Annotated in this window: 47 protein-coding genes and 1 pseudogene; 14 read left to right on the top strand and 34 right to left on the bottom strand. The window is 69.8% G+C overall.

Annotated features, from left to right (window positions below; all coding sequences use genetic code 11):
* Positions 1-668: 668 nt before the first annotated feature.
* The gene (locus QSG27_RS07345; RefSeq protein WP_306704687.1) at positions 669-1,001 is read left to right on the top strand and encodes a hypothetical protein; all 333 of its coding nucleotides are present in this window, start codon (positions 669-671) and stop codon (positions 999-1,001) included.
* A gap of 13 nt (positions 1,002-1,014) precedes the next feature.
* On the opposite strand, the gene QSG27_RS07340 is transcribed toward QSG27_RS07345, so the two are convergent.
* Positions 1,015-1,341 (bottom strand): YgaP family membrane protein, encoded by a 327-nt coding sequence (locus tag QSG27_RS07340; protein ID WP_306704685.1) that lies wholly within the window; start codon positions 1,339-1,341, stop codon positions 1,015-1,017.
* Positions 1,342-1,527: 186 nt separating this feature from the next.
* On the opposite strand from QSG27_RS07340, the gene QSG27_RS07335 reads away from it, so the two are divergent.
* Positions 1,528-2,922, top strand: a complete 1,395-nt coding sequence (locus QSG27_RS07335) for an aminotransferase-like domain-containing protein (RefSeq protein ID WP_306704683.1) — start codon at positions 1,528-1,530, stop codon at positions 2,920-2,922.
* Positions 2,923-2,961: 39 nt separating this feature from the next.
* Here QSG27_RS07335 and thiD read toward each other — a convergent pair whose 3' ends face one another.
* The 3 genes from thiD to folP all read right to left on the bottom strand — a co-directional run bounded on the left by thiD (position 2,962) and on the right by folP (position 6,634).
* Complete coding sequence (gene thiD, locus QSG27_RS07330; protein ID WP_306704681.1) at positions 2,962-3,777, bottom strand: bifunctional hydroxymethylpyrimidine kinase/phosphomethylpyrimidine kinase; 816 nt, start codon at positions 3,775-3,777, stop codon at positions 2,962-2,964.
* A gap of 212 nt (positions 3,778-3,989) precedes the next feature.
* Complete coding sequence (glmM, locus tag QSG27_RS07325) at positions 3,990-5,357, bottom strand: phosphoglucosamine mutase (RefSeq protein ID WP_306704679.1); 1,368 nt, start codon at positions 5,355-5,357, stop codon at positions 3,990-3,992.
* 131 nt (positions 5,358-5,488) lie between these two features.
* The gene (gene folP, locus QSG27_RS07320; RefSeq protein ID WP_306704678.1) at positions 5,489-6,634 is read right to left on the bottom strand and encodes a dihydropteroate synthase; all 1,146 of its coding nucleotides are present in this window, start codon (positions 6,632-6,634) and stop codon (positions 5,489-5,491) included.
* Positions 6,635-6,655: 21 nt separating this feature from the next.
* Here folP and QSG27_RS07315 point away from each other — a divergent pair, with 21 nt between their 5' ends.
* Positions 6,656-6,904 (top strand): hypothetical protein, encoded by a 249-nt coding sequence (locus tag QSG27_RS07315; RefSeq protein WP_306704676.1) that lies wholly within the window; start codon positions 6,656-6,658, stop codon positions 6,902-6,904.
* A 99-nt stretch (positions 6,905-7,003) separates the two neighbouring features.
* On the opposite strand, the gene QSG27_RS07310 is transcribed toward QSG27_RS07315, so the two are convergent.
* The 3 genes from QSG27_RS07310 to egtB all read right to left on the bottom strand — a co-directional run bounded on the left by QSG27_RS07310 (position 7,004) and on the right by egtB (position 9,777).
* Positions 7,004-7,462, bottom strand: coding sequence for a hemerythrin domain-containing protein (locus QSG27_RS07310; RefSeq protein WP_306704674.1), 459 nt, complete (start codon positions 7,460-7,462; stop codon positions 7,004-7,006).
* Between the two features lie 78 nt (positions 7,463-7,540).
* Positions 7,541-8,503: an L-histidine N(alpha)-methyltransferase gene (egtD, locus tag QSG27_RS07305; RefSeq protein WP_306704673.1), complete on the bottom strand. Its 963-nt coding sequence runs from the start codon at positions 8,501-8,503 to the stop codon at positions 7,541-7,543.
* Positions 8,500-9,777: an ergothioneine biosynthesis protein EgtB gene (gene egtB, locus QSG27_RS07300; protein WP_306704672.1), complete on the bottom strand. Its 1,278-nt coding sequence runs from the start codon at positions 9,775-9,777 to the stop codon at positions 8,500-8,502. The genes egtD and egtB overlap by 4 nt, the downstream gene beginning before the upstream one ends.
* 179 nt (positions 9,778-9,956) lie before the next feature.
* Between egtB and QSG27_RS07295 the strand changes: the two genes are divergently transcribed.
* Positions 9,957-11,108, top strand: a complete 1,152-nt coding sequence (locus tag QSG27_RS07295; protein WP_306704671.1) for an SDR family oxidoreductase — start codon at positions 9,957-9,959, stop codon at positions 11,106-11,108.
* A 17-nt stretch (positions 11,109-11,125) separates the two neighbouring features.
* Here the strand turns inward: QSG27_RS07295 and QSG27_RS07290 are convergent, their stop codons facing one another.
* The 4 genes from QSG27_RS07290 to prs form a co-directional block, all read right to left on the bottom strand.
* Entirely contained in the window at positions 11,126-13,930 is a 2,805-nt protein-coding gene (locus QSG27_RS07290; RefSeq protein WP_306704670.1) for a bifunctional diguanylate cyclase/phosphodiesterase, read from the bottom strand.
* A gap of 156 nt (positions 13,931-14,086) precedes the next feature.
* A complete protein-coding gene (locus tag QSG27_RS07285) occupies positions 14,087-14,593 on the bottom strand; it encodes a hypothetical protein (protein WP_306704669.1) in 507 nt (168 codons plus the stop codon).
* Positions 14,594-14,683: 90 nt separating this feature from the next.
* Positions 14,684-16,294, bottom strand: coding sequence for an MBL fold metallo-hydrolase (locus tag QSG27_RS07280; RefSeq protein WP_306704667.1), 1,611 nt, complete (start codon positions 16,292-16,294; stop codon positions 14,684-14,686).
* Between the two features lie 61 nt (positions 16,295-16,355).
* Positions 16,356-17,249: a ribose-phosphate diphosphokinase gene (gene prs, locus QSG27_RS07275; RefSeq protein ID WP_306704665.1), complete on the bottom strand. Its 894-nt coding sequence runs from the start codon at positions 17,247-17,249 to the stop codon at positions 16,356-16,358.
* A 205-nt stretch (positions 17,250-17,454) separates the two neighbouring features.
* On the opposite strand from prs, the gene QSG27_RS07270 reads away from it, so the two are divergent.
* Together QSG27_RS07270 and QSG27_RS07265 are read left to right on the top strand one after the other, a co-directional pair.
* A complete protein-coding gene (locus QSG27_RS07270; protein WP_306704663.1) occupies positions 17,455-18,351 on the top strand; it encodes a diguanylate cyclase in 897 nt (298 codons plus the stop codon).
* Between the two features lie 67 nt (positions 18,352-18,418).
* Positions 18,419-18,970 carry an NUDIX domain-containing protein gene (locus QSG27_RS07265; protein WP_306704661.1) on the top strand — a complete coding sequence of 184 codons (552 nt, stop codon included), beginning with the start codon at positions 18,419-18,421 and terminating at the stop codon, positions 18,968-18,970.
* Positions 18,971-19,027: 57 nt separating this feature from the next.
* Here the strand turns inward: QSG27_RS07265 and QSG27_RS07260 are convergent, their stop codons facing one another.
* From QSG27_RS07260 to QSG27_RS07250, 3 genes are all read right to left on the bottom strand, one after another.
* On the bottom strand, positions 19,028-19,594 hold the full coding sequence (locus tag QSG27_RS07260; protein WP_306704659.1) for a cupin domain-containing protein: 567 nt from the start codon (positions 19,592-19,594) through the stop codon (positions 19,028-19,030).
* A 176-nt stretch (positions 19,595-19,770) separates the two neighbouring features.
* Positions 19,771-20,382 carry a hypothetical protein gene (locus tag QSG27_RS07255; RefSeq protein ID WP_306704657.1) on the bottom strand — a complete coding sequence of 204 codons (612 nt, stop codon included), beginning with the start codon at positions 20,380-20,382 and terminating at the stop codon, positions 19,771-19,773.
* Positions 20,383-20,440: 58 nt separating this feature from the next.
* Entirely contained in the window at positions 20,441-20,920 is a 480-nt protein-coding gene (locus tag QSG27_RS07250; protein ID WP_306704655.1) for a hypothetical protein, read from the bottom strand.
* A gap of 309 nt (positions 20,921-21,229) precedes the next feature.
* Here QSG27_RS07250 and QSG27_RS07245 point away from each other — a divergent pair, with 309 nt between their 5' ends.
* Positions 21,230-21,640 carry a hypothetical protein gene (locus QSG27_RS07245; RefSeq protein WP_306704653.1) on the top strand — a complete coding sequence of 137 codons (411 nt, stop codon included), beginning with the start codon at positions 21,230-21,232 and terminating at the stop codon, positions 21,638-21,640.
* A gap of 77 nt (positions 21,641-21,717) precedes the next feature.
* Here the strand turns inward: QSG27_RS07245 and QSG27_RS07240 are convergent, their stop codons facing one another.
* The 4 genes from QSG27_RS07240 to QSG27_RS07225 form a co-directional block, all read right to left on the bottom strand.
* A complete protein-coding gene (locus tag QSG27_RS07240; protein ID WP_306704691.1) occupies positions 21,718-22,794 on the bottom strand; it encodes a BMP family ABC transporter substrate-binding protein in 1,077 nt (358 codons plus the stop codon).
* Between the two features lie 79 nt (positions 22,795-22,873).
* Positions 22,874-23,806 (bottom strand): ABC transporter permease, encoded by a 933-nt coding sequence (locus tag QSG27_RS07235; RefSeq protein WP_306704651.1) that lies wholly within the window; start codon positions 23,804-23,806, stop codon positions 22,874-22,876.
* Positions 23,803-24,891 carry an ABC transporter permease gene (locus QSG27_RS07230; protein ID WP_306704649.1) on the bottom strand — a complete coding sequence of 363 codons (1,089 nt, stop codon included), beginning with the start codon at positions 24,889-24,891 and terminating at the stop codon, positions 23,803-23,805. Before QSG27_RS07230 ends, QSG27_RS07235 begins: the two co-directional genes overlap by 4 nt.
* Before the next feature lie 177 nt (positions 24,892-25,068).
* The gene (locus tag QSG27_RS07225) at positions 25,069-26,616 is read right to left on the bottom strand and encodes an ABC transporter ATP-binding protein (RefSeq protein WP_306704647.1); all 1,548 of its coding nucleotides are present in this window, start codon (positions 26,614-26,616) and stop codon (positions 25,069-25,071) included.
* A gap of 318 nt (positions 26,617-26,934) precedes the next feature.
* Between QSG27_RS07225 and QSG27_RS07220 the strand changes: the two genes are divergently transcribed.
* The 3 genes from QSG27_RS07220 to QSG27_RS07210 all read left to right on the top strand — a co-directional run bounded on the left by QSG27_RS07220 (position 26,935) and on the right by QSG27_RS07210 (position 29,137).
* Complete coding sequence (locus QSG27_RS07220) at positions 26,935-27,342, top strand: GreA/GreB family elongation factor (protein ID WP_306704645.1); 408 nt, start codon at positions 26,935-26,937, stop codon at positions 27,340-27,342.
* 145 nt (positions 27,343-27,487) lie between these two features.
* Complete coding sequence (gene ygfZ / locus QSG27_RS07215) at positions 27,488-28,393, top strand: CAF17-like 4Fe-4S cluster assembly/insertion protein YgfZ (protein WP_306704643.1); 906 nt, start codon at positions 27,488-27,490, stop codon at positions 28,391-28,393.
* Positions 28,394-28,543: 150 nt separating this feature from the next.
* The gene (locus QSG27_RS07210; RefSeq protein ID WP_306704641.1) at positions 28,544-29,137 is read left to right on the top strand and encodes a PRC-barrel domain-containing protein; all 594 of its coding nucleotides are present in this window, start codon (positions 28,544-28,546) and stop codon (positions 29,135-29,137) included.
* A 93-nt stretch (positions 29,138-29,230) separates the two neighbouring features.
* On the opposite strand, the gene QSG27_RS07205 is transcribed toward QSG27_RS07210, so the two are convergent.
* From QSG27_RS07205 to QSG27_RS07185, 5 genes are all read right to left on the bottom strand, one after another.
* Complete coding sequence (locus QSG27_RS07205) at positions 29,231-29,629, bottom strand: COG4315 family predicted lipoprotein (protein WP_306704639.1); 399 nt, start codon at positions 29,627-29,629, stop codon at positions 29,231-29,233.
* Positions 29,630-29,739: 110 nt separating this feature from the next.
* Complete coding sequence (locus QSG27_RS07200) at positions 29,740-31,416, bottom strand: tetratricopeptide repeat protein (RefSeq protein WP_306704638.1); 1,677 nt, start codon at positions 31,414-31,416, stop codon at positions 29,740-29,742.
* A 67-nt stretch (positions 31,417-31,483) separates the two neighbouring features.
* Positions 31,484-32,182, bottom strand: a complete 699-nt coding sequence (locus tag QSG27_RS07195; protein ID WP_306704636.1) for an ATP12 family chaperone protein — start codon at positions 32,180-32,182, stop codon at positions 31,484-31,486.
* Between the two features lie 36 nt (positions 32,183-32,218).
* Positions 32,219-32,908: an HAD-IA family hydrolase gene (locus QSG27_RS07190; RefSeq protein WP_306704634.1), complete on the bottom strand. Its 690-nt coding sequence runs from the start codon at positions 32,906-32,908 to the stop codon at positions 32,219-32,221.
* A 160-nt stretch (positions 32,909-33,068) separates the two neighbouring features.
* Positions 33,069-34,280, bottom strand: a complete 1,212-nt coding sequence (locus tag QSG27_RS07185; RefSeq protein ID WP_306704632.1) for a benzoate/H(+) symporter BenE family transporter — start codon at positions 34,278-34,280, stop codon at positions 33,069-33,071.
* A gap of 83 nt (positions 34,281-34,363) precedes the next feature.
* Between QSG27_RS07185 and QSG27_RS07180 the strand changes: the two genes are divergently transcribed.
* Positions 34,364-35,053 carry a GntR family transcriptional regulator gene (locus tag QSG27_RS07180; protein WP_306704630.1) on the top strand — a complete coding sequence of 230 codons (690 nt, stop codon included), beginning with the start codon at positions 34,364-34,366 and terminating at the stop codon, positions 35,051-35,053.
* A 153-nt stretch (positions 35,054-35,206) separates the two neighbouring features.
* Here QSG27_RS07180 and QSG27_RS07175 read toward each other — a convergent pair whose 3' ends face one another.
* The 5 genes from QSG27_RS07175 to QSG27_RS07155 form a co-directional block, all read right to left on the bottom strand.
* Complete coding sequence (locus QSG27_RS07175; RefSeq protein ID WP_306704628.1) at positions 35,207-36,226, bottom strand: RluA family pseudouridine synthase; 1,020 nt, start codon at positions 36,224-36,226, stop codon at positions 35,207-35,209.
* On the bottom strand, positions 36,226-36,627 hold the full coding sequence (gene crcB, locus QSG27_RS07170) for a fluoride efflux transporter CrcB (RefSeq protein ID WP_306704626.1): 402 nt from the start codon (positions 36,625-36,627) through the stop codon (positions 36,226-36,228). The genes QSG27_RS07175 and crcB overlap by 1 nt, the downstream gene beginning before the upstream one ends.
* 67 nt (positions 36,628-36,694) lie before the next feature.
* Positions 36,695-37,606 carry a hypothetical protein gene (locus QSG27_RS07165; RefSeq protein WP_306704625.1) on the bottom strand — a complete coding sequence of 304 codons (912 nt, stop codon included), beginning with the start codon at positions 37,604-37,606 and terminating at the stop codon, positions 36,695-36,697.
* Positions 37,603-38,952, bottom strand: a complete 1,350-nt coding sequence (locus QSG27_RS07160; RefSeq protein WP_306704624.1) for a replication-associated recombination protein A — start codon at positions 38,950-38,952, stop codon at positions 37,603-37,605. Before QSG27_RS07160 ends, QSG27_RS07165 begins: the two co-directional genes overlap by 4 nt.
* A gap of 28 nt (positions 38,953-38,980) precedes the next feature.
* Positions 38,981-39,373: a hypothetical protein gene (locus QSG27_RS07155; RefSeq protein ID WP_306704623.1), complete on the bottom strand. Its 393-nt coding sequence runs from the start codon at positions 39,371-39,373 to the stop codon at positions 38,981-38,983.
* Between the two features lie 124 nt (positions 39,374-39,497).
* Between QSG27_RS07155 and QSG27_RS07150 the strand changes: the two genes are divergently transcribed.
* A complete protein-coding gene (locus QSG27_RS07150; RefSeq protein WP_306704622.1) occupies positions 39,498-39,761 on the top strand; it encodes a hypothetical protein in 264 nt (87 codons plus the stop codon).
* 45 nt (positions 39,762-39,806) lie between these two features.
* On the opposite strand, the gene QSG27_RS07145 is transcribed toward QSG27_RS07150, so the two are convergent.
* From QSG27_RS07145 to rpsM, 5 genes are all read right to left on the bottom strand, one after another.
* The gene (locus tag QSG27_RS07145) at positions 39,807-40,385 is read right to left on the bottom strand and encodes a YqaA family protein (RefSeq protein ID WP_306704621.1); all 579 of its coding nucleotides are present in this window, start codon (positions 40,383-40,385) and stop codon (positions 39,807-39,809) included.
* 161 nt (positions 40,386-40,546) lie between these two features.
* The gene (gene rplQ, locus QSG27_RS07140; RefSeq protein WP_094304321.1) at positions 40,547-40,969 is read right to left on the bottom strand and encodes a 50S ribosomal protein L17; all 423 of its coding nucleotides are present in this window, start codon (positions 40,967-40,969) and stop codon (positions 40,547-40,549) included.
* A gap of 183 nt (positions 40,970-41,152) precedes the next feature.
* Complete coding sequence (locus tag QSG27_RS07135; protein WP_306704619.1) at positions 41,153-42,172, bottom strand: DNA-directed RNA polymerase subunit alpha; 1,020 nt, start codon at positions 42,170-42,172, stop codon at positions 41,153-41,155.
* A gap of 131 nt (positions 42,173-42,303) precedes the next feature.
* On the bottom strand, positions 42,304-42,702 hold the full coding sequence (gene rpsK / locus QSG27_RS07130) for a 30S ribosomal protein S11 (RefSeq protein WP_012974490.1): 399 nt from the start codon (positions 42,700-42,702) through the stop codon (positions 42,304-42,306).
* 15 nt (positions 42,703-42,717) lie between these two features.
* The gene (rpsM, locus tag QSG27_RS07125) at positions 42,718-43,086 is read right to left on the bottom strand and encodes a 30S ribosomal protein S13 (protein WP_306704599.1); all 369 of its coding nucleotides are present in this window, start codon (positions 43,084-43,086) and stop codon (positions 42,718-42,720) included.
* A 310-nt stretch (positions 43,087-43,396) separates the two neighbouring features.
* On the opposite strand from rpsM, the gene pyk reads away from it, so the two are divergent.
* A complete protein-coding gene (gene pyk, locus QSG27_RS07120) occupies positions 43,397-44,839 on the top strand; it encodes a pyruvate kinase (RefSeq protein WP_306704598.1) in 1,443 nt (480 codons plus the stop codon).
* A 22-nt stretch (positions 44,840-44,861) separates the two neighbouring features.
* Here pyk and QSG27_RS07115 read toward each other — a convergent pair whose 3' ends face one another.
* Complete coding sequence (locus QSG27_RS07115) at positions 44,862-46,319, bottom strand: ATP-binding protein (protein WP_306704689.1); 1,458 nt, start codon at positions 46,317-46,319, stop codon at positions 44,862-44,864.
* 86 nt (positions 46,320-46,405) lie between these two features.
* Between QSG27_RS07115 and QSG27_RS07110 the strand changes: the two are divergent.
* Positions 46,406-46,612 (top strand): annotated as a pseudogene (locus tag QSG27_RS07110) (IS5/IS1182 family transposase); the annotation flags it as partial.

The raw sequence follows: 46,612 nt of genomic DNA, 5'->3' as shown, positions 1-46,612 counted from the left end.
AGGCCGGTCACCCCCAGCCCAAGCATCATGAAATTGTAGACCCGCAGCATGTGCTTGCGCAGGCCCTCGTCGAACGCCGCACGGTCCACGCCCGCGGCGCCGGCGCCCCAACGGCTCTGGTTGGGATACTGGTCGAACATTGTGAAAACTCCCTCGTTCAAGCCTCTGGCGTTCTAGCCTTTGGGGCGTTCAAGCCTCTGGCCGGCCCTTCGTTGGCCCGATGTTTCCGGCAAGTCCTACCCCGGCACGCCGGCGGCACGCACGCGCGAATCGCCCATTTGGCGGAAGGCGTTCAGCGGCGGATCGGCCGCGGCAAGGCGGCTGCGGGATTGGAACGGCTGCGGTGTCCATCGAAACGCCCTCCAGATGCGGTCACGCCCGTCGGCGCAAAAGCAGATGAAGAGATCCGACATCGCAACCGACGACTCGGCTGCCAGAGGGGCCCGGACCCTGAATGCCCTAATACTTGGCCGTATGGCCGGCGCCTTTCAAGATGCCCGGCATCCCGGCCAAGCGTCCTGCCCAGCATCCCGCCAAGCATCTCGAATGTTCCCGCACAAAGAGGAGCTTGGAACGGGCGCGCCTGTTCCCATATGGCGGCTTGGGCGCCCGGTCCGGCGGATCGGGGCGCCGCGTGACTGTCAACCACCGTCAGAGCCGGATACAATATGGAGAGTGCCGCGTTGGGCGACCAGCACCACAGACGCCTCGAACGGCGGGTGGACCGCATCCAGGAGAAGCTCCCAGATGCCATGGCGCGGGTGCTGCGCTGGCTCCGCGAGCCGCGGGCGACCTGGGTGCGTGTTCCCGCCGGGCTGCTGCTGATGCTGGGCGGCCTGTTCAGCTTCCTGCCGGTGCTGGGCATCTGGATGCTGCCCCTCGGCCTCGTGCTGCTCGCCTACGACGTTCCGTTCCTGCGCCCGCCGATCAACCGCGCCCTTGTGCAGGGCGAACGGCGCTGGAAGGAATGGAAGCGGCGGCGCCGCGCCGCTTCCTCGTGATCGGCCCGATCCGTCAGGAATAGGAGCCCGTGCGGGCCGGGGTGCGCTCCTGCATCCCTTCGCCGGGGCTGTAGCGTTCCGCGCCAGGGCCGGACAGGCGTTCATGCTCCTCGTCCGTCATCATCGCCTTCAGCGGGCAATGGCCGCTCATGCCGCGCGCCACCAGGGCGGCGCCGGCCAGCCCCATGATGGCGCCGCGCAGGTCGGCCCCGCGTCGGACGCCGCCAGCGGCCATAACGAGGCCGAGACCGGTGGACACGGCGCGCTCCAGCGGCCCGAGATTTTGCGCGCCCCCGAAGAAGCGGTCGTAGGTGTGTCGGATGGCGTTTTCGGCGCTCATGCCTGTCGATCTCCCGGCTGTGCCCGACGCGAGGGGGATGAATACCGAAGGAGCGCCGGGTCGGTGCTGAGTGCAACGCCCGCCCCGCCGTCCGGGTTCCCGCGCCCGCGACTCGGCAGGAGCCGGACAATAGCGACAATGCGGTGACACTTGCCGAAGGACCGGCACAATGTCATCATTGTCCCCATGACAAATTGGGTACCCGATCTCTCGGGCCGTCAAGGCCCCCGTTACCGCGCCATTGCCGAGGCCCTGTCCGACGACATCGCCGCCGGGCGGCTCCCCCCCGGCACGCGGCTTCCCACCCACCGCGACCTCGCCTACCGCCTCGGCGTCACCGTGGGGACGATCACCCGCGCCTACACGGAGGCGGAGAAGCGCGGACTGATCGGCGGCGAGGTCGGGCGCGGCACCTTCGTGCAGGGGCAGCGGCACATGCCCCCCTCCGACCCATTCACCTGGGCGCCCCGCCCCGAGCCCTCGCTCATCAACATGACGGTCGTGACGCCGGAGCACCCGATGTCGGCGACGATGATGGGCGCCACCCTGGCCGCCATCGGCGCGTCGGGAAGCCTCGGCGCGCTTCTGGAATACGCGCCGCACGCCGGCCTGCCCGCCCACCGCGCCGCCGGGGCGCAATGGCTGGCGCGGCAGCACCGCGTGGCCGCCTCCGCCGACACGGTCCTGCTGACCATCGGGGCGCAGAACGCCATGGCGGTCGCCCTGGCCGCCGTCGCCCGCCCCGGCGACGTGGTGCTGACGGAGCGGCTGACCAACTACGGCATCAAGACGCTGAGCGCGGTCGAGGGCTACCACCTGGAGGGCATCGCCATCGACGAGCATGGCGTGGTGCCGGACAGCTTCGACAGCGCCTGCCGCCGGCTGGCGCCCAAGGCGCTGTATCTGGTGCCGACCATGCACAACCCCACCGCCTCGGTCATGCCGCAGGCGCGGCGCATCGAGATCGCGGCCATCGCCCGCCGTCACGGCGTGATGCTGGTGGAGGACGACGTGTTCGGCTTCCTGGTCCACGACGCGAAGCCCATCCAGGCCATCGCCCCGGACGTGACGCTTTACGTGAACAGCCTGTCCAAGAGCGTGTCCGCCGGTCTGCGGGTCGGCTATGTGGTCGCGCCACCGCCCCTGGTGCCGCGGGTCGAGGCGGTCATCCGCGCCCTGCAATACTCCTCCCCGCCCCTGCCGCCGGAAATCGCGACGCGCTGGATCACCGAGGGCAGCGCCGACCGCGTTGCCGAGGCCCAGCGGGGAGAGGCCATGGCGCGCCAGCAGATCGCCCGCTCCATCCTGCCCGCCGGCGCCGTCTGCGGCCACCCGTCGGCGCAGCATCTCTGGCTGGTGCTGCCGGAGCCCTGGCGGCGCGACGATTTCATCGCGGAGGCGCTGCGGCGTGGCGTGAAAGTGACCGGCGGCGACGTGTTCGCCGTGGGCCGGGCCGCCGCCCCCCACGCCGTGCGGCTCGGCCTGTGCCACCCGCACAGCCGGGACGAGCTGGCGCGCGGCCTGCGCACCCTGGCCGAGTTGCTGGACAACCCGCAAACGGCAATGCTGTCGATTGTTTGAGGAAGCGGACGCCTGGAAAAAAGCGGAAAGGCCGTGCCCTTACGGGAACGGCCTGACCGTGTGCAGGTGGTTCAGCGGTCCGTGGCCATGGCCGAAGCCGGGGGCCGAGCGGATCGCCTCGTCCACATAGGCGCGGGCGCGGGCCACCGAATCGCGCACGTTCAGCCCCTGGGCGATGCCGGCGGCGATGGCCGACGCCAGGGTGCAGCCGGTGCCGTGGGTGTGCGGCGTGTGGATGCGCCGCCCCTCGAACACTTCCTCTCCGTCCTCGGTGAGCAGCAGGTCGCACAGCCGCTCGTCCTCCAGATGGCCGCCCTTCAGCAGCACGGCCTTCGGCCCGAAGGTGCGGATCATCTCGGCGGCGCGGCGCATGTCGTCCAGGTTGCGCACCGGGATGTCGGTCAGCGCCTCCGCCTCCGGCAGGTTGGGGGTGACCACCTCCGCATGGGGCAGCAGGCGCTTGCGCAGGGTCTGCACGGCGTCCGGCTCCAGCAGGAAATGGCCGCTCTTCGCGACCATCACCGGATCGACGACCAGGGGCACGTTGATCGCCCGCTCCTCATACTCGCCGGCCACCGCCTCGATGACGGCGGCGTTGGCGAGCATGCCGATCTTGATGCTGTCGGCCCCGATGTCCTCCAGCACCACCTTCATCTGAAGCGCGACGAACGCCGGGTCCACGGGCAGGACACCATAGACCCCCGTCGTGTTCTGCGCGGTCAGGGCCGCGATGGCCGTCATGGCGAAGGCATTCAGCGCGCTGACCGCCTTGATGTCCGCCTGGATGCCGGCGCCGCCGCCGGAATCGGAACCGGCGACGATGAGAACACGGCCGTTGATCGGGTTGGCCTGCATCGGGATTGCTTTCGTCCTTGGTCGTCTGGTTGGTCGATGCGCCTCAAGCGAACGTCCGTCCGCTTCAGGCGCATATCGCCTCGTTCGCCGGCTCTCAGCGGATGCCGCGGGCATCCGCCTGCCGCCAGCGGGAACCGTGTTCCCGCTGGCGGGCTTCGGCCGCATGGGCGGCCGGGACCGCCGTCGCGGTCCAAAGCGGACCGCAATCCGCTTTAGGAGGCGGTCTCCAGCCGGGCGGCGTCCGTGATGGCGCCGGCAATGTCCGCCACCACCCCGTGCACCAGCCCTTCGTCGTCGCCTTCGGCCATGACGCGGATCACCGGCTCGGTCCCCGACTTGCGGATCAGGATGCGTCCCGACCCGTTCAGCCGCGCCTCGCCGTCGCGGATCGCCGCCTGGACGGAGGCGATCTCCAGCGGCTTCGAACCGGCGGCGAAGCGGACGTTGGTCAGCTTCTGCGGCACCGGAGCGAAGACCTGGCAGACCTCGCTGGCCGCCCGGCCGCCGGACTGGATCAGCACCGCCAGAACCTGGAGTGCGGCGATCAGCCCGTCGCCGGTGGTGGAATAGTCGGAGAGCACGACGTGCCCCGATTGTTCACCACCCACGTTGTAGCCGTGCTCGCGCATATGTTCCACCACATAGCGGTCGCCGACCGGCGTGCGGACCAGCGCGATGCCCAGCCCCCGGAGATGCCGTTCCATGCCCAGGTTGGACATGACGGTGGCGACCACGCCGCCGCCCCTCAGCGTCTGCGCCTGCGCCCAGGAGGAGGCGATCAGCGCCATGAGCTGGTCGCCGTCCACGACGCGCCCGGCCTCGTCCACCATGATCAGGCGGTCGGCGTCGCCGTCCAGCGCGATGCCCAGATGGGCGCCGTGGGCCACCACCTGCTCCTGCAGGGTCCGGGTGGCGGTGGCGCCGCAGGCCTTGTTGATGTTCAGACCGTCCGGGTTGACCCCGACCGGGATCACGTCGGCCCCCAGCTCGTACAGCACCTTCGGGGCAACGCGGTAGGCGGCGCCGTTGGCGCAGTCCACGACGATCTTCAGCCCGTCCAGCCGCAGGCCGCGCGGGAAGGTGTTCTTCACATACTCGATGTAGCGGCCCGTCGCGTCCTCCAGGCGGGAGGCGCGGCCGAGGTCGGGGGAGCCGGCCAGATCCGGGGCGAAGGGCTGGCCCATGCGCGTCTCGATGGCGATCTCCACCGCGTCCGACAGCTTGTAGCCGTCCGGCCCGAACAGCTTGATGCCGTTGTCCTGGAACGGGTTGTGGGAGGCGGAGATCATCACCCCCAGGTCGGCGCGCAAGCTGCGCGTCAGCATGGCGACGGCGGGGGTCGGCAGCGGGCCGAGCAGCACCACATCCATGCCCATCGAAATGAAGCCGGCGGTCAAGGCGGGCTCCAGCAGATAGCCGGACAGGCGGGTGTCCTTGCCGATCACCACCCGGTGCCGGTGGTCGCCCCGGCGGAACTGCAAAGCGGACGCCATGGCGACGCGCAGGGCGGTTTCTGCCGTCATCGGCTCGATGTTGGCGGTACCGCGGATGCCGTCGGTGCCGAACAGGTGTCGCGTCATGGAAAAAACCTCGGGAATGGCCCAGTCACTATACCGCAATTGCGGGTGTGGTGAGAATGTCATCGCTTGCCGCGGGGGCAGGGTCAAGAACCCTTCCGCGCAGACGCCAAAGAGTTACACGCCGAACGCGATCACGGCACCCGCGCGGGGTGCAATCCCTCCCAGACGGCGCAGGCCTGAACCGTCTGGGGCACGTCGTGCACGCGCAGGATGTGCGCGCCCTGGTTCAGCGTCTCCAGCCCCCCGGCCAGCGACCCGGCCAATCGCTCCTTGGGCGGCTCGTTCCGCGACAGCTTGCCGATGAGGGTCTTGCGCGACAGGCCGATCAGCAGGGCGCAACCGAGCCCATGGTACAGGGCCGTGTGGCGCAGGATGTCCAGATTGTGCTCCACCGTCTTGCCGAAGCCGATGCCGGGATCGACGGCGATGCGGTCCAGCGGCACCCCGGCGGCCAGACAGGCGCCCACCCGCTCCTCCAGCCAGTCGAAGACGTCCAGCGCGGCGTCCTCATAGGCCGGGTTCCGCTGCATGGTGCCGGGTTCGCCCTGCATGTGCATCACCACCACCGGAGCCGCCTTCTCCGCCACCAGCGGCAGCGCGCCGGGATCGCGCAGGCCGGCCACGTCGTTGATGAGGGCCGCCCCGGCGTCGAGCGCCGCGCGCATGACCCGCGCGTGGCGCGTGTCCACCGACACCACGGCGCCCTTGGCCGCGAAATGGCGGACGACCGGCAGGACGCGGGCCTCCTCCTCCTCCGGCGACACGGCGGCGGAGCCGGGGCGGGTGGATTCGCCGCCGATGTCCAGCAGGTCGGCCCCGGCCTCCAGCATCGCCTCGCCGTGGGCGATGGCGGTCCCGGCGTCGAAGAAGTCGCCGCCGTCGGAAAAGCTGTCCGGCGTCACGTTGACGATGGCCATGATCCGCGGACGCCCGAGGTCCAGCCCGCCGAACGGCGCCCGCCCGCGGGTCAGCGCGCCCAGCCGCCGGTCCAGGCTCTGCGCGACGGCGGTTCCGCGCTCCCAGCCCCAGGCCAGGATTTCGGTCAGCGGCGCGAAGGCCCGCTCGATCCGGGCCCCCTGCCGGACGATGAGTTCGGCGGTGGCGAAGGCGAAGCGTCCCCCGGCCAACGGCACCGCGGCCCCGGCGCTCCACGCCGCGATGGGCAGCAGCCCGACCGGCCTCAGATAGACGCGGACACCGCCCTCCGCCGCCCAGGGCGCGAACGAGGCGAGCGAGCCGGCGGCTGACTTCGGGGCGGGCTTGGAGATCGGGGGCATGGTCGCGATTCGTGCTGCGGAATGGAAGATCGCAGCCTGTCACGGCGGGAAGGCCCGGCGCAAGAGACTGCGCCGGTTCGCTGCGTCATCGCGCCGCGCCGCATATACCAAATGGAGAAATCTCCCAGCGTTCGCACCCGTCGGACGGGACACATCCCGGCTGACATTCAGGAGGGCAAAGCCATGCTGGGCTGGCTGCGCTTTAGCCTGGAGTTCAGGAAGACGGCGAGCGGATGGCGGTTCCGCTTCGCCGTCGAGTACCTGATCTGAAGGTGGGGGAGTCGGGGCTACGCTCCGGCTTCCTCCCCTCCTAAACTGCGCGCCGCGGGCGTTTCGCGCAAGGTTGCAAAGACGCCCTCCGGCATGCGCTTACGCGCTCTTGGGCAGCGGGGCCAACGCGGCCAGCATGTGCTTCTTGCGCTCCGCGTAGATGCCGCCGAGTTCGGCGGCGCGCTTGTCGTCCAGCGCCTTCCTGGCCTCCTCGAACAGCTCCTCCTCCTCCTCGTCGAGGTGGTGGCGCGTGACCTCGCCCAGCACCTGGAGCTTCGCCTTCCAGGCGGTGCTGTCGGCGGGCATGGCGTTCAACTCGTCGAGGAAGCCGTTGATGATGTGGTGCTCGTTCAGGCCCTCGGTGGTTTCCTGCCGGGTGTCCTTGGCCTTGGACAGCGACTGGTAGAAGACGGCCTCCTCCACCTTGCCGTGGGCCCACAGTTCGCGTTGCAGGTCTTCGTAGGCGGCGCGCCCGTCGCCGTCCGCCTTTTCGGCCTCGTCGAGCAGGCGGCGGATGGTGTCGTGGTCCTGCTTGATCCGGTCGAAGATGCTGGTCATCGGTCCTGTCCCGTTGTTGCGGTGGCTCGACTCAAGACAACCCCGGCCCTGGAACGGTGTTCCCGGCACCAAAGGGGGTCAGCCCTGACGGACCATCCAGTGCAGGCTGAACAGGCGGTCGTCGTCGGTCCAGCTCCGTTCCGTCCGCCAGCCGGCGCGGGCGGCGAGCCGGCGGAAGCCGGGAACGGAGTATTTGTAGGAATTCTCCGTGTGGATCGTCTCGCCGCGGGCGAAGTGGACGGGGTGGCCGGCGATGCGGACCGTCTGGTCGTCCAGGCTGCGCAGATGCATCTCGATCCGCCCGCGCGCCGCGTCGTAGCGGGCGAGATGGGCGAACCGCTCCAGCTCGAAGGTGCCGCCCAGCTCCCGGTTGATGCGGGCCAGCAGGTTCAGGTTGAAGGCGGCGGTAACGCCCTGCGCGTCGTTGTAGGCGGCCTCCAGCACCGCCGGGTCCTTGCGCAGGTCCACCCCGATCAGCAGCCGCGCCCCGGCGCCGAGCCGCCGCCCCAGACCTTGCAAGAATGCGACGGCCTCGGCGGGACGGAAATTGCCGATGGTGCTTCCGGGGAAGAAGGCCATCGTCCGTTCCGGCGCCACCCCGCGCGGCAGGGCGAAGCCGCGCGCATAATCGGCGGCGACCGGCACCACCGTCACCGCCGGATAATCGCCGGCCAGACGCGCCGCCGCGGCGATCAGGTGGTCGCGGCTGATGTCCACCGGCACATACAGGGCCGGCGCGTCCAGCGCGTCGAGCAGGATGCGCACCTTGACGCTCGATCCGCTGCCCAACTCCACCAGCGTGGCCCCCCGCCCGGCAAGGCCGGCGATCTCGGCGGCGCGGGCGTGCAGCAGGGCGGTTTCGGTCCGTGTCGGGTAATATTCGTCGAGCGTGCAGATGGCGTCGAACAGGGCCGAGCCCTCGGCGTCGTAGAAGTATTTGCAGGGCAGGCTCTTGTCCGGACGGGACAAGCCCTCCAGCACGTCGGAGAGGAACAGGTCGTCGCGCGCCGGGCGGGCGCGGGCGGCGGAAAAAGCGGTCATCGGGCGTCCTCCGCAAGGCGCACGCCGCTGAACATCCAGCGTTGGTGCGGATAGAAGAAATTCCGGTAGGTGGCGCGGACATGGCCGTCCGGCGTGGCGCAGCATCCGCCGCGCAGCACATACTGGTTCGCCATGAACTTGCCGTTGTATTCCCCGACCGCCCCGGCGGCGGGGCGGAAGCCGGGGTAGCCGCTGTAGGCGCTGGCCGTCCATTCCCAGACGTCCCCGAACATCTGGACGAACCCGCCGCCCTCCCCAGCCTCGGCAGCCATCGGGGCGGCGACCGGGCGCAGCAGGCCGCTGCCCAGCGTGTTGCCGGTGGAGGCCAGCCCGGCGGCGGCGGTTTCCCATTCGGCTTCCGTCGGCAGGCGCTTGCCGGCCCAGCGGGCGAAGGCGTCGGCCTCGTAGAAGGAGACGTGGCAGACCGGCGCGTCCTCGTCCAGCGGGTGCTCGCCCAGCAGGGTGAACGCCGACCACCCCCCGTCTTCGCCGCGGCGCCAATAGGCCGGCGCCTCCCAGCCCTCCGCGTTGACGGTGGCCCAGCCGTCGGACAGCCAGAGCGCCGGGTTGCGGTAACCGCCGTCCTCGATGAAGGCGCGCCATTCCCCGTTGGTCACCGGGCGGGAGTACAGCCGGAAGGGCCGCAGAAGCACCTCGTGCCGCGGCCCCTCGTTGTCGAAGGCGAAGCCGTTCCCGTCATGGCCCACCGCGACGATCCCGCCGTCCACCGCGATCCAGCGTCCTTCATGGGCCGGGCCGCGCGGCGCCGGACGATGAGGACGGTAGGCCGGGGCCAGCGGGTTGCAGGAGAACAGGTGCAGCAGGTCCATCAGGATCAGTTCCTGATGCTGCTCCTCATGCGCAAGGCCGAGTGTCACCAGCGGGGCGAGGCGCTCTTCCCCCGCGCGCTCCAGCAGGGTCCGCATGGCGGCGTCCACATGGCCCCGGTAGGCCGCCACCTCCGCCACGCCGGGCCGCGTCACCAGCCCGCGCCGGGGCCGCGGGTGACGGGCGCCGACGGCCTCGTAATAGGAGTTGAAGAGATAGCCGAAGGCCGGATCGAAGGGCCGGTAATCCGGCAGATTCGGGATCAGCAGAAAGGTTTCGAAAAACCACGTCGTGTGGGCCAGATGCCATTTCACCGGGCTGGCGTCGGGCATGGACTGCACCACCTGATCCTCCGGCGACAGCCCGCCGGCCAGTTCCACCGAGGTGGCGCGCACCCGGCGGAAGCGTTCGGCAAGCCCGCCGGTCCGGGCGGCTGTTCTGAGCATGGGCCTGTTTCCTCCCCCGCCTGACAGGTCCCGGTAAAGCTGTGCCGCTTCGCCGGGCCGCCAACCCTCCTTTCGGAGTGGCCCGGACGGACCGCCCGGCGGCAACGCTCCGCCGCCGCGGCTGTTCACAGCGGATGCAGCACGGAAACCGCCGAACGAAGGATGGAGGAGCGACACCCATGAAACCGCGGCTCAAACCCATCGACGAACAGGTGATCGTCATCACCGGCGCGTCGAGCGGCATCGGTCTGGTGACCGCCCGCATGGCGGCCCGGCAGGGCGCGAAGGTCGTTCTCGCCGCCCGCGACCGCGACGCGCTGGCCCGGGCAGCGGAGGACATCCGCGCCGAGGGCGGCGACGCCATCCACTGCGTCGCCGACGTGGCCGACCCCGACGCCCTGCGGCAGGTCGCCGACGCGGCGGTCCGCAGCTATGGCCGGATCGATAGCTGGGTGAACAACGCCGGAGTGGCGATCATCGGCAAGATCGTGGACACCGCCCCCGACGACCACCGCCGCCTGTTCGAGACGAACTACTGGGGCGTGGTCAACGGCTCGCTTGCGGCGATTCCCCACCTGCGCCGGGACGGCGGGGCGCTGATCAACATCGGCAGCGTGCTGTCCGACCGCGCCATCCCGCTCCAGGGCGCCTATTCCGCGACCAAGCACGCCGTGAAGGGCTTCACCGACGCGCTCCGCATGGAGCTGGAGGCCGACGGCGCCCCCATCTCGGTCACGCTGATCAAGCCGGCGGCCATCGACAGCCTGTACGAGGATCACGCGCTGAACCTTATGGACGTGGAGCCGAACAACCCGCCCCCGGTCTACGCGCCGGAGATCGTGGCCAAGGCCATCCTGCATTGCGCCCGCCGCCCGATGCGGGACCTCTATGTCGGCGGCGGGGCCAAACTGTTCTCGCTGGCGGAAACCTTCGCGCCGCGGCTCACCGATTACGTGATGGAGCGGACCCTGCCCCGCGTCATCCGCTCCGGCGGGCCGCTCCGCCCCCGCAACGACGCGCTGCACAGCCACGGCGACGACGGGCGGGAGCGCGCCGGGCGGCACCGCTTCGTCCGCGAAACCAGCCTCTACACGGAGGCCCGGATGCATCCCTGGATCACCGCCGCGGTGGTCGCCGGCTTCGGCGTGCTCGCCGGGGCGGCGGTGGCGCGCGGCTGGGTGCGGGGCGGTGGAGCGTCCGGGCTTGACCGCCCCCGCCGGTCGATCGGGCACCGCCGGGACCGGATGGAGCCGGAGCGGCGCGAGATCGGCCACAACGCGAAGCCCGCTTGGCAGGCCGCGGAGGAAGGCACGGTGACCTTTCCCCGCTGACGCTTCCGGAGCCGCCCCTACCCCGCCGTCACCGGTTCGGTCTTCGAGGCGTGCTGGCTGCGGGCGGCACGCAGGGTCAGGATCGGCTCCAGCTCCTCCGCCAGCACCGGGCGGCTGAACAGATAGCCCTGGAAGCTCTCGCACTTCAGGCTGCGCAGAAGCTGGAGCTGCGCCTCCGTCTCCACCCCCTCGGCGACCACCGACAGGCCCAGGCTGCGGCCCAGCCCGACGATGGCCCGGGGGATGGAATCGCCGGCCCCGTCCTGCTCCAGGTCGTGGATGAAGGACCGGTCGATCTTCAGCTTGTCGATCGGGAAGCGGTGCAGGTAGCTGAGCGAGGAATAGCCGGTGCCGAAATCGTCCAGCGCGATCAGGCACCCGCGCTGCTTCAGCGCGTGCAGCGTCGCGATGGCCGACGGGATGTCGTCGATCAGGGTGCCCTCGGTCACCTCGATCTCCAGCTCCCACCCCTGAAGGCCGTTGCGGTCCAGCGCGGCGGCGACCTTGGCGGGAAGCTGCCCGTCGCGGAACTGCTGGGCGGACACGTTGACCGCGACCGGCACCGTCAGGCCGATCTGGTCGCGCCAGGAACGGATCTGGTCGCACACCTCGTCCAGCACCCAGTCGCCGATGGCCTGGATCAGGCCGGTTTCCTCGGCCACGGGAAGGAAGCGGTTGGGCATGATCAGCCCCGCTTCCGGGTGGCGCCAGCGCACCAGCGCCTCCACCCCGACCACGAGGTCGTCGGAAATGCGGAGCTGCGGCTGGTAGACCAGGAACAGCTCCCGGTTCTGCAGGGCGCGGCGCAGCGCCGCCTCCAGGTCCAGCCGCTCGCGCGACCGCGCGCCCATCTCCCGCGTCACGAAGCGGTAGGCGTTCCGCCCGGCGTCCTTGGCGTTGTACATGGCGATGTCGGCGCAGCGGATCAGCCCTTCCGCGTCCTCCGCGTCGTCGGGGAACAGGCTGATGCCGATGCTGGGCGACACCACGAAATTCCGCCCGCCGATGGCGAAGGGCGCGGCGAGCTGGAGCAGCACCCGGTCCGCCACCGCGGCGGCCTCCGCCGCCTTCTGGATGTTCGGGACGACGATCAGGAATTCGTCGCCGCCCAGCCGGCCCACCGTGTCGGTGGGACGCATGCCGCCGTGCAGCCGCCGCGCCACCGACCGCAGCACCTCGTCGCCGAAGGAATGGCCCAGGCTGTCGTTGATGACCTTGAAGCGGTCCAGGTCGATGAACAGCACGGCCACCTTGCCGCCGTCGCGCCGCGCCTGCCGGGCCGCCTGGGCGATGCGGTCGAACAGGAGGACGCGGTTGGGCAGGCCGGTCAGCGGGTCGTAATGGGCCAGATAGTGGATGTGCTGCTCCGCCCGGCGCTTGTCCCCGATGTCCTCCACGAAGGCCATGACGAAGGGCGGGTCGCCGGGGGTCGAGACCGGCTGGAGGTGGATGGAGAAATGGCTCTGCCGCCCGCCGGCCAGCAGCAGCCGGCCGACCTCCAGCCGCACGCTCTCCCCCGCGATGGCGGCGTCGATGGCGGCGGTCAGCGCCGGGTCCTGGGCGCGCAGCTTCGTGTCGATTCCGATCAGCCCGTCGCGCGCCACCCCGATCGCACGGGCGAAGGCAGGGTTGCAGTCGGTGATCTTGGCGTCCTGGCCGATCAGGGCGATCCCCAAGGGCGCCTGGTTGAACAGCAGGTCCAGCTCCGTCTCGCGCCGGCGCAGCGAGGCGGTGATCCGCCCGGCGATCACCAGCGCCCGGTGGCGCGTCGCCGACAGCGCCCACAGCAGGGTGGACAGCAGCACGCTGAGCGACAGCCCCGCCGCCAGGACCAGCGTGGGCTTCCAGGTGTCCACCGCCTCCTCGAAACTGGGCCGGCTTTCGTAATGGACGGACCAGACGCGGTTGCCGAAGGAGAGGTCGCGGTCCGCGGTCAGCAGCGGCGGCTCCGACGGCTCCGACCGGCTGCGGTAAAGCGGGAACTCCGTCCGCCCTTCGAACACCGCCGCCGCCACGTCGTTCATCCCGCCAAACACGGACTCAGCCAGCGGGGCGACGCGGACCGGCGTGAGCACCAGTCCGGCGAAGGCGGCCCGCCGCTGCTCCAGCGTCACGGGGCTCTGCCCGTCGCGGTAGACAGCCTGGCAGACCATGAAGACCGGCAACGGAAGCTCGCTTTCGTCGAGCCGGAGGGAGATGGCGCGGGTGATCGCCGGCTCCCCGCTGTCGCGGGCCTGCTCCGCGGCGGCGCGGCGCACCGGCTCCGACAGCAGGTCGTAGCCGAGCGTGCGCAGGTTGCGTTCGTTGACCGGGGCGGCGTAGAGCGTGACGAGCCGGTCCGGCCCGGCCACGTCCGGCCAGATGCGGAAGCTCCGCAGCCCGTCCATCCGGGCCTCCATCACCAGATCCGGCCCCGTCCATTGATCGGCCACCCGCGCGAAGGCGACGCCGGTGATGCCCGGGAAACGCTCCGCAAGGTTCAGCCCGTCCACGAAGCGGTTCCACTCCACGCGCTTCACCTCCGGGTAGGCGGTGAAAAGAGCGGCGGCGGAGCGCGTCACCTGGACATAGACCTGGATCTGGTTTTCGAGCCGGCGGTGCAGCTCCTCCACCCGCAGGGCGAATCGGCTCTCGGCGTCCTCGGCCACGCTTTGGGTGGTGTCGTACCAGGCCAGCGCGGTCAGCAGCAGCGCGGCCAGCAGCGCCAGCAGGGGAAGGCTCTTCGGAATGGCCACCGAATCCGCGGCGGACCCGTCCGGCGGGAGGTCGATCGGATCGGGGCTGGAAGACCTCTGCATGGCCGTACCGAAGCTGCCTGTCATGCCGCTGCCGCGCCCTTGCGGAACGCTGATGCCCGCCCGCCGTCCCACCGGGAGCCCGTTGGACGGCGCGACGCGCACCGGTAGACCTTAACCAGAATGAGCGTGTGCGAAAAGCGCATAAATACTAATGCAATCGCTCATTGCGTGCGGCAGCGTTCAGAACTCCTGCAACACCTTAGGGCTGTTTTCCAGAAGCGTTTCGATCATGCCCAGGATCTGCTCGATCTTGGTGCGGGTGGCGTCCAGCTCATCGGCGGTCTTGTCGTCGATGCCGGCTTCCATCAGCATCATGTCGAAGGCGTTGAGCGTCTCCGAGAACGCCTTCTGCTCCGCCTGGAGCACGTCGAAGGCGCCGAGCGAGCTGGTCAGCGCCAGCGGCGGGTCGCTGACGAAGGCGTAGCTGATGTCGGTGAAATAGGCGATGGCGGTCAGCCTTTGCCGGATCACCCATTGCGGAAAGTTGGACGGCAGATCGTCCCCCGCCTCCTGCAACCGCTCCTGGACGGAGAAGACCAGCCCCTGGATGTCCAGGTAGGCGTTCCGGATCTCCCGGAAATGCGGAAAGGTCTTTGGCTTGCCGGCGTTGCGCACGCGGCCCAGCCGGGCGATGTCGTCGGTCAGCTTCCGCGCCATCTGGACCACGATGTTCGCCACCTTCCCCATCGCCCCGTCCCATCCTTTACGTTTCGCGGCCCCTCGTTTCCCAGCCGTCGCCGATCTATAGCATGTGCGGCCCGACTGTGGGCAGGGCGATCATTCCGTCCGGCGCGCTTCCGCCTGCGGCAGGCGGTCGCCCACCCCCCGGAGCAGCGCCTCGCGCGCCGCGTCGTCGGGTGCCGCGTCCAGCGCGCGGTGCAGCTCCAGCAGGAAGGCGGCGTAGCGGTTGTGCCAATCCTGCCCGGCGGCCACCGTCTCCGGTTCCAGCCGCGGCGGCCCATCCGGCGCCTTGCTGGGCGCCGCGGCGGTCAGGTCGGCCACCTCGTCCAGCTCGGGCAGGCGGATCAGCGCCGGGTCCCAGCCGCGGCGGAGCAGCGCATCGCGCAGGCCGGCGCGGGCCTCCTCCTCCCCGTGCACCAGGAACAGGCCGCGCCCCACCCCCTGCCGCGCCGCCACCCAGGCCAGCAGGCTGCTGCGGTCGGCGTGGCCCGAATAGACGTCCAGCGACCGGATGCGGGCGCGCACCGCGATCTCCTCGCCATGGATGCGCACGCTCGGCGCACCCTGCTGCAACAGGTGGCCCAGCGTGCCCGGCGCCTGATAGCCGACCAGCAGGACCGTGGCCTCCGGACGCCAGAGATGGTTCTTCAGGTGATGGCGGATGCGCCCGGCGTCGCACATGCCGCTCGCCGCCATGATGATGGCGCCGCCCTTGATGGCGTTCAGCTTCTGGCTTTCCGCGGCGGAGCGCACGCGGCGCAGGTTGGGCCGGGCGAAGGGATCGCCGGCTCCACCGAAGCCGCCCGGTCCCAGATCGGCGAGATGGCGGCGGAAGACCCCGGTCACCGCGTCGGCCAGCGGCGAATCGAGGAACACGTCGACCAGCGGGATCTCGCCGCGGTCGAACAGCCGGTGCAGGTCGTAGAGAAGCTCCTGCGTGCGCTCCACCGCGAAGGCGGGGATCAGCAGGGTGCCGCCCGTGGCCAGGGCCGCCCGCACCTCGCCGCGCAGCAGGGCCTGCCGCTCGGCCTCGCCCACCTCCACCCGCTCGCGGTTGCCGTAGGTGGTTTCCAGCACCATCCAGTCGGGCCGCGCCGGGCCGTTCGCGTCGGCGTGAAAGGACTTGCCGCCCGGCCCGAGGTCGCCGGAGAAGAGAATCGTCTCCGCCGTCCCGCCGCGCGTCACCTCCAGTTCCACCGATGCGGAGCCGAGGATGTGCCCGGCCTGCCAGAAGCGGGCGCGGATGCCGGGCATCACCTTCACCCACTCGCCGTAATCGACCGCGTGCAGGTGGCGGATGGCCGCCTGGGCGTCCTCCTGGGTGTAGATCGGTTCGACCGCCGGGCGCCCGCGCTGGCGGTTGCGGCGGTTCAGCCGCTCCACCTCGGTCTCCTGGATGTAGCCGCTGTCGGGCAGCATATAGGCCAGCAGGTCGGCGGTTCCGGCGGTGGCGTGGATCCGCCCCTTGAAGCCCTGGCGGACCAGTTTCGGCAGCAGGCCGGAATGGTCGATGTGCGCGTGGGTCAGAAGCACCGCCTTCACGGCGGACGGCTTGAAGGGGAAGGGCCGGTAATTCAGCTCCTTGACCGTCTTGGTGCCCTGGAACAGGCCGCAGTCGATCAGCAGGTCGCCATCGCCGGTCCGGATGCGGAAGCAGGAGCCGGTGACCGTGCCGGCGGCGCCGTGGAAGGTGAGGGACAGTGCCATGGCGAAACCTCCGCCTTCTTTTGCCCTGCCTCCACCTTACCACCGAAGGGTTACCGGGCCGTCAACAGGGCGCAACCAGGGCGTCGGCGATCAGCCGGGCGAGCGGCAGGGCGTTGCTGGGGTGCGGGACCCCGTCGCAGGACAGGGGCACCCCCAGCCCTTCCGCCGCGAAGCGGGCGCTCACCGCCGTGTCGAACAGGGCGTGCACCCCGAACACCCGGATGGACGAGGCCCCTGCGGCCCGCGCGGCCCGCGCGCAGGAGAAGATGGTTTCGCCGGAGCTGATGACGTCGTCCACGATCACCACGGGCCGCCCGGCCAGCGGCGCGCCGGCGGGCAGGGTCACCGTCACGTCGCGGTCGCCGCGCCGCTCCTTCCGCCCGACCAGAGCGGCGAGGCCGAGCGGTCCGGCCACCGCCTCGACCAGCGGGGCGGCCTCCTCGTCCGGGCCGACGATCACGGCGTCCGCCGCCGTCCCCTCGGCGCGCAGCCGTTCGGCAATCGCCCCGGCGCCGCTGAGGCAGACGGAGGGACGCCCGACGAACACCGCGTCCAGCGTGTGGGTGCGGTGCAGGTGCGGCTCCACGCAGACGAAGCGGTCGAACAGCCGGCCCAGCCAGTCCCCCACCACCGTCTGGCTGACCGGCTCGCCGGGACGGAACACCGCGTCCTGGCGCATGTAGGCCATGTAGGGGGCGACCAGGCACAGCTCCGCGGCACCCTGCCGGCGCAGGACGGAGGCCGCGAGCGTCAATTCCACCAGCTTGTCGTTCGGGCGGTCGAGCGAACGGTAGACCACCGCCCTCTCCACCGGCTCGGGCAGGCGGACGAGGCTCTCCCCGTCCGGGAAGCGGTGCAGTTCGGCGATGTGGCAGGGAACGTTCAGGGCTTCGGCCAGACGCTGTGCGCCGTCCGCCGATTCCGGAAATCCATAGACGCCCGTATAGCGGGCCATGCTGTCCCCTCTGCGTTGCGCGCCCGGGATATGGGCGCCCCGTTCAGCCCGCACTATGCCGCATGGGCCGCGCCGCCGCGAGCACGACCTTAGGCGCAACGTTACCGTGAAGGCGATAGGACGGCATGAACGGGGCGCCTGCAAATGAACCGGACGGTCCCGCCCGTCATTGACCGCAGACGAAGGAATGAGGCACTTTCCCGCCATGCGCGTGCTCATCGCCGACGACACCGTCCTGATGCGCGCCATGCTGTCGGAGCAGGTGGCGTCCTATGGGCATGAAGTGATCCTGGCCAGGGATGGGCAGGAAGCGCTGGACCGCGCCAGGGCGGAGCCGTTCGATATCGCCATCATTGATTGGGAGATGCCCCGCCTGTCGGGGCTGGAGGTGTGCTGGCACCTGAAGGCCGATCCGCGCACCGCCTACAGCTACCTGATCCTGATGACGTCCCATGACGAACCCTTCTACGAATTCAAGGCGCTGGACGCCGGGGCGGACGACTTCATCCACAAGCCGGTCAACAGCGCCCACCTGAAGGCCCGGCTGAAGGCGGGCGGGCGCATCACCGGAATGCACCGCCAGTTGATCGCGCAGGCCCAGACCGATCCGCTGACCGGCATCGCCAACCGCCGCGCCTTCCTGGAACGGGCGGGTGAGGAAACCCGACGGGCGAGCCGGTTCGGCCTTCCCCTGTCGCTGCTGATCGCCGACATCGACCATTTCAAGCGCATCAACGACAGCCGCGGCCACGCCGCCGGCGACGAGGCGTTGCGGCGATTCGTCCAGACGCTGAACAGCGCCCTGCGCCCCGGCGACCTGATCGGGCGCTACGGCGGGGAGGAGTTCGTGGTGCTGCTTCCCAACACCACCCTGACGGACGCGACGGCGGTGGCGGAGCGTTTGCGCCAGCGCGTCGCCGCGCAGGACATAGGGGCGGACGGCGGTTCCTTCCGCATGACCGCCAGCTTCGGCGTCGCCGCCGTGGAGCCCGAGCTTGGCGACTCCGGCGGCATCGACGCGGCGCTCCGGATCGCCGACGCCGCCCTTTATCGGGCCAAGGCCGAAGGGCGCAACCGCGTGGTGCCCACCCCCGTCCCCTGAATCTTCACGTTCCCCCCTCCCCGCCCGTCTCCGGCAGCGGAGCCAACAGGCAAGCGGGGGACGAGCGATGCGCCATGTGTATGTGGCGTTTCTGGAGGGGACGAAGGTTCTGATCGTCCGGCGGCGCGAGGTCAGCACATGGTGGGGCCGCGGCCCCTCGGAGCCGCGGATCGTCGACGCCGCGGGCCAGTGGGCGCTTCCCGGCGGCGGGTTCGAGAGCGTCGGCAGTCCCCTCGCCGCGCTTCAGCGCCTGTTCTGCGAACAGACCGGCATCGCCTTCCCCGACGGACGGTCGGCGGAACCCTGGCGGCCCACGTCCCGGAGCTTCATGCTGTACTTCATCCCGGTGACCGGGCTGGAGCCGCTGGCCTCCTCGATCAGCCTGCGGACGGCGCCGTCCGCCGTCACGCCTGGACGCCCCGCGGGCGGCTCCATCGTGAACTGGGAACTGTCCTCGGCCCACATCGTGCCGCTTGCCAAGGTGGTCGCCCATCTGGGGGTGCGGCAGCCCGTCTCGCACGAGAACCAGCTTGCCATCACCCGGCAGGCGATGCGCTCGCCCACCTCCCAATCCATCGAACGCTACGCGACCATGGCCGCGATCATCGCGTTGCAGTGAAAGCCGGCCCGCCGGACGGTTCCGTCACCGTCATACCCCGGAAAGCAGGGCGAACATTCACAAATAGGGCGGTGTGCAGGCGCTGATCAATTCACATTCCTCGTCCCCGACGTTACGGAACCGATGGGGAATGCGGCTGTCGAAGAGATAGGCATCACCTGGACCGAGAATTGTCTTGTGTTTGCCGACCGTCAATTCGATCGAGCCACGGATGACGAGTCCGGTTTCCTCCGCGTTGTGCTGGAGCATCGTCCGCCCGGTATCGGCGCCGGGGGCGTAACGTTCATGCAGCATCTGAATGGTCCGCCCCCGCAGATCGCCGACCTGCCGGAAGGACAGATCCCCGACGGTCCCTTTCAGCTCTCCGGCAAGTTCCACCAGTTCACTGTTCTTGAAGAATATCTGCTCCGGAGGCGGCAGATTGTCGGGAGCAAAGAACTCGGCCATCGTCATCGGGATGCCTTGCAGAACCTTGCGCAGGGAAGACACCGATGGGCTGCTGCGGTTTTGCTCGATCAGGGAAATGGTGCCGTTGGTCACGCCCGCTCGCTGCGCCAGGGCCCGTTGTGACAAACCGTGCTCTTCCCGGATCTCCTTCAACCGTGCACCGACGTCGAAATCCATCACCCAACCCCCGGCTGCTGAACAGTAGGCAGTGGCGCGCACAAATTTGCCATCGAATTATAGACGGTCAAACTGATTTGCCTATTTTATTAAACGCCGGCACGCAATCCGTCGCCCCACCTTCTCACGAACCGGGCAATCGGATTGCGTTCGTGTCGTCACCCTCGGCGCCAACGTCAGCCCGTCCTCCCTTCCGGCGGCGACTCGCCGGGCGGTGTGCGGATGGCGGTCGCGGCGAGATACTGGGCCGCCGTGCGCAGGAGGAATTCCGCCACCGCCATGTCCCCCCGGTCGCGGTCGGAACCGCCCAGCCGATGGCGGCGGTCGGCGTCGATCAGGCCGGTGGCGATCACCTGCGCGGTCAGCCACGCCCGCTGGTCCGCGTCCGGCACGCCGGCCATGCGTTCCAGCATCTCGTTGCAGGCGTGGTCGATCGTTCCCAGGCCGGGACGGTCGGACGACAGATAGCTGGCCTCGTTCGACGGAGCCGGCTCCCCGACGTAGGAGCGGGCGAGCAAAGCCGTCTCCAGGGTCAGCCGGAAGGCGGTGCGGCGCGGGCGCCCCTTCCGCCGCAGACGCAGCGCCATCATCGTGAAGAGCTGGGCCACCACCTCCGCCCGCTCCGCCGGCACCTCGTCGAGGATGTCGATGATTTCGGCGCTGACGGCGTTGCGCGGTGCCTTCTCGCCGCTCCGCACGACCGCGGTGGCGAAGACGGCGATCAGGGTGCGCAGGGCATCGGCCTGCTCCACGGGGGAGATGCGGCCGATCTGGGCGGGATCGAACATGGGGCGCTCCGCTGCGGCTGAGAAACTCCTTCCTGCAATGTTGGAGCGCGCGGGCCGGTCAGGAATCCCCCTCCTTCGGGTCGATGGTCTCCGCCCGGCGGCTGATCAGCTGGAACAGCGCCAGCCCCAGCACCATGAAGACGATGACCATCAGGAGGATGGCCGGATAGACCATGGCGCTCATGTCGGCGGTCCGCGCCTCGAACACCAGAACCAGCCCTTCCAGGCTGGCGGCGATGATGATGGTGGTCAGAAACTTGGTCAGGGTGCGGCGGGCCTCGTCCGCGTGCCGCAGTTCGCGGTCGCGCACGATTTCCTCCTCGTACAGGTACTTGGCGATTTCGAAGATGGCGATGGCCAGCACGATCATGCCGACCCCGTCCAGCAGCCGGTGGGTCGCCCCTTCCAGGTCGAACGACGCGAGGCTGTGCAGCACCGAATAGGCCGCCACCCCTACGAACACCAGGGCGAAGAGGCTCAGCACGACGGTGGCCAGAAAGTACATGGCCCGCGCCGCCATCTGGAATCCCTTCTCCACGACGCTGCTCCCCCTATTTCGAGCGAAGTCCGATCCTGCCGGTGACAACGCGCCGCCAGGGGGTTCGGACCGCTCCCTTGCGGGTCACCCCGGAAGGCGGCCCCGGAAGGCAGCGTGGAACCCGCGGCGGCATGGGGGTGTTGAAGTTCCGGCAGCACAGGGGATTGTGCCTCCTCGACAGGCTCCGCCGCGCTCCCTGAAGCGGCGGAGCCTTTCTTTTCCGGCCTCTTGCGGACATCGTCTTGCAGGCGGCGGCGCCCTTATGCTTAAGGCTGGGGAGCCGGACCACGCCTTCTGGGAGCCGCCCCCATGCCCGAGACCCCGAATCCCACCGCCGACTCCCTGCACGCCCTGCTCGACCGCTATCTGCGCTGCCCGGCTGAGCCGCTGCGCGCCGAGCTGGAGCAGGCGCTCACCGCCTATCAGACCGGCTGGATACACGCCCGCGCCGGGCAGGACGCCCCGCCGGCCAACCCGCCCGCCGCCGCGACTGCCGGCCGCGTTCCGTCCAAGCCGAAATTCCCCATCGCCGCCGCCGATCTCGCGGTCCTGGAGAAGATGGCCGAAGGCTGGGTCCCGACCGCCGCGGAGGTTCCCCGCTGGGTCTGGTTCGAGAACCGGGAGCTGGTGACGATGGAGCCCAACCCCTCCGGCAGCGGGCCGGAGGTGATGCGCCTCGCCCCCGCCGGCTGGGCCGCGCTGGGCCGCAAGCCGGGCTGAAGTCCGAACCGAATTCCGGGCAATAAAAAAGGGAGGCCCGGGAGCCTCCCCTTTCTCGTCCGGCAGCCGTTTCCGGCTTACTTCGGAACCTTGCCCTGCACGCCCTCGACGTACCAGTCCATCTTCAGGATCTGCTCGTCGGTGGCCTGCTTGCCCTCGGCGATCACGACCTTGCCGGACTGGTCCTTCACCGGACCCTGGAAGGAGTGGCGCTTGCCTTCCATGATGTCGGTGCGGGTCTTCTCCGCCGCCGCGACGACGTCCGCCGGAAGCGCCGGGTTGTAGGGGGCCAGGAACAGCATGTGGTCCTTGAAGCCGCCCCAGGTGTCCTGCGACTTCCAGGTGCCGTCCAGCGCCGCCTTGACGCGGGTGACGTAGTATTCGCGCCAGTCGTCCACGATGGCGGTCAGATGCGCCTTCGGGCCGAAGCGGGTCATGTCGGAGGACTGGCCGAACACGTACAGGCCGCGCTCCTGCGCGACCTGGATGGCCGCCGGGCTGTCGGTGTGCAGCGAGATCACGTCGGCGCCCTGGTCGATCAAGGCCTTGGCCGCCTCGGCTTCCTTGCCCGGGTCGTACCAGGAATTCACCCAGACCACGCGCACTTCGGCCTTCGGGTTCACTTCGCGCATGGCGAGCGTGAAGGCGTTGATGCCGCTGATGACCTCGGGGATCGGGAAGGAGCCGATGTAGCCGATGATGTTCGACTTGGTCATCTTGCCGGCGATCTGGCCGATGACCGTGCGGCCCTCGTAGAAGCGCGCGGAGTAGGTGGCGACGTTGGCCGAGCGCTTGTAGCCGGTGGCGTGCTCGAACTTCACGTCGGGGTGGCGCTGCGCGACCTTCAGCGTCGGGTTCATGAAGCCGAAGGAGGTCGTGAAGATCAGCTTGTGGCCGGAGGCGGCGAGCTGCTCGATCACGCGCTCGGCGTCGGCGCCCTCGGGCACGTTCTCGACGAAGGTGGTGGTGACCTTGTCGCCCAGTTCCTTCTCCACGGCCAGACGGCCCTGGTCATGCTGGTAGCTGTAGCCGTGGTCGCTGATCGGACCGACGTAGACGAAACCGACCTTCGTCTTTTCCTGCGCGCCGGCCGCGCCGACGCCCAGCGCCAGGATGGCGGCGCCGGTGGCCAGACCCATCAGGGCCTTGCCCATGGTCCTTCTGTTCACGTGTTTGCTCCCTGATCCATTTGGTTGAGCACGAACGTAATCTGTGCAGACATCCCGGCACCCGTCAGGCATCGGGATGGAAGACCTTCCCGAGGCTGGCCGGCGCGTTCAGCCGGATGCGGGCGACGTCCCGCGAAATCACCACCAGGACGATGACGGTAGCCAGATACGGCAGCATCGACAAGAGTTGTGACGGAATGTCGATTCCCAGCCCCTGGACGTGAAGCTGCGCGATGGTCACCCCGCCGAACAGCCACGCGCCGAGCAGCACGCGGCCCGGCTTCCAGGTGGCGAAGACCACCAGCGCCAGCGCGATCCAGCCGCGCCCGGCGGAGATGCCCTCCGCCCACATCGGCGTGTAGTCCAGCGACAGATAGGCCCCGGCCATGCCGCTCATGGCGCCGCCGAACAGCACCGCCAGGAAGCGGATGCGGACGACCTTGTAGCCGAGCGCATGGGCCGCCGCGTGGTTCTCGCCCACCGCGCGCAGGATCAGCCCCTTGCGGGTGGCGTAGAGGAACCAGTGCACCGCCGGCACCGCCGCCAGCGCCAGATAGACCAGCGCATCCTGCCCGAACAGCGCCTTGCCGATCACCGGCAGGTCGGTCAGGCCGGGGATGTAGAGTTCCGGCACGTCGGCGATGGGGATGCCGACGAAGCCCTGCCCGATCAGCGCCGACAGGCCGACGCCGAACAGCGTCAGGGCCAGCCCGGTCGCCACCTGGTTGGCGAGCAGAAGCAGGGTCAGCACGCCGAACAGCGCCGCCATGCCCGCCCCCGCGGCGGCCCCGGCGACGAAGCCCAGGGTGGAACTGCCGGTCTGGACCGCGACGGCGAAGCCGCAGACCGCGCCCACCAGCATCATGCCCTCGACGCCCAGATTCAGGACGCCGGACTTCTCCACCACCAGTTCGCCGAGTGCCGCGAACAGCAGCGGCGTGGCGGCGGCCAGCATGGCCGCCAGGATCGGGCCGAGAAGGGCCAGTTCGGCGCTCATGCCGCGGCCCTCCCCACAACTTGCTTGGCGCCGAAGCGCACGCGGTATCGGATCAGCACGTCGGTCGCCAGCAGGAAGAACAGCAGCATGCCCTGGAACACGCCCGTGATGGCCTTCGGCAGCCCCAGCGCGATCTGCGCCGCCTCGCCGCCGATGAAGGACAGCGCCATCAGGAAACCGGCCAGCAGGATGCCAACCGGGTGCAGCCGCCCCAGGAAGGCGACAATGATGGCGGTGTAGCCGTAGCCGGGGGAGATGGTCGGGTTCATCTGCCCGATCGGCCCGGCGACCTCGCCCAGACCGGCCAGACCGGCCAGCGCACCGGACAGCAGCAGCGTCAGCCAGATGATCTTCTTCTGGTTGAAGCCGGCGTAGCCCGCCGCCGTCGGGGTCAGACCGATGACCTTGATCTGGAAGCCGATGAAGGTCCGCGCCATCAGGAACCAGCCCGCCGCCACCGCCAGCAGGGCGAACAGCGATCCCAGATGCACGCGCGTCCCGGCGACGAGCAGCGGCAGCACCGCGTCGGCCTCGAACAGGCGGGATTCCGGGAAGGCGAAGCCGTCCGGGTCGCGGTAAGGGCCGTGCATCAGGTAGTTCAGCAGATGCAGCGCCACATAGTTCAGCATCAGGCTGGTCAGGATCTCGCTGGCGTTGAAGCGCACCCGCAGGAAGGCGGGGATCGCCGCCCACAGGGCGCCGCCGGCCATGCCCGCGACGATCATCAGCGGCAGCAGCCACCAACCGCCCTCGCCGTAGAAGGCCAGCGCCAGACCACCGCCGGCGATGGCGCCGAGCGTGAGCTGCCCTTCGGCCCCGATGTTCCAGACATTGGCGCGGAAACCGATGGCGAGGCCGATGGCGCAGAGCACCAGCGGGGTCGCCTTCACCGCCAGCTCGCCCAGGCCGCGCAGCGACATCAGCGGCGCGATGAAGAAGGCGTGCAGCGCCTTCACCGGGTCGAAGCCCATGGCCCAGAACAGCAGGAAGCCGCTGGCGAGCGTCAGCGCCACCGCCAGCAGCGGCGTGGCGTAGACCATCGCGCGCGACGCCTCGCCGCGGGGTTCGAGACGGAGGAGGGTCATGAAGGAACTCCGACGCACGTCGTCCCCTCTCCCGCCCCGGGAGAGGGTGGCCGCCGCAGGCAGCCGGGTGAGGGTGACGCAAGGATCAAGCGCTTTCTCCGCGCCGGACCCTCACCCTTCCCGCGCTCGGCGCGGGTCCCTTCCCTCTCCCGGGACGGGAGAGGGAACAATTCGCGTTCACACCGCACGGTCCACCTCATCCTCGTCGGGCGGGTGGTTGAACAGGCCGCCCATCAGCAGGCCGATCTCCTCCACGCTGGTGTGGTGGGTGGGGCGGCTTTCCGACAGGTGGCCGTGGAACAGCACGGCGATGCGGTCGCTCAGCACGAACAGCTCGTCCAGGTCCTGGCTGATGACCAGCACGGCGGCACCCGACCGCGCGAGGTCGATCAGCGCCCGGTGGATCGCCGCCGCGGCCCCCGCGTCCACGCCCCAGGTCGGCTGGCCGACCACCAGCAGGCGCGGCTTCTGAAGGATCTCGCGGCCGATGATGAATTTCTGGAGGTTGCCGCCCGACAGCGACCGCGCCTCCGCCCGGTGGCCGTGGGTGACCACGTTGAAGGCGCCGATGATCCGCTCGGCGTAGGAGCGCGCCCGCCCGAAATGCACCAGCCCGCTGCGCACCAGCGGCTCGCGGGCGTAGCCGGACAGCAGCGCGTTCTCCGACAGGCTCAGCTCCGGCACGGCGCCGCGGCCCAGCCGCTCCTCCGGCACGAAGGCGAGGCCGAGCAGCCGCCGCTCCCGGGGCCCGAGATGCCCGGCGGGCCGGCCCTCGATGGCGACCGACGCCGGGTCCGGCACCAGCGCCTCGCCGCTCAGCGCGGCCATCAGCTCCGCCTGCCCGTTGCCGGCCACGCCTGCGATGCCCAGGATCTCGCCCGCCCGCACCTCGAAGGACACGTCCTTCAGGTTGGTGGCGAAGGGGTTGTCGGAGGTGGTGGAAAGGTGCCGCACCTGGAGCTTCGGCGCCCCGGCCTCGCCCTGCGGCAGCCGTTCGGGGGTGGACAGCTCGGTCCCGATCATCATCTCGGCGAGGCTGCGCGCGGTTTCCTTCCGCGGGTCGCAGCTTCCCACGACGCGCCCGCCGCGCAGCACCGTGGCGGTGTCGCAGAGCGCGCGGATCTCCTCCAGCTTGTGGCTGATGTAGAGGATCGTGCAGCCTTCCGCCGCCAGACGGCGCAGCGTCTCGAACAGGCGGGTCGCCTCCTGCGGCGTCAGGACCGAGGTCGGCTCGTCCATGATCAGCAGCTTCGGGTCCTGGAGCAGGCAGCGCACGATTTCCACCCGCTGCCGCTCGCCGACCGACAGGTTGTGGACGTGGCGGCGCGGGTCCAGCGACAGGCCGTAGCGTTCCGACACCTCGGCGATGCGCACCGACAGCGCGTCCATCGGACCGGGCTGGTCGAGGCCGAGCGAGATGTTCTCGGCCACCGTCAGCGTGTCGAACAGGGAGAAGTGCTGGAACACCATGCCGATGCCCAGCCGGCGGGCGCCCGCCGGGTCGGGGATGCGGGTGTCATGCCCGTTCCACAGGATCTGGCCGGCGTCGGCGTGCAGCACGCCGTAGATGATCTTCACCAGCGTGGACTTGCCGGCGCCGTTTTCGCCCAGCAGAGCGTGGATCTCGCCCGGTTTCAGGACGAGATCGACCTTGTCGTTCGCCAGACAGCCCGGAAAGCGCTTGGTGATGCCGCGCAGTTCAAGCCGGTGCGGAAGGGATGACACGGATGGGGAATCCAAGGAGACGGACCGGATAGGGGTGAGGACGGCAGGGCATTGCCAAAGCCATGCCACCTTTGGAGAGTCTTGCCCGTCAAGGCTGTCCGCCGTCAACAGCGGAAGCGTTTGCCCAGCCTGCGGTCAATCGCCCCTTCCGGGCGCCCCGTTACAGCCCAACAAAGCGGCAGACGACCCAACAAAACAGCAGTTGCTTCGCACACGGACAGATGCCACGCCGCCGCACGGTTGACAAGAGGGCGCCGTCATCATCAGCTATGGAAAGGGCCGCCGCTTCCGGCGGCCTTTGCTTATGGAGCCTCTCGAATGAACCGCAAGTCGATGCTGGGCGATCCGCCGCCGATCCGAATCACCCCCCAGGATCTCGGGCGTCTCGACGTCCTTCTCGCCCATCTCAGCCAGCCCGCCGGCGTGATCGACTTCCTCCAACGCGAGGTGGACCGCGCCGACGTCGCGGAATCCCCCGACGGCGGCGGCACGCCCTTCGTCCGGCTGGGCAGCCGGGTCACCTTCGTGGACGACCGCGGCACGCGGCACACCGCCACGCTCATCACACCGGACGAAGCGGCCCGGCGCCAGGACGGCATCTCGATCCTGACCCCGGTGGGCGCCGCCCTGCTCGGCCTGTCCGAGGGGCAATCGATCGCCTACGGCACGCTCGACGGCCGCACCAAATCGGTGCAGGTTCTGCGGATCGACCATCCGGCTGCCTGACGGCCGCCCGACCACGGCTTGCACCGAGGCGCGTCCGCGGAAAAGGCGGACGCGCCATGCATCCCCCCGCCCCTCGCCACTCTTGCCTCCCCCGCCCCCTTCGCCCAACTATCGGGGAAACGAACGGGATTTTCGGAGCAAGGGCATGACGGCGGAACAGGCGGGCTACGCGGTCCTGGAGGACCGGGGCGTGATCGCGGTCGCAGGGGAGGACCGCGCGGCCTTCCTGCAAGGGCTGGTGTCCAACGACCTGCGGCGCGTCGCTCCCGACCGCGCCGTCTACGCGCTGTTCCTGACGCCGCAGGGCAAGTTCCTGCACGATTTCCGCATCGCCGAATCGGACGGCGCCCTTCTGCTGGACCCGGAGGCGGACCGGCGGGAGGAATTCCTGCGCCGGCTGAAGATGTACAAGCTGCGCTCGAAGATCACGCTGGAGGACCGGGCCGGCGCCCTGGTCTCCGTCGTCCTGTTCGGCGGCGACGTCCTCGCCCGGCTGGGCCTGCCGGAGGAGGCGGGCGCGGCGGCGCCCTTCGCGGGCGGCGTCGCCTTCACCGACCCGCGCCTGCCGGCGCTGGGCGCCCGCGCCTTCCTTCCGCGCGAGGGTGCGGCGGCGGCGTTGGAGGCGGCGGGCTTCGCGCCGCGGGGCGCGGAGGACTACGACCGGCTGCGCCTGTCGCTGGGCGTGCCGGAGGGCAGCCGCGACCTCGTGCCGGAAAAGTCGTTGCCCCTGGAGAACGATCTGGACGACCTGAACGCCATTTCCTGGGACAAGGGCTGCTACATGGGGCAGGAATTGACCGCCCGCACCAAGTACCGCGCCCTCATCAAGAAGAAGCTGTTCCCGGTCACGGTGGACGGCCCCCTGCCCGCCCCCGGCACGCCGGTGATGCTGGACGGCAAGGAGGCCGGCGAGATCCGCAGCGGCCACGGCCCTTCCGCCCTGGCGTTGCTGCGGCTGGAAGACCTCACCCGTGCGGGGCAAGACGGGCTGGTCCTGACCGCCGGGGACGCCACAGTCACTCCGGCCAAGCCAAGCTGGGCAAGCTTCTGAGTTCTTGTCGATTTTTATTCCCGGAACTTCGACGGACTAGCCGAAAGATTTTTCCGAACCGTCGCGTGACCATTCGCCCGCAGCCCCTGTTGTCGTTCTGCCTTACCGAGGCACGCAACAGACACGCCGATAAGCGGAAAGGAGTGAGTTATGCGGAGGGAAATCATCGCGGCTGCGTCCGTCCTGGCGCTGATGACCGGCACGGCGATGGCACAAAGCTCGTCGCCGGCGACCGGCAGCCCCGCCACCGGCGCCCCGACCGCGACCGAAATGAACAAAAGCGGCAGCGCCGCCACGGGCAGCGCGTCCGGTCTGACCGGCGGCCAGCTCGCCAGCGCCGAGAACATGATGGGCAAGAACGTCTACGGCACCGACAACGAGAAGGTCGGCGAGGTCGAGGACGTGATCCTGGACAGCAACGGCCAGGCCCGGCAGCTCGTGATCTCCTCGGGCGGCTTCCTCGGCATCGGTGAGAAGCAGATCGCCGTGGACATCAACCAAGCGAATTGGGACGCCCAGCAGGAGCGCGTCCAGCTTTCCGGCATGACCCGCGATCAGGTGAAGGCCATGCCGGAGTTCGAGTACTCCGACACCACCACCTCGCTGAACCGGAACAAGGACCGGGCGGGCGACACGGTGAACGGCGCGGCCAGCCGCTCCTCCACCGGCACCTCCGGCACCATGACCGCCCCGGGCGGCGCCACCGGCACCCCGCCGGCGGCCCCGTCGGGCACCGGCCAGTAACGGCCGCCGGTCCGATCACGGGCCGGGCCGGTCACGGAAAGCCCCCGCGGCCACGCGCCGCGGGGGCTTTTTCCATGCCCTACGCGCGGGTCCTTACGGGCGGGCGACGTGCCAGACGTTGTTCACCCCGTCGCCGGTGGTGTCGCCCGGCTTGCCGTCCTTCGCCCAGCCGTAGAGCGGCTTGCCTTTGTAGGCCCACTGCATGGACCCGTCGTCGCGGGTGACGACCGAATAGTCGCCCATTGCCTTGGCGCCCGCCGGAGCCATCAGCGGCGGCCAGTTGGTGGCGCACTGTCCGTTGCAGGCGGACTTGCCGCCGGAATCGCGGTCGAAGACGTAGAGCGTCATGCCCTTGCTGTCGGTCAGCACGGGACCGCCCGCCGACTGGCCGGTCTTGGCGGGCATGGCCCCCTGCGCGAAGGCGGACGGCGCCAGGATGCCCAGGGCGAGCGCGGCGGCAGCGGCGGCGGTGAAGCGGGCGAAGCGGTGCATTGACGGAACCTCCCTGTCGTGACGGGGCGGACGGATCGCCCGGCCCTCACCCTCAGGACGCCCGCGGGGGCGCTTTATTCCGTTCACCGATCGCGCCGTCCGCTTCGTCCTCACTTGTCCAGGAAGCGCAGATACGGAAAGGCGCCGAAATCGTGCCAGACCACGGACGGCTCCGCGCCGGCCCGCCGCATCCAGTCGTGCACGCAGTAAGGCGCCGCCTGATCCAGCGTCCAATAGACCCGCCCGGCGTCGAAATGCCACCCGATGTAGGCGACCACCCGGTCGAGGTAGGCACGCCCGGCCGGCGTCGGGTTGAAAGCCATGAAGCCGGCCAGGAAGTCCCGCATCGGTCCGCGCCCACGGCGGTCCCGCATGATCGCGATGTCCCAGCCCGCCGGCCAATCCCGCATCGCGGCGCCGACATCCTCCAGCATCACGGCGTCGACATCGACCTGGACCACCGGAGCCGCCCCCCGGTTCAGCAGCCTCCGCGCGACGGCGAAGCGGGCCGACGCGAAGTAGGTCAGCCGCACCGGCTCGGGCAAGGCGGCGAGTTCGACGGTCTCCATGGAGCAGGACAGGCCGCCCGCCGCCCCGCACAGCCGCCGGAGGGCTTCGACCGTCTCGTCCGACGGGTTGATGAGGTGGACGTGCGCGGCGCAGGAGGGAGCCCTTTCCCGCCAGGACTCCAGGAACGCGGCGCCGAACCGCCGCCAGTAACCGTCGTCGCAGCCGACCAGAAGGACGGGCCGCCCCTCCCCCGCCGCCGGCACCAGCTCCCGGTGCGCCGCCGCCTGGAACCTGCGGGAGTCGTAGCCGTCGAGCCGGGAGAAGAAGCCGCGCGATGTCTGGACCAGCGACCACACCAGCAGTTCGAAGTCGCAGGATATCTCTTCCGCCGTGAAATGGCGGGCGTGCTTGCGGAAGAAACGGTAAGCGACCTCCAGCCGGCCGGCGCGGTACAGGTCGTAGCAGACCACCGCCAGCGCCGTCGTGTCCCGCGGGTTATGCCTCAGATGCGCGCGGGCCGCCGCAGCGACTCCGTGCAGGGTGGCGTCGTCCAGCACCCCGCGCTGCAAGGCCAGGATGGCCGTTCCGAACAGGTTGCGTCGCGCCTCCGCGTGCCCCGACCGCGCCGCGGCGCCGAACAGCGATAGGGCCTCCCCCACCCGGAGGGAATCGACGACGCGCCCGGCATCGCTCAGCGTTGCGGTCATCAGCCGGCTGGCCCCGAGCTTGGCCAGCCCCAGGCGGTAGCGCAGGTCGGGCCGCTCCGGCTGGGCCGCCAGCAGCGCGGTGTAGAAGGGGTCCGCCTCCGCCGACCGCCCCATCCCCTGCAGGCAATCGGCCAGCCGCAGGCGCAGGCTGTCCTGCGCCGGCTCCAGCCACAGCGCCCGCCGGTAGGCCGCCGCCGCCGCCTCGGGCCGCTGCGCCTCCACCAGCGCGTTTCCCAGATTGCCCAGCGGAGTCACCCAGTCCGGGGACAGCGCCAGGGCGCGGCGGTGACAGCCCGCCGCGCCGTCGGCGTTCCCCTCCGCGCGCCGGGCGGAACCGAGATTGTCGTGGTAGGCGGCGCAGGAGGGGTCGCGGGCGATGGCCGCGGCGATGAACTCCACGGCCTTGCCATGCTGTCCCACCTGATGGTGCAGAACGCCCAGCAGGTGCCAGGCGTCGGCGACGGACGGGTCGGCTTCGAGAATGCGGACGTAGAGATCCGCGGCCTCCTGAAGCCGGTTCTTCTGGTGCAGGTCGACCGCGGCCCGCAGGGCTTCGGAGACGGTGGCCATAGGCGGGGCATCCGGCGCGTGAAAGCTGTGCTCTCCGGTCTGGATACACCGGAAGCGGCACCCGTGCCTACGCCCGCAGCAGGTCCACGAAGCGGCGGCAGGCGGCGATGTCCACGCGCAGGGCGGCGCGGCGCTTGGTCGCCTCCGGGTCCTCGCCCCAGGCTTCGATCTGGAAGGTCTCGTCGAGTTGCGACACCGCGAACGCCTCCTCGGCGTCGATGCGCCCTTCGACCAGCGCCAGCGCCACGATCAGCGACCCGCAGGAGCCGGTGGCGGTCTGGAGCGCCGACAGGGTCCAGTCGTCGTAGGCTTCCACCGCGTTGCGCAGGGCACGCAGCGCCTCCGGCGGCTGCGGCTTGGGCATCAGCCCGGCGTTGACGTGCAGCGGCGCGTCGTAGCGCAGGGTCGCCCAGTCCAGCAGCGGCTGCCAGTGCTGCGCCTGCCGCTCCACCAGCGACCTGGGATGCTCCGCGCGGTAGCAGAGCAGGTCCGTCTCGGCGTAGGCGGCCACCCCGTCCACGATGGCGGCGCGGCCCTTGCCGATCAGGTCCACCGCCGTGCTGGCGAGCTGCATCAGCGGCATGCTGTCGGGGCTGATGTCCTCGGGCTGCGCCTCCCACTCGGCGGCGACGGCCTGGGCCAGCGGCCAGCTCGCGAAGACCAGCGGGGCCTTGGCCGGGCTGCGGATCGGGCGGTTGTCCAGGCGCACCTCGAAGCCGCCGCCGGCGGCCTCCGCGACGGAGGTGGTCTTGTAGAAGCGCTTCATCGGAGTCCTTCGGCTTGTCTCTTATCGATCCAACGACTAGCGATCCAACAGGGCCAGCACGGCATCGGCCACCTCGCGCCCACGATGGACGATGCGGTCGGCCCCGGCGGCCTCCAGTTCGGCCACCGCGTGGTAGCCCCAGGAGACGCCCACCGCCGCGACCCGGGCGTTGCGGGCCATCTGCATGTCGTAGGTGGTGTCGCCGATCACGACCGTCTCCGCCGCCTCCGCGCCGGTTTCGGCCAGAGCGCGGTGGACCATGTCCGGGTGCGGCTTGCCGGGGCCGAAATCGCTGGTCTGCAAGGTGGCGAAACGGTGCGTCAGCCCGTGGTGGGCCAGCACGGCGTCCAGCCCGCGCCGCGACTTGCCGGTCGCCACGCCCAGCAGCACGCCCTCGGCCTCCAGCGCGTCCAGCGTGTCGATGAGGCCGGGGAACAGCGGCTCGTGCAGGTCGCCGCGGCGGCGCAGCGCGGCGAAGGCGTCCTTGTAGCTTTCCGCGACGGCGACGTGCCGGTCGGTGTCCAGGTCCGGCAGCAGCAGCGCCACCGCCTGCACCAGCGGCAGCCCGACCATGCGGCGCACCTCCAGCGGGTCCGGCTCGCCCAGCCCGTGGGCGGCCCAGGCGCTGGTCATGGAGTCGATGATGGCGAACTGGCTGTCCACCAGCGTGCCGTCGCAATCGAAAAGGGCCAGCCGCAGCGGGCGGCCATTCGCTGAACTGCTCAAGGGAAACGCCTCCGGGACGCGGGTCGTACCGGACTTATGCGGTCCGCACTGCGAAAGCGCAACTCATACGGCCGGAAAATAATCGCTTGCATTGTTTTCCGGCCGTCAGACCCGGCAGATCAATGCCTTGACATTGATCGAAAGGGTGATGCCATCGGCATCACTTAGCCGGTTGCAGCACCGCCGGGCGCCAATGGAGCAGATGCACCGCCCCACCCAGCAGCAATCCCCAGAAGGCCGACCCCACCCCCGCGAAGGACAGGCCCGAGGCGGTGACCAGCAGCGTGACCAGGGCGGCGGTCCGGTTCGCCTCCGCCTGCACCGCCCCCATCAGGGCGGAGCCGAAGGCCCCCACCAGCGCCAGCCCGGCCACCGCCTCGATCAGGATCGGCGGGGAGCGGGTGACCATGACAGCGGTCACCCCGGCCAGCGCGGCGAACAGGATGTAGCCGACGCCGCTCACGAAGGCCGCCTGCCAGCGCCGCGCCGGGTTCGGGTCGGCGTCCGGGCTGGCGCAGAGCGCCGCGGTGATGGCGGCGAGGTTGACGGTCGGCGCCCCGCCCAGCGCCGTCAGGGCGGAGGCCGCCCCCGTCGCCAGGAAGATCGGGCGGGTCGGCGGCGCGTAGTTGTAGGTCGCCAGGACGGCGAGGCCGGGGATGTTCTGCGACGCCATGGTGACGACGAACAGCGGCAGCGCGATGCCCACCATCGCCTCCCAGGTGAAGACCGGTTGGACGAAGGCCACGCCCGGCCACGCCGCTCCGGACAGGGCCGCCCCGCCGGAGGAGTCCAGCGCCATCGCCCCCAGCGCCACCGCCACCGCGGCGGGCACGGCGTAGAGCCGCGCCACCCGTCCGACCACCGCCCAGGTCGCCAGCACCAGAAGCGCCACGCCCGGCGCCTGCGACACCGCGAGGAAGGGGGCGAGGCACAGCTTCAGCAGGATGCCGGCCAGCATGCCGTTCGCCAGCGGCTTGGGGATCGCGGCGATCCAGCGGCCCAGCGGCGACCACAGCCCGGCGATCACGATCAGCACGCCGGTCACCACGAAGGCCCCCACCGCGGCGGCGAACCCGCCCTCCACCGCGCCGGTGGCGGCCAGGAGCGCCATGCCGGGCGTGGTCCAGGCGATGCTGATCGGCTTGCGCCGGTAAAGGCTCAGCCCCATCGCCGTCAAGCCCATGGCGAAACCGACCAGGACGAGGCCGGAAACCACCTGCTCCGTGCTTGCCCCCACGGCGGTCAGCCCGTGGATGACCACCGCCACCGAACTGGCGTAGCCGACGAGGGCCGCCAGCAGGCCGGCGCCCACCGCGCGCAGGGACAGGCCAGCCGAAGGGACTGACACCGGAGCGGAGTCGGATGAAGCCATGGCGCGGAACCCTCCGTCAGGGATGCGGGGTGGAAGGATCGGTGATAGATTGGATCCAATATCCTGACAAGCGGAGATCACGCATGGCCCCCAACGACGGGCTGTCGCGCCTCGTATCCCGGACGCAGCCGCGCTACCGCACCGCCGCGGAGTTCGTGGAGACGACCCTGCGCGAGGCGATCCTGACCGGCGTCATCGCGCCCGGCACGCCGCTGCGGCAGGAGGAGCTGGCGGACACCTTCGGGGTCAGCCGCATGCCGGTGCGCGAGGCGCTGCGCCAGTTGGAGGCGCGGGCTCTGGCCGAGTTCCATCCGCACCGCGGGGCGGTCGTGGCGGAGATCTCGGCGGCGGACGGCGCCGACATCGGGGCGATCCGCATGGCGCTGGAGCCGATGGCGCTGCGCCTGTCGCTGCCCGCGCTCACAGCGGCGGACCTCGATCAGGCGGAGGAACTGATCGCGGAGATGGATGGAGAAGCCGATCCGGGCCGCATGGGAGAGTTGAACCGGCGCTTCCACATGACGCTCTACGCGCGGGCCGGGCGCCCCCGGCTGCTGGCCCTGGCCGAGCAGCATCTGCTGGCCGCCGACCGCTATCTGCGCTTCCAGTTCGCGGCGCTGGGCTATCTGCCGCGGTCGCAGGACGAGCACCGGGCGCTGCTGGCGGCCTGCCGGGAGGGGGATGCCGATACGGCCTGCCGCCTTGTTGCCGAGCATGTCGGGCAGGCGGCGGAACAGCTCGCGGCGTTCTTGAGCGCGCGCGAGGCGGGATGACGGCGTGCTTTCGATGGGGGCGATTCACCACGAAGACACAAAGGCACAAAGAACTTCACAAAAAGGTTCCCACAGGGAATTGTCCGGCCACCATCCCGTACGCTTTCGTGAATCTTTGTGTCCTTCGTGTCTTCGTGGCGAAAAATCCCGCCTTTACTCGACCCCCTCGAACGGGTCGCCCTTCAGGCTGGCGCTGAAGCCCAGATACTTCCAGGTCGTCAGCATGTGGTCCGGCAGCGGCGCCGTCACGTCGATCGTCCGGTTGCCGCCGCGCGGGTGCGGCAGGATCAGGCGGCGGGCGTGCAGGTGCAGCTTCTTCGGGACCTCGGCCCCCGGCAGCATGGCCCCCTGACCGGCGTATTTCCCGTCGCCCAGGATCGGCGTGCCGATGGCGTTCATGTGGACGCGGAGCTGGTGGGTGCGGCCCGTGCGCGGCCACATGGCGACGAAGGCCGCCTGCTTGCCCAGATTCTCCAGCACCGAGTAGTAGGTGATGGCGCGCTTGCCGTCGTCCTCGTCGCCGGCCACCCGCTCGCCTTGCGGCCCGCCTTCCTTGGCCAGCGCCAGGTCGATCTTGCCCTGGTAGGGCTTCGGCACGCCGACCGTGGCGGCCCAGTAGATTTTGCGCACGTCGCGGCCCCGGAACATCTCCGTCAGCTTGGACGCCGCGAAGGTGTTGCGCGCCAGCAGCAGGACGCCCGAGGTGTCCTTGTCCAGCCGGTGGACCAGCTTGGGCCGCTCCTTCGCGTCGAAGCGCAGGGCGTCCAGCATGGCGTCGAGATGCTTGGTGGTGTTGGTGCCGCCCTGCACGGCCAGCCCCGCCGGCTTGTTCAGCGCGATGACGTCGCCGTCCTTGAAGAGCACCAGCGCCTGGAGCGCCGCGACGTCCTTGTCCGACATGGCCGGCTTCTTCGGCGCCGGGGCCGCGGCGGCGGCCTCCGGCTTGGCCCAGTCGGCCAGCGGCGGGATGCGGATGGACTGGCCGGCGGCGAGCCGCGTCGAGGTCTCCGCCCGCTTGCCGTCCACGCGGATCTGGCCGGTGCGCAGCAGCTTCTGCAGATAGCCGTGCCCCACGTCGGGGAAATGGCGCTTGAACCAGCGGTCGAGGCGGACATCGGCCTCGTCGGACGTCACGGTCCGGGTTTCCACGCTGGGGGCTTTGTTCTCACTCATCAAACGGGCACCGAAACAAGAGAACGCACGGCCGCGAGGCCGGCAAAGAAACCCGCGATGGTCAGCACCATCGAGGCCAGGATGTAACCCGCCGCCGCCGGCAGGGCGTTCCGCCCCACCAGCACGCCGACGTCCAGCGTGAAGGAGGAGAAGGTGGTGAACCCGCCCAGAACCCCCACCATCAGCAGCGCGCGCAGCTCCGGCGAGGGCGACCACACCAGCGCCGCCAGTTCCACCAGCACGCCCATGGTGAAGCAGCCGATGGCGTTCACGATCAGCGTCCCATAGGGAAACTGCGTGCCGAGCCAGTGGCCGACCGCCGTCATCAGCAGATAACGCGCCGCCGAGCCGACGGCGCCGCCAAGGGCGACCGCGGCGAGCGTGGACGGGGATGCGATCACGGGGCCTCCGGAACGGACGGGACGACGGGTTTCCCGTGCCGCATAGAGCCAGAAATGCGGCGGCTTGTCACGCGCCGGGCACCGGATTCCCCGTGTTCCGGTCGCCCACGCCGAAGATCCAGCCTTCCTGCCGCCGCGCCTGCGCGTCCATGGCCGGCGGCGTCCACACCTCGGCCCGTCCGGCCAGCCAGCGCAGCCCCGCCGCGGAGACCAGCGCGTCCGCGTCGTGGTCGGTCACCGCCCCGGACAGTCCGGCGGGCGGCGAGCCGAGGGCGGCCAGCGCGGCGTCCACCGCCGCACCGTCGCGGATCTTGCGCAGGCCGAAGCCAGCGCGCATCAGGAACAGGCGTGGGTAGATCTCGCAGAAAACGCTCATGCCGGGCTGCGGCGGGTCGAAAGGCCAGACCGCCACACGCCCCGGCGCCGCCCGTTTCAGGGCGCGCAGCATCCGCATCCCGGCCAACCCGCCCTTCCCCACCTGCTTGGCGCCGATCAGCTTGTAGGGGCTCTGCGGGCTGCCGCAGCCGTCGGCGCGGCACACCCGCTCGGTCAGCCGGTGCGGGTCGCGGTACCAGTCCGGTTGCGTCCCGGTCCGCCAGAAATCCGTTCCATAGTCCGGATGCGCCGTGAAACTGCCGCCGGCGAAGTCCGGTTCCGCCCCGGCCACCGCCTCCACCCGGTCCCACAGGTCGAACACCGTCGCCGCATCGGGATCGCGGAAATAGCGTCCGGCGACAGCGAAGGGCAGCGAGAAGGCGCAGTCGATCCCGATCAGCGCCGGGCCGCGCTCCACCCCGTCCAGCAGCCAGTCGAACACGGCGGTGCGCGACCAGAGCCGGTCCACGGGCGCGACGATCCGGGGCGGCCCGCCGGCGCCGCACTCCGCCACCGCGATCCCGGCGTAGCGCTTGCCCGTGGCGCCCGACCAGTCGATGGCGATGAAGCGCGGGAACAGTGGAACCGCGTCGCCCGTCGTCATGCGCTTCCGCCGTCCTCGCCCTCCGACGCCTTGCGGTCGCGCAGCCGCGCCCAATAGTCCTGGCGCTTCCTGATCTCCCGTTCGAAACCGCGCTCCACCGGCTGGTAGAATTGGCGGCGCGCCATCCCGTCCGGGAAATAGTTCTGGCCGGAAAAGCCGTCCGCGGTGTCGTGGTCGTACTCGTACCCCTTGCCGTAGCCGATCTGCTTCATCAGCTTGGTCGGCGCGTTCAGGATGTGCTTGGGCGGCATCAGGCTGCCGGTTTCCTTGGCGGCGCGCACCGCGCTCTTGTAGGCGGTGTAGCCGGCGTTCGACTTGGGCGCCGTCCCCAGATAGATCACCAGTTGGGCGATGGCCAGTTCGCCCTCCGGGCTGCCCAGGCGCTCATAGGCTTCCCAGGCGGCGGTGGCCTGCGACAGGGCGTTGGGGTCGGCCATGCCGATGTCCTCCACCGCGAAGCGCGTCAGCCGGCGGGCGATGTAGCGCGGGTCCTCCCCGCCCTCCAGCATCCGCGCGTACCAGTAAAGCGCCGCGTCGGTGTCCGACCCGCGCAGCGACTTGTGAAGCGCGCTGATGAGGTTGTAGTGCCCCTCCTGCGCCTTGTCGTAGAGCGGGGCGCGGCGCTGGATGGCGGTGGCGAGCGCGTTGTTGTCCAGCAGCGCGCCGTCCTCCGGCACCGGCAGGGCGAACAGCTCCTCGCACAGGTTCAGGCAGAAGCGCCCGTCGCCGTCCGCCATCGCCTTCAGCGCGGACCGCGCGTCCGGCGTCAGCGGCAGCGGGCGGCCCGTCTCCGCCTCCGCCCGCGCCAGCAGCTTCTCCAGCGCCGCGTCGTCCAGCCGGTTCAGAACGAAGACCTGGGCGCGCGACAGCAGCGCCGCGTTCAGCTCGAAGGACGGATTCTCGGTGGTGGCGCCGACCAGCGTGACGGTGCCGTCCTCCACATAGGGCAGGAAGCCGTCCTGCTGAGACCGGTTGAAGCGGTGGATCTCGTCGATGAACAGCAGCGTGCCCTGCCCCGCCGCGCGTCTGGCCCGGGCCGCGTCGAAGACCTTGCGAAGGTCGGCGACGCCGGAGAAGACCGCCGACAGCGGTTCGAAATGCAGGTCGGTGGACAAGGCGAGCAGCCGCGCGATGGTCGTCTTGCCGCAGCCGGGCGGCCCCCACAGGATCATGGAGGCCAGCCGCCGCGCGGCGACCATGCGGCCCAGCGGCCCGTCGGGCTTCAGCAGATGCTCCTGCCCGACGACCTCGCCCAGGCTGCGCGGGCGCAGCCGGTCGGCCAGCGGGCGGGGGGCGCCCGCCTCGAACAGGCCGCCGGTGGTGCCGGAGTCGCCGCGCTTGCTCATCGCCGATCCACGAACCTTGCGGAAACGGTCACTGGTTGGTGGCCGCGCCGCAGCGCTGGTAGCAGAGGCGCAGCGAATGCTGGCAGTTGTCGGTCGGCGAGAAGATGCCGCCGCGGTCCGGACGGTCCAGCCCGCTCTGCGTCCGGGCCGCCACCGAATCCATGCAGGAGTTGTTGCTGCGCTCGCACTGGGCGCGGCAGGAATCGTCGCTGCCCGCCCCGCCGTTGAGGCGCAGCGACGGGTCCTCGACCCCGCGGGACGGCGCCTGAGTCGCGCGCGGGGTGGCCGGCACCGCGGTGGAGGCCGCCGGAGCACCGCCCACGGTGGCGCCGGACGAACGGCCCGGCGCGTCCGCGCAGGCGGACAGCGCAACCAGGGCGAGGGCCAGCACCGGCCCCAGGATGAGTTTCGGACGGAACATCTCGGCTTTGACTCCCATTGTTCTTGCGTGACCCCGGACGTTGGCGGATGGTCCCCCGCATGGACCATGCCGCGGGCTCGGCGCCCACTATGCCGGGAACGCAAGCGATAAGGGAATGCCTCAAATGAGTCCTACCAATCCCGGCCCGTCTCCGCGCCGGCGGACTTCCACCACCATCTTCGTGGCGTTGCTGATCGCCGGCCTGCTGCTGCTCGTCGTGCGCATGCTCGCCATGCCGACCGTCAGCGCCGGGGAGGTCGTCCTGCCCTTGCTGGCCGGCATCGGCATGGCGCTGGCCATCGGCGTGATGGTCATGCGCGACCGCCGCGAGCGCAACGCCCTGCCCCCGTCGGAGCGCAACCGCCAGGACCACGGCATGCCGGATTGATCCTGGAAGGATGCGGGTGACGCGCGGGGCCGGTCCCCGCGCCGCTCACACGAATTTGAAGCTGAGCAATCCGCCGATGATGATGACCAGCAGGATGGTCGTCACCAGCATCAGCCGCTTCTCGATGATGTCGCGCACCTGCGGTCCGTAGAAATGCAGCAGGATCGCGATCATGTAGAACCGCGAGAAGCGCGCGACGATCGAGCACAGGATGAACACCGTCAGGTCGAGGTGCGCGAATCCCGCGGTGATCGTCAATAATTTGTAGGGTATGGGCGTGATGCCCTTCAGGATCAGAAACCAGGGGCCGAATTCGGCGAACATCTCCTGGAACCGGTGGAACGACTCCTGCGCGTTGTAGAAGTCGATGATCAGGCGCCCGACGCTCTCGAACAGATAGAACCCGACCGCGTAGCCGAACAGCCCGCCGATCAGCGAGGCCAACGCGCAAATGTTCGTGTAACGCCAGAGTTTCTTGGGCTCCGCCAGACACATCGGCACCAGCATGATGTCGGGCGGCAGAGGGAAGAAGGAGCTTTCCGCGAAGGAGACGGCGGACATCCACCAGACGGCGTCCTTGCGGGCGGAGAGCTGCAAAATCCGGTTGTAGAGAGGTCTCAGCATACCGCGCGCGCGGCGCCCTCCCGATGTGGCGGAACCCAGAAACCGGAAACCCTCCCTCCGGGGATGAACCCGAAGGGAGGGCCGGTCGGTCACCTATATCGTCGTCCGAAGCCCGTTGGGCAACGGCGGCGACAAGATTTCACAAAAGCTCAACCGGGGGCTCAGCCCTCGGCCTCGACCTCGTCCTTGATCTCCACCGGGCCGGAATCCTGGCCCTTGGCGGCGACGTCGCGGTCGACCAGCTCGATCACGCCCATGGCGGCGGCGTCGCCGTAGCGGAAGCCGGCCTTCAGGACGCGGCTGTAGCCGCCCTGGCGGTCCTTGTAGCGGTCGGCCAGCACGGTGAACAGCTTGGTCACCATCGCGTCGTCGCGCAGCTGCGCGAAGGCGAGACGGCGGTTGGCGAGGCCGCCCTTCTTGCCGAGCGTGATCAGGCGCTCGACGATCGGGCGCAGATCCTTGGCCTTCGGCAGGGTGGTCTTGATCTGCTCGTGCTTGATCAGCGCGTTCGCCATGTTCGAGAACATGGCCTTGCGGTGGCTGGTGGTCTTGCTGAACTTACGTCCGGAAACGCCGTGACGCATGACGGTCCTCCTTCATGGCGTGGCCCCCCTCGGGGAGCCGGTGGTGAACCCGACCGCCCAGTTCTGAGGCTGGTACGGCGCGGGGCGGGCCAGGTGTGGCCCTGGGAAACACGCTCCCCCACCCTAACCCTCCCCCGCCCAAGCGGGGGAAGGTCGGGATGGGGGCGACTGAACCTGCGAGACTTAGTACGGCTCTTCCAGACGCTTGGCCAGCTCTTCGATGTTCTCGGGCGGCCAGTTCGGGATTTCCATACCCAGGTGCAGACCCATCTGGGCCAGCACTTCCTTGATCTCGTTCAGCGACTTGCGGCCGAAGTTCGGGGTGCGGAGCATCTCCGCCTCCGTCTTCTGCACCAGATCGCCGATGTAGACGATGTTGTCGTTCTTCAGGCAGTTGGCCGAACGGACCGACAGTTCCAGCTCGTCCACCTTGCGGAGCAGGTTCTTGTTGAACGGAACCTCCTCGTGCTTCTCCTCGGCGACCGCGTGCGTCGGCTCCTCGAAGTTGATGAACAGCTGCAGCTGGTCCTGGAGGATGCGGGCGGCCAGAGCCACCGCGTCGTCCGGCTTCACGGCGCCGTTGGTCTCGACGACCATCGACAGGCGGTCATAGTCGGTGACCTGCCCGACGCGGGCGTTGTCGACCTTGTAGGAGATCTTGCGGACCGGCGAGAACAGGGCGTCCACCGGGATCAGGCCGATCGGGGCGTCTTCCGGACGGTTCTGGCTGGCCGGAACGTAGCCCTTGCCGGTCTCGACCGTCAGTTCCATGTTCAGGCGGGCGCCGGAGTCCAGCGTGCAGATGACCAGATCCGGGTCCATCACCTGGATGTCCGCGCCGGTCTCGATCATGCCGGCCTTCACCTCGCCGGGGCCTTCGGCGCGCAGGCGCATGCGCTTCGGGCCGTCGCCGCCCATGCGCAGGCCCATCGACTTGATGTTGAGGACGATGTCGGTCACGTCCTCGCGCACGCCGGGGATGGAGGAGAACTCGTGCAGCACGCCGTCGATGTGGATCGCCGTGACGGCGGCACCCTGGAGCGAGGAAAGCAGAACGCGGCGCAGCGCGTTGCCGAGCGTCAGGCCGAAGCCGCGCTCCAGCGGCTCGGCCACGACGGTCGCCGAGCGGTCGGCATCGTCGCCGGGCTGGATGTCCAGCTTGTTCGGCTTGATCAGTTCCTGCCAGTTCTTCTGAAGGGCCACGGTATTACCTCATGCCATCGGGATGGACACACGCCCGCGGGGACCGGCCGTTCCCATCCGATGGCGCCGCGATGGCTGCGGCGCCTGTCCCGGAACGGCGGGTCCCCGCGGGTGCGGAGTAGCGATGCTTCTTAGACGCGACGCTTCTTCGGCGGACGGACGCCGTTGTGCGGGATCGGCGTGACGTCGCGGATCGAGGTGATCTGGAAGCCGATGGACTGGAGGGCGCGCAGCGCCGACTCACGGCCCGAACCCGGCCCCTTCACCTCGACCTCGAGGGTCTTCATGCCGTGCTCCTGGGCCTTGCGGCCCGCGTCCTCGGCGGCGACCTGGGCAGCGTAGGGGGTCGACTTGCGCGAGCCCTTGAAGCCCATCGTGCCCGACGACGACCAGGCGATGGTGTTGCCCTGCGCGTCGGTGATGGTGATCATCGTGTTGTTGAAGGAGGCGTTCACGTGGGCGACGCCGGCGGTGATGTTCTTGCGCTCGCGACGGCGAAGGCGCTGCGAAGCGGCGGAGGGCTTGGCCATGGTCCGTGCGTCCTCTTACTTCTTCTTGCCGGCGATCGGCTTGGCCGGACCCTTGCGGGTGCGGGCGTTCGTGTGGGTGCGCTGGCCGCGGACCGGCAGGCCCTTGCGGTGACGCAGGCCGCGGTAGCAGGCCATGTCCATCAGACGCTTGATGTTCATCGCGACCGAACGGCGCAGGTCGCCTTCGACCTGGTAGTCGGCGTCGATGGTCTCGCGGATCTTGAGGATCTCGTCGTCCGTGAGCTGGTTCACACGACGCTCCGCCGGGATCTCCAGCTTCGCGCAGATTTCCTTCGCCTTGAAGGAACCGATGCCATGAATGTAGGTCAACGCGATCTCCACGCGCTTCTGCGCGGGGATGTTGACGCCAGCGATACGCGCCACGCCTGCTCTCCTCGATATCTCAACGGCAGCCCTCATGGGCCGCCTACACACCGATTGATCCCCGATCCGGCCGGAACGCCAAAGGCGAAGCCCGGATGCGGGACGCACAATGTCTCCCGAAAGGCCCGGTGGGCCGCGGGAGGGTGCGACTATAGAAAAAGCCGGAAATCTGTCAAGGCCGTTCTGCGGCGTTACCGTGCTTTTCCCGGCGCCTGCCCATTGTGGGGAGCTTTGCCGCGGTTGACAAGCCGGACGCCAGCTTTTGAGATGGGCGGGCCCGCCCCGAAAGGCCACCTCAAAAGGCAGTTCCATGAACCGCAAAGGCATCCCCTTCCGACGCTTCCGCCTGACCAAGATCGTCGCCACGCTGGGACCGGCCACCTCCACGCCGGAGCAGATCCGCGCGCTGTTCGAGGCGGGCGTGGACGTCTTCCGCCTGAACTTCAGCCACGGCACCCACGAGGACCACGGGCGGCGCCTCGCCACCCTGCGCGCGCTGGAGGCGGAGCTTGACCATCCCATCGCCGTGATGGCCGACCTTCAGGGGCCGAAGCTGCGGCTGGGCACCTTCGCCGGCGGCCCCGTCACGGTCGAGGCCGGGCACCGCATCCGGCTGGACCTCTCCACCGAACCGGGCGACTCGGCCCGCGTCGGCCTGCCCCACCCGGAGATCTTCGCGGCGCTGGAGCCGGGGGCGGAACTGCTGGTGGACGACGGCAAGGTCCGCCTGCGGGTGGAGGCGTGCAGCCCGGACCACGCCGATTGCGTCGTGCTGTCGGGCAGCCGCCTGTCCGACCGCAAGGGCGTGAACGTTCCGGGCGTCGTGCTGCCGCTGTCCCCGCTGACCCACAAGGATCTGGAGGATCTGGCCTTCGCCCTGGACCAGGGGGTGGACTGGGTGGCGCTGTCCTTCGTCCAGCGGCCCGAGGACGTGGCCGACGCGCGCAAGCTGATCGCGGGCCGGGCGGCGCTGCTGTCCAAGATGGAGAAGCCGCAGGCCATCCAGCATCTGGAGCGCATCGTCGAACTGTCGGACGGCGTGATGGTCGCCCGCGGCGACCTGGGCGTGGAAATGCCGGCGGAGGACGTGCCGAGCATCCAGAAGCGGATCATCCGCGAATCGCGCAAGGCCGGAAAGCCGGTGATCGTCGCCACCCAGATGCTGGAGTCGATGATCGGCGCGCCCGCCCCCACCCGCGCCGAGGCGTCGGACGTGGCGACCGCCGTCTATGACGGGGCCGACGCGGTGATGCTGTCGGCGGAAACCGCGTCGGGCAGCTATCCCATCGAGGCGGTGTCGATGATGGACCGCATCGCCCGCCGGGTGGAGCACGACCCGCTCTACCGCACCATCATCGACGCCCAGCATCCGGACCCGCAGCAGACCTCCGCCGACGCGATCACCGCGGCGGCGCGGCAGGTCGCCCACACCATCCAGGCCGCGGCCATCGTGACCTACACCACCAGCGGCTCCACCACCCTGCGCGCCGCCCGCGAGCGGCCCGAGGTGCCGATCATGTGCCTGACCTCCAGCCTGGAGACGGCGCGGCGGCTCCAGCTCGCCTACGGGGTGCACAGCGTGCATTCCGCCGACATCAACGACTTCAACGAGATGGTCCAGAAGGCCGCCCGCTGCGCCCACGAGGACGGGCTGGCCGTGGAAGGCCAGCGGCTGGTCATCACCGCCGGCGTGCCCTTCGGCACCCCCGGCAACACCAACATCCTGCGCATCGCCTGGGTGGATGCCCAATAGACCCTTCGGAATGCCTCCGCCGTCAGGCCGGCATCAGGTCCGCCGGCACGACGCGGGGGAAACGCAGGGTGAAGGCCGTGCCGCGGCCCGGCGCGCTGTCGAGCGCGATGCGGCCCTTCAGCTTGCGGGTGGCGATGTTGTAGACGATGTTCAGCCCCAGCCCGCTGCCGCCCGCCCCGCGGCTGGTGGTGAAGAAGGGCTCGAACACCTTGCCGTGCAGTTCCGGCGGGATGCCACGCCCGTCGTCGGCGTAGACCAGCTCCACCTCGTCCGCCCCCACCGCGCGCACGGTGACGCGCAGCGTCCCGTGCTGGCCCGGCGCGTAGCCGTGGGTGATGGAGTTCATCACGAGGTTGGTCAGCACCTGGCTCAGCGCCCCCGGATAGCCGTCGATGATCAGGTTCTCGGGACAATCCACCGTCACGCCGTGGGTCGCCCGCTTGATGCGGACGCCCAGGCTGCGCAGAACCTCGTCGATGTAGTCGCGCAGGTCGAAGACGCGGCGCTCCTCGCTCGCCTGATCGACGGCGATCTGTTTGAAGCTCTGGATGAGCTGGGCGGCGCGGTCGATGTTCAGCAGCATCAGCTGCGCCGCCTCCCCCGCCGTGTCGAGGAAATCGGCGAAATCGGGCCGCCGGAGCGTCCCCGCTTCGAAGTCGCGCCGGATGCCGCGGGTCCGCTCCGCCATCAGCGAGGCGCCGGTCAGGGCGATGCCGATGGGCGTGTTGATCTCGTGCGCCACCCCCGCCACCAGCGAGCCCAGCGCCGCCATCTTCTCCGACTGGATCAGGTGGGCCTGCGCCTCCTTCAGGTCGCGGAGCGTCCGTTCGGCCTCCTCGCGCGCGGCGTGGACGCGCTCCTCCGCATGGACCCGCTCCGACACGTCGGTGTGCGAGCCGACGAGGCGGAACAGCTCCCCGTCCGGCCCGACCACGCGGATCGCGCGGGTCAGCATGTGCACCACATGCCCGCGCTTGTGGCGGAAGCGCTGGACGAGCTGGCATTCGTTCATCGTCCCGGCGACCAGATCGGCGGCCATCCGCATGGACGGCTCGCGGTCCTCGGGCAGGATCAGCTCGGTCCAGCGCTCCACCGTGTTGACCATCTCGTCCTCGCCGTAACCGAGAAGACCCCACCAGTGCGGCGAGAACCACAGCTCGCCCGTGCGCAGGTCCCATTGCGAGATGCCTTCGCGCGCCGCGCGGATCGCCAGCTCGAACAGCTCGCGGCTGGCGGTCAGTTCCCGTTCGGCGCTCCGCCGCTCGGTCACGTCGGTGTAGGTGACGACGAAGCCGCCGTCCGGCAGGGGCCGGCTCAGGCACTCCACCACCTGCCCGTCCGGGCGGGTGCATTCCCGCACCCCGTCCGCCGGAGCGGGCCGGGCCGGAAGCGGTTCCCCCGGCCCGAAGGCCGCCCCTCCGGCGACGCGCCCGGCGATCGCGGCGTAGGGCGTGTGGTAGCGCAGGAACTCCGGCTCCAGCCCTAGCAGGCCGCGGAAAAAGGCTATGCCCGGCTTGCCGGTCGTGATTCTCTCCGTTTGAAGAGAATGCGGCCGGTGAGGGGACGATGCGGGGATTGGACGAACACAGCGAGGGGCTGTTCAGCTATGTGAGCTGTGAGGCCCGTGTTCCGGCGAGCCATCCTCTACGACCGATCCGGGCCATCGTTGATGAAGCGCTGGAGGTGATGTCGCCGGCGTTCGAGGGACTGTACTCGACGATCGGCCGACCATCGATCCCGCCGGAGAAGCTGCTGCGGGCGCTGCTGCTCCAG

It is taken from the genome of Azospirillum isscasi, assembly GCF_030849505.1.
GTDB classification, from domain to species: Bacteria; Pseudomonadota; Alphaproteobacteria; order Azospirillales; family Azospirillaceae; genus Azospirillum; species Azospirillum isscasi.
Note: the sequence above shows the minus strand (reverse complement) of the source record. Positions and strands in the feature narration are given on the sequence as shown.

Bases quoted from the DNA above. Each gene is read 5' to 3' on its own strand.
- QSG27_RS07160 (WP_306704624.1), bottom strand. From the start codon at position 38,952: ATGAGCAAGCGCGGCGACTCCGGCACCACCGGCGGCCTGTTCGAGGCG.
- QSG27_RS07210 (WP_306704641.1), top strand. From the start codon at position 28,544: ATGCGGAGGGAAATCATCGCGGCTGCGTCCGTCCTGGCGCTGATGACC.
- QSG27_RS07235 (WP_306704651.1), bottom strand. From the start codon at position 23,806: ATGAGCGCCGAACTGGCCCTTCTCGGCCCGATCCTGGCGGCCATGCTG.
- QSG27_RS07335 (WP_306704683.1), top strand. From the start codon at position 1,528: ATGACAAATTGGGTACCCGATCTCTCGGGCCGTCAAGGCCCCCGTTAC.
- QSG27_RS07200 (WP_306704638.1), bottom strand. From the start codon at position 31,416: ATGGCCACCGTCTCCGAAGCCCTGCGGGCCGCGGTCGACCTGCACCAG.
- QSG27_RS07280 (WP_306704667.1), bottom strand. From the start codon at position 16,294: ATGGCACTGTCCCTCACCTTCCACGGCGCCGCCGGCACGGTCACCGGC.
- rpsK (WP_012974490.1), bottom strand. From the start codon at position 42,702: ATGGCCAAGCCCTCCGCCGCTTCGCAGCGCCTTCGCCGTCGCGAGCGC.
- QSG27_RS07145 (WP_306704621.1), bottom strand. From the start codon at position 40,385: ATGCTGAGACCTCTCTACAACCGGATTTTGCAGCTCTCCGCCCGCAAG.
- egtB (WP_306704672.1), bottom strand. From the start codon at position 9,777: ATGCTCAGAACAGCCGCCCGGACCGGCGGGCTTGCCGAACGCTTCCGC.
- QSG27_RS07155 (WP_306704623.1), bottom strand. From the start codon at position 39,373: ATGTTCCGTCCGAAACTCATCCTGGGGCCGGTGCTGGCCCTCGCCCTG.
- QSG27_RS07220 (WP_306704645.1), top strand. From the start codon at position 26,935: ATGAACCGCAAGTCGATGCTGGGCGATCCGCCGCCGATCCGAATCACC.
- QSG27_RS07185 (WP_306704632.1), bottom strand. From the start codon at position 34,280: ATGGCTTCATCCGACTCCGCTCCGGTGTCAGTCCCTTCGGCTGGCCTG.
- thiD (WP_306704681.1), bottom strand. From the start codon at position 3,777: ATGCAGGCCAACCCGATCAACGGCCGTGTTCTCATCGTCGCCGGTTCC.
- rplQ (WP_094304321.1), bottom strand. From the start codon at position 40,969: ATGCGTCACGGCGTTTCCGGACGTAAGTTCAGCAAGACCACCAGCCAC.
- QSG27_RS07175 (WP_306704628.1), bottom strand. From the start codon at position 36,226: ATGAGTGAGAACAAAGCCCCCAGCGTGGAAACCCGGACCGTGACGTCC.
- QSG27_RS07295 (WP_306704671.1), top strand. From the start codon at position 9,957: ATGAAACCGCGGCTCAAACCCATCGACGAACAGGTGATCGTCATCACC.
- QSG27_RS07255 (WP_306704657.1), bottom strand. From the start codon at position 20,382: ATGTTCGATCCCGCCCAGATCGGCCGCATCTCCCCCGTGGAGCAGGCC.
- ygfZ (WP_306704643.1), top strand. From the start codon at position 27,488: ATGACGGCGGAACAGGCGGGCTACGCGGTCCTGGAGGACCGGGGCGTG.
- QSG27_RS07260 (WP_306704659.1), bottom strand. From the start codon at position 19,594: ATGGATTTCGACGTCGGTGCACGGTTGAAGGAGATCCGGGAAGAGCAC.
- QSG27_RS07245 (WP_306704653.1), top strand. From the start codon at position 21,230: ATGCCCGAGACCCCGAATCCCACCGCCGACTCCCTGCACGCCCTGCTC.
- QSG27_RS07265 (WP_306704661.1), top strand. From the start codon at position 18,419: ATGCGCCATGTGTATGTGGCGTTTCTGGAGGGGACGAAGGTTCTGATC.
- QSG27_RS07205 (WP_306704639.1), bottom strand. From the start codon at position 29,629: ATGCACCGCTTCGCCCGCTTCACCGCCGCCGCTGCCGCCGCGCTCGCC.
- pyk (WP_306704598.1), top strand. From the start codon at position 43,397: ATGAACCGCAAAGGCATCCCCTTCCGACGCTTCCGCCTGACCAAGATC.
- QSG27_RS07165 (WP_306704625.1), bottom strand. From the start codon at position 37,606: ATGACGACGGGCGACGCGGTTCCACTGTTCCCGCGCTTCATCGCCATC.
- folP (WP_306704678.1), bottom strand. From the start codon at position 6,634: ATGCCCCCGATCTCCAAGCCCGCCCCGAAGTCAGCCGCCGGCTCGCTC.
- glmM (WP_306704679.1), bottom strand. From the start codon at position 5,357: ATGACGCGACACCTGTTCGGCACCGACGGCATCCGCGGTACCGCCAAC.
- QSG27_RS07270 (WP_306704663.1), top strand. From the start codon at position 17,455: ATGCGCGTGCTCATCGCCGACGACACCGTCCTGATGCGCGCCATGCTG.
- prs (WP_306704665.1), bottom strand. From the start codon at position 17,249: ATGGCCCGCTATACGGGCGTCTATGGATTTCCGGAATCGGCGGACGGC.
- QSG27_RS07315 (WP_306704676.1), top strand. From the start codon at position 6,656: ATGGAAGATCGCAGCCTGTCACGGCGGGAAGGCCCGGCGCAAGAGACT.
- QSG27_RS07240 (WP_306704691.1), bottom strand. From the start codon at position 22,794: ATGGGCAAGGCCCTGATGGGTCTGGCCACCGGCGCCGCCATCCTGGCG.
- QSG27_RS07195 (WP_306704636.1), bottom strand. From the start codon at position 32,182: ATGAAGCGCTTCTACAAGACCACCTCCGTCGCGGAGGCCGCCGGCGGC.
- QSG27_RS07150 (WP_306704622.1), top strand. From the start codon at position 39,498: ATGAGTCCTACCAATCCCGGCCCGTCTCCGCGCCGGCGGACTTCCACC.
- QSG27_RS07310 (WP_306704674.1), bottom strand. From the start codon at position 7,462: ATGACCAGCATCTTCGACCGGATCAAGCAGGACCACGACACCATCCGC.
- QSG27_RS07290 (WP_306704670.1), bottom strand. From the start codon at position 13,930: ATGACAGGCAGCTTCGGTACGGCCATGCAGAGGTCTTCCAGCCCCGAT.
- QSG27_RS07285 (WP_306704669.1), bottom strand. From the start codon at position 14,593: ATGGGGAAGGTGGCGAACATCGTGGTCCAGATGGCGCGGAAGCTGACC.
- QSG27_RS07230 (WP_306704649.1), bottom strand. From the start codon at position 24,891: ATGACCCTCCTCCGTCTCGAACCCCGCGGCGAGGCGTCGCGCGCGATG.
- QSG27_RS07345 (WP_306704687.1), top strand. From the start codon at position 669: ATGGAGAGTGCCGCGTTGGGCGACCAGCACCACAGACGCCTCGAACGG.
- QSG27_RS07180 (WP_306704630.1), top strand. From the start codon at position 34,364: ATGGCCCCCAACGACGGGCTGTCGCGCCTCGTATCCCGGACGCAGCCG.
- egtD (WP_306704673.1), bottom strand. From the start codon at position 8,503: ATGACCGCTTTTTCCGCCGCCCGCGCCCGCCCGGCGCGCGACGACCTG.
- QSG27_RS07340 (WP_306704685.1), bottom strand. From the start codon at position 1,341: ATGAGCGCCGAAAACGCCATCCGACACACCTACGACCGCTTCTTCGGG.